The 57,161-nt window shown below is 55.8% G+C and carries 59 protein-coding genes and 2 pseudogenes (1 of these 61 cut by a window edge); 30 read left to right on the top strand and 31 right to left on the bottom strand.

Annotated features, from left to right (window positions below):
• Positions 1–12: 12 nt before the first annotated feature.
• The 7 genes from IPM58_08810 (at position 13) to iscX (ending at position 5,458) form a co-directional block, all read left to right on the top strand.
• The gene (locus tag IPM58_08810; GenBank protein ID MBK9307173.1) at positions 13–486 is read left to right on the top strand and encodes an Rrf2 family transcriptional regulator; all 474 of its coding nucleotides are present in this window, start codon (positions 13–15) and stop codon (positions 484–486) included.
• Positions 483–1,700 (top strand): IscS subfamily cysteine desulfurase, encoded by a 1,218-nt coding sequence (locus IPM58_08805; protein ID MBK9307172.1) that lies wholly within the window; start codon positions 483–485, stop codon positions 1,698–1,700. Before IPM58_08810 ends, IPM58_08805 begins: the two co-directional genes overlap by 4 nt.
• A gap of 89 nt (positions 1,701–1,789) precedes the next feature.
• Positions 1,790–2,188, top strand: a complete 399-nt coding sequence (iscU, locus tag IPM58_08800; protein MBK9307171.1) for a Fe-S cluster assembly scaffold IscU — start codon at positions 1,790–1,792, stop codon at positions 2,186–2,188.
• Positions 2,189–2,208: 20 nt separating this feature from the next.
• Positions 2,209–2,565, top strand: a complete 357-nt coding sequence (locus IPM58_08795; protein ID MBK9307170.1) for an iron-sulfur cluster assembly accessory protein — start codon at positions 2,209–2,211, stop codon at positions 2,563–2,565.
• Between the two features lie 120 nt (positions 2,566–2,685).
• Positions 2,686–3,345: a Fe-S protein assembly co-chaperone HscB gene (gene hscB, locus IPM58_08790; GenBank protein ID MBK9307169.1), complete on the top strand. Its 660-nt coding sequence runs from the start codon at positions 2,686–2,688 to the stop codon at positions 3,343–3,345.
• A gap of 25 nt (positions 3,346–3,370) precedes the next feature.
• Positions 3,371–5,188, top strand: coding sequence for a molecular chaperone DnaK (gene dnaK / locus IPM58_08785; protein MBK9307168.1), 1,818 nt, complete (start codon positions 3,371–3,373; stop codon positions 5,186–5,188).
• Positions 5,189–5,245: 57 nt separating this feature from the next.
• On the top strand, positions 5,246–5,458 hold the full coding sequence (gene iscX, locus IPM58_08780; GenBank protein MBK9307167.1) for a Fe-S cluster assembly protein IscX: 213 nt from the start codon (positions 5,246–5,248) through the stop codon (positions 5,456–5,458).
• 6 nt (positions 5,459–5,464) lie between these two features.
• Here the strand turns inward: iscX and IPM58_08775 are convergent, their stop codons facing one another.
• Positions 5,465–7,885, bottom strand: a complete 2,421-nt coding sequence (locus tag IPM58_08775; GenBank protein MBK9307166.1) for a PBP1A family penicillin-binding protein — start codon at positions 7,883–7,885, stop codon at positions 5,465–5,467.
• Positions 7,886–8,196: 311 nt separating this feature from the next.
• Here IPM58_08775 and IPM58_08770 point away from each other — a divergent pair.
• The 13 genes and pseudogenes from IPM58_08770 (at position 8,197) to IPM58_08710 (ending at position 18,797) form a co-directional block, all read left to right on the top strand.
• A pseudogene (locus IPM58_08770) lies at positions 8,197–8,680 on the top strand (GAF domain-containing protein).
• A 312-nt stretch (positions 8,681–8,992) separates the two neighbouring features.
• Positions 8,993–9,481, top strand: a pseudogene (locus IPM58_08765) (PAS domain-containing protein).
• Between the two features lie 151 nt (positions 9,482–9,632).
• Positions 9,633–10,400 carry a PAS domain-containing protein gene (locus IPM58_08760; protein MBK9307165.1) on the top strand — a complete coding sequence of 256 codons (768 nt, stop codon included), beginning with the start codon at positions 9,633–9,635 and terminating at the stop codon, positions 10,398–10,400.
• Positions 10,401–10,510: 110 nt separating this feature from the next.
• Positions 10,511–12,334, top strand: a complete 1,824-nt coding sequence (locus IPM58_08755; GenBank protein MBK9307164.1) for a response regulator — start codon at positions 10,511–10,513, stop codon at positions 12,332–12,334.
• A 15-nt stretch (positions 12,335–12,349) separates the two neighbouring features.
• Positions 12,350–12,757 carry a response regulator gene (locus tag IPM58_08750; protein MBK9307163.1) on the top strand — a complete coding sequence of 136 codons (408 nt, stop codon included), beginning with the start codon at positions 12,350–12,352 and terminating at the stop codon, positions 12,755–12,757.
• A gap of 138 nt (positions 12,758–12,895) precedes the next feature.
• Positions 12,896–13,228, top strand: coding sequence for an Hpt domain-containing protein (locus IPM58_08745; GenBank protein MBK9307162.1), 333 nt, complete (start codon positions 12,896–12,898; stop codon positions 13,226–13,228).
• Positions 13,229–13,254: 26 nt separating this feature from the next.
• Positions 13,255–13,746, top strand: a complete 492-nt coding sequence (locus tag IPM58_08740) for a response regulator (GenBank protein MBK9307161.1) — start codon at positions 13,255–13,257, stop codon at positions 13,744–13,746.
• An 89-nt stretch (positions 13,747–13,835) separates the two neighbouring features.
• Entirely contained in the window at positions 13,836–14,285 is a 450-nt protein-coding gene (locus IPM58_08735; GenBank protein ID MBK9307160.1) for a response regulator, read from the top strand.
• 188 nt (positions 14,286–14,473) lie between these two features.
• A complete protein-coding gene (typA, locus tag IPM58_08730; GenBank protein MBK9307159.1) occupies positions 14,474–16,330 on the top strand; it encodes a translational GTPase TypA in 1,857 nt (618 codons plus the stop codon).
• Positions 16,331–16,421: 91 nt separating this feature from the next.
• Complete coding sequence (locus tag IPM58_08725; protein ID MBK9307158.1) at positions 16,422–17,174, top strand: hypothetical protein; 753 nt, start codon at positions 16,422–16,424, stop codon at positions 17,172–17,174.
• Positions 17,175–17,335: 161 nt separating this feature from the next.
• Positions 17,336–17,806: a redoxin domain-containing protein gene (locus tag IPM58_08720; GenBank protein ID MBK9307157.1), complete on the top strand. Its 471-nt coding sequence runs from the start codon at positions 17,336–17,338 to the stop codon at positions 17,804–17,806.
• A 77-nt stretch (positions 17,807–17,883) separates the two neighbouring features.
• The gene (locus IPM58_08715) at positions 17,884–18,207 is read left to right on the top strand and encodes a thioredoxin family protein (protein MBK9307156.1); all 324 of its coding nucleotides are present in this window, start codon (positions 17,884–17,886) and stop codon (positions 18,205–18,207) included.
• Positions 18,208–18,380: 173 nt separating this feature from the next.
• Entirely contained in the window at positions 18,381–18,797 is a 417-nt protein-coding gene (locus IPM58_08710; protein MBK9307155.1) for a hypothetical protein, read from the top strand.
• Between the two features lie 18 nt (positions 18,798–18,815).
• Here the strand turns inward: IPM58_08710 and IPM58_08705 are convergent, their stop codons facing one another.
• The 4 genes from IPM58_08705 to IPM58_08690 form a co-directional block, all read right to left on the bottom strand.
• Positions 18,816–19,571: a 6-carboxytetrahydropterin synthase gene (locus tag IPM58_08705; protein MBK9307154.1), complete on the bottom strand. Its 756-nt coding sequence runs from the start codon at positions 19,569–19,571 to the stop codon at positions 18,816–18,818.
• Between the two features lie 50 nt (positions 19,572–19,621).
• Positions 19,622–20,218, bottom strand: a complete 597-nt coding sequence (locus IPM58_08700) for a DUF3501 family protein (protein MBK9307153.1) — start codon at positions 20,216–20,218, stop codon at positions 19,622–19,624.
• 58 nt (positions 20,219–20,276) lie between these two features.
• The gene (locus IPM58_08695; protein MBK9307152.1) at positions 20,277–21,551 is read right to left on the bottom strand and encodes a Fe-S oxidoreductase; all 1,275 of its coding nucleotides are present in this window, start codon (positions 21,549–21,551) and stop codon (positions 20,277–20,279) included.
• A gap of 98 nt (positions 21,552–21,649) precedes the next feature.
• Complete coding sequence (locus IPM58_08690; GenBank protein ID MBK9307151.1) at positions 21,650–22,075, bottom strand: rubrerythrin; 426 nt, start codon at positions 22,073–22,075, stop codon at positions 21,650–21,652.
• Positions 22,076–22,326: 251 nt separating this feature from the next.
• On the opposite strand from IPM58_08690, the gene IPM58_08685 reads away from it, so the two are divergent.
• Both IPM58_08685 and IPM58_08680 read left to right on the top strand, forming a co-directional pair.
• A complete protein-coding gene (locus IPM58_08685) occupies positions 22,327–22,815 on the top strand; it encodes a hypothetical protein (protein ID MBK9307150.1) in 489 nt (162 codons plus the stop codon).
• A 51-nt stretch (positions 22,816–22,866) separates the two neighbouring features.
• Positions 22,867–23,424: a hypothetical protein gene (locus IPM58_08680; protein MBK9307149.1), complete on the top strand. Its 558-nt coding sequence runs from the start codon at positions 22,867–22,869 to the stop codon at positions 23,422–23,424.
• A 22-nt stretch (positions 23,425–23,446) separates the two neighbouring features.
• On the opposite strand, the gene IPM58_08675 is transcribed toward IPM58_08680, so the two are convergent.
• From IPM58_08675 to IPM58_08640, 8 genes are all read right to left on the bottom strand, one after another.
• Positions 23,447–24,124 (bottom strand): winged helix-turn-helix transcriptional regulator, encoded by a 678-nt coding sequence (locus tag IPM58_08675; protein ID MBK9307148.1) that lies wholly within the window; start codon positions 24,122–24,124, stop codon positions 23,447–23,449.
• A 111-nt stretch (positions 24,125–24,235) separates the two neighbouring features.
• Positions 24,236–25,093, bottom strand: a complete 858-nt coding sequence (locus tag IPM58_08670; GenBank protein MBK9307147.1) for a universal stress protein — start codon at positions 25,091–25,093, stop codon at positions 24,236–24,238.
• 52 nt (positions 25,094–25,145) lie between these two features.
• The gene (locus tag IPM58_08665) at positions 25,146–26,393 is read right to left on the bottom strand and encodes a 6-phosphofructokinase (GenBank protein MBK9307146.1); all 1,248 of its coding nucleotides are present in this window, start codon (positions 26,391–26,393) and stop codon (positions 25,146–25,148) included.
• Positions 26,394–26,533: 140 nt separating this feature from the next.
• Positions 26,534–27,925, bottom strand: coding sequence for a hypothetical protein (locus IPM58_08660; protein ID MBK9307145.1), 1,392 nt, complete (start codon positions 27,923–27,925; stop codon positions 26,534–26,536).
• Positions 27,909–28,133, bottom strand: coding sequence for a DUF2934 domain-containing protein (locus IPM58_08655; protein ID MBK9307144.1), 225 nt, complete (start codon positions 28,131–28,133; stop codon positions 27,909–27,911). The genes IPM58_08660 and IPM58_08655 overlap by 17 nt, the downstream gene beginning before the upstream one ends.
• Before the next feature lie 14 nt (positions 28,134–28,147).
• Positions 28,148–29,119: a universal stress protein gene (locus IPM58_08650; GenBank protein ID MBK9307143.1), complete on the bottom strand. Its 972-nt coding sequence runs from the start codon at positions 29,117–29,119 to the stop codon at positions 28,148–28,150.
• Positions 29,116–29,514 (bottom strand): cupredoxin domain-containing protein, encoded by a 399-nt coding sequence (locus IPM58_08645; protein ID MBK9307142.1) that lies wholly within the window; start codon positions 29,512–29,514, stop codon positions 29,116–29,118. Before IPM58_08645 ends, IPM58_08650 begins: the two co-directional genes overlap by 4 nt.
• Positions 29,515–29,566: 52 nt before the next feature.
• The gene (locus IPM58_08640) at positions 29,567–30,070 is read right to left on the bottom strand and encodes a universal stress protein (GenBank protein MBK9307141.1); all 504 of its coding nucleotides are present in this window, start codon (positions 30,068–30,070) and stop codon (positions 29,567–29,569) included.
• 478 nt (positions 30,071–30,548) lie between these two features.
• Here IPM58_08640 and IPM58_08635 point away from each other — a divergent pair, with 478 nt between their 5' ends.
• From IPM58_08635 to IPM58_08605, 7 genes are all read left to right on the top strand, one after another.
• Positions 30,549–31,412, top strand: a complete 864-nt coding sequence (locus IPM58_08635) for a universal stress protein (GenBank protein ID MBK9307140.1) — start codon at positions 30,549–30,551, stop codon at positions 31,410–31,412.
• Between the two features lie 31 nt (positions 31,413–31,443).
• Positions 31,444–31,608, top strand: coding sequence for a zinc ribbon domain-containing protein (locus IPM58_08630; GenBank protein MBK9307139.1), 165 nt, complete (start codon positions 31,444–31,446; stop codon positions 31,606–31,608).
• A gap of 4 nt (positions 31,609–31,612) precedes the next feature.
• Positions 31,613–31,999: a cytochrome c gene (locus tag IPM58_08625; protein MBK9307138.1), complete on the top strand. Its 387-nt coding sequence runs from the start codon at positions 31,613–31,615 to the stop codon at positions 31,997–31,999.
• 74 nt (positions 32,000–32,073) lie between these two features.
• Positions 32,074–32,664, top strand: coding sequence for an isochorismatase family protein (locus IPM58_08620; GenBank protein MBK9307137.1), 591 nt, complete (start codon positions 32,074–32,076; stop codon positions 32,662–32,664).
• Positions 32,661–33,995 carry a nicotinate phosphoribosyltransferase gene (locus tag IPM58_08615; GenBank protein MBK9307136.1) on the top strand — a complete coding sequence of 445 codons (1,335 nt, stop codon included), beginning with the start codon at positions 32,661–32,663 and terminating at the stop codon, positions 33,993–33,995. Before IPM58_08620 ends, IPM58_08615 begins: the two co-directional genes overlap by 4 nt.
• A gap of 19 nt (positions 33,996–34,014) precedes the next feature.
• Complete coding sequence (locus IPM58_08610; protein ID MBK9307135.1) at positions 34,015–35,445, top strand: pentapeptide repeat-containing protein; 1,431 nt, start codon at positions 34,015–34,017, stop codon at positions 35,443–35,445.
• Positions 35,442–36,083, top strand: a complete 642-nt coding sequence (locus tag IPM58_08605) for an alpha/beta hydrolase (GenBank protein ID MBK9307134.1) — start codon at positions 35,442–35,444, stop codon at positions 36,081–36,083. The genes IPM58_08610 and IPM58_08605 overlap by 4 nt, the downstream gene beginning before the upstream one ends.
• A gap of 519 nt (positions 36,084–36,602) precedes the next feature.
• Here IPM58_08605 and IPM58_08600 read toward each other — a convergent pair.
• The 18 genes from IPM58_08600 to IPM58_08515 all read right to left on the bottom strand — a co-directional run bounded on the left by IPM58_08600 (position 36,603) and on the right by IPM58_08515 (position 56,632).
• Complete coding sequence (locus tag IPM58_08600) at positions 36,603–37,445, bottom strand: SLBB domain-containing protein (GenBank protein MBK9307133.1); 843 nt, start codon at positions 37,443–37,445, stop codon at positions 36,603–36,605.
• 31 nt (positions 37,446–37,476) lie between these two features.
• Complete coding sequence (locus IPM58_08595) at positions 37,477–39,390, bottom strand: polysaccharide biosynthesis protein (GenBank protein ID MBK9307132.1); 1,914 nt, start codon at positions 39,388–39,390, stop codon at positions 37,477–37,479.
• Between the two features lie 79 nt (positions 39,391–39,469).
• A complete protein-coding gene (locus tag IPM58_08590; protein MBK9307131.1) occupies positions 39,470–40,132 on the bottom strand; it encodes a YdcF family protein in 663 nt (220 codons plus the stop codon).
• A gap of 51 nt (positions 40,133–40,183) precedes the next feature.
• Positions 40,184–41,299 (bottom strand): DegT/DnrJ/EryC1/StrS family aminotransferase, encoded by a 1,116-nt coding sequence (locus tag IPM58_08585; protein MBK9307130.1) that lies wholly within the window; start codon positions 41,297–41,299, stop codon positions 40,184–40,186.
• Between the two features lie 225 nt (positions 41,300–41,524).
• Entirely contained in the window at positions 41,525–42,376 is an 852-nt protein-coding gene (locus tag IPM58_08580; GenBank protein ID MBK9307129.1) for a GNAT family N-acetyltransferase, read from the bottom strand.
• A 28-nt stretch (positions 42,377–42,404) separates the two neighbouring features.
• Positions 42,405–43,514 carry a GNAT family N-acetyltransferase gene (locus tag IPM58_08575; protein MBK9307128.1) on the bottom strand — a complete coding sequence of 370 codons (1,110 nt, stop codon included), beginning with the start codon at positions 43,512–43,514 and terminating at the stop codon, positions 42,405–42,407.
• Between the two features lie 45 nt (positions 43,515–43,559).
• The gene (locus tag IPM58_08570) at positions 43,560–44,426 is read right to left on the bottom strand and encodes a phytanoyl-CoA dioxygenase family protein (GenBank protein ID MBK9307127.1); all 867 of its coding nucleotides are present in this window, start codon (positions 44,424–44,426) and stop codon (positions 43,560–43,562) included.
• Positions 44,427–44,488: 62 nt separating this feature from the next.
• Positions 44,489–45,121, bottom strand: a complete 633-nt coding sequence (locus IPM58_08565; protein ID MBK9307126.1) for an acetyltransferase — start codon at positions 45,119–45,121, stop codon at positions 44,489–44,491.
• 36 nt (positions 45,122–45,157) lie between these two features.
• Positions 45,158–45,760: a sugar transferase gene (locus IPM58_08560; GenBank protein ID MBK9307125.1), complete on the bottom strand. Its 603-nt coding sequence runs from the start codon at positions 45,758–45,760 to the stop codon at positions 45,158–45,160.
• Positions 45,761–45,827: 67 nt separating this feature from the next.
• Entirely contained in the window at positions 45,828–46,940 is a 1,113-nt protein-coding gene (locus tag IPM58_08555; protein ID MBK9307124.1) for a GNAT family N-acetyltransferase, read from the bottom strand.
• A gap of 113 nt (positions 46,941–47,053) precedes the next feature.
• A complete protein-coding gene (locus IPM58_08550) occupies positions 47,054–48,265 on the bottom strand; it encodes an SGNH/GDSL hydrolase family protein (protein ID MBK9307123.1) in 1,212 nt (403 codons plus the stop codon).
• Between the two features lie 276 nt (positions 48,266–48,541).
• Positions 48,542–49,795 (bottom strand): glycosyltransferase family 4 protein, encoded by a 1,254-nt coding sequence (locus IPM58_08545; protein ID MBK9307122.1) that lies wholly within the window; start codon positions 49,793–49,795, stop codon positions 48,542–48,544.
• Positions 49,796–49,970: 175 nt separating this feature from the next.
• Positions 49,971–50,123, bottom strand: a complete 153-nt coding sequence (locus IPM58_08540) for a hypothetical protein (GenBank protein MBK9307121.1) — start codon at positions 50,121–50,123, stop codon at positions 49,971–49,973.
• Between the two features lie 25 nt (positions 50,124–50,148).
• Positions 50,149–50,553 carry a sxtJ gene (locus tag IPM58_08535; GenBank protein MBK9307120.1) on the bottom strand — a complete coding sequence of 135 codons (405 nt, stop codon included), beginning with the start codon at positions 50,551–50,553 and terminating at the stop codon, positions 50,149–50,151.
• 11 nt (positions 50,554–50,564) lie between these two features.
• Complete coding sequence (locus IPM58_08530) at positions 50,565–52,409, bottom strand: carbamoyltransferase (GenBank protein MBK9307119.1); 1,845 nt, start codon at positions 52,407–52,409, stop codon at positions 50,565–50,567.
• 168 nt (positions 52,410–52,577) lie between these two features.
• The gene (locus tag IPM58_08525; protein MBK9307118.1) at positions 52,578–53,384 is read right to left on the bottom strand and encodes a hypothetical protein; all 807 of its coding nucleotides are present in this window, start codon (positions 53,382–53,384) and stop codon (positions 52,578–52,580) included.
• 53 nt (positions 53,385–53,437) lie between these two features.
• Entirely contained in the window at positions 53,438–55,426 is a 1,989-nt protein-coding gene (gene asnB / locus IPM58_08520; protein MBK9307117.1) for an asparagine synthase (glutamine-hydrolyzing), read from the bottom strand.
• Positions 55,427–55,495: 69 nt separating this feature from the next.
• Positions 55,496–56,632: a glycosyltransferase gene (locus IPM58_08515; GenBank protein MBK9307116.1), complete on the bottom strand. Its 1,137-nt coding sequence runs from the start codon at positions 56,630–56,632 to the stop codon at positions 55,496–55,498.
• A 265-nt stretch (positions 56,633–56,897) separates the two neighbouring features.
• On the opposite strand from IPM58_08515, the gene IPM58_08510 reads away from it, so the two are divergent.
• Positions 56,898–57,161, top strand: partial view of a WD40 repeat domain-containing protein gene (locus IPM58_08510; protein ID MBK9307115.1) — the 5' end (the start) only. 1,071 nt of this gene lie beyond the right edge of the window; the window shows 264 of its 1,335 coding nt (coding positions 1–264); its start codon is at positions 56,898–56,900; its stop codon lies off the right edge, out of view.

Genomic DNA, 57,161 nt, shown 5'->3' with positions numbered 1-57,161 from the left:
TCGGCAATAGTAATGTTGAAGATTTCAAAAAAAGCTGATTACGCACTCATGGCCCTACAGCACATCGCGTCGGTCCAGTTCGGCGATATCACTCCCGGCCGTGTGGTAAATACCAAAGAGATCGCCGAGGAATACAACATTCCCTTGGAGTTGTTGGCCAAGGTCCTCCAGGTGCTCTCAAAAAACGGCTTGATCGAAAGCCACAACGGCCCGAAGGGAGGTTATCTCCTGGCTCGAAGCGCCAGACAGATCACCATCGCACAGATCCTGGAAAGCATCGAAGGTCCCTTAGGAATTACAGACTGCTCCCATGAAAAAGAGGGAGAATTCTGTATGCAGCGTGAGCATTGCAACATTCGCACACCGCTGCTGAAAGTCCAAGACAGCATCTATCAGTTACTGAACAACATGACGTTGGGAGATATGCTGGGTGGCACACCCTTGATTACGATTCAGTCTCCCTCGATACAAGGAGTCGAACGATGAAGCTTCCTATTTTCCTCGACAACCATTCCACCACTCCCATGGATCCGAGAGTTCTGGAGGCCATGCTGCCGTATTTCGTCGAGAAATTCGGCAACGCCGCCAGCCGCAACCACGCCTTCGGGTGGGCCGCGGAAGAAGCCGTGGAGCACGCCCGAAAACAGATCGCGAAGCTGATCAACGCCGACAGCAAAGAAATCGTCTTCACCAGCGGCGCCACCGAGTCGGATAACTTGGCGCTGAAGGGCGTCTTGGAGATGTATAAGGAAAAGGGTGCCCACATCATCACGTCGTCCACGGAGCATCGCGCCGTACTCGATACCGCCAAGTCCCTTGAAGCCAAGGGGCTGGCGACCGTGACCTATCTGCCGGTCGATAAGTACGGCATGGTGAATCCGCAGGATGTGGAGAATGCGATCACCGATAAGACCGTCTTGATCTCGGTCATGTTGGCCAACAATGAAATCGGCACGATCAATCCCATCGCTGAAATCGGGAAGATTGCGAAAGCGAAAGGGATCCTCTTTCATTGCGATGCTGCGCAGGGCGTGGGGAAAATTCCAGTCGATGTTCAGGTCATGGGCATCGATCTCATGTCGTTCACGGCCCATAAGATCTATGGCCCTAAGGGAATCGGTGCGCTGTACGTCAGAAAGAGAAACCCTCGCGTTCGGATCGCCACTCAAATGGACGGTGGAGGACATGAGCGCGGCATGCGTTCCGGTACCTTGCCGGTCCCATTGATCGTCGGATTTGGAAAGGCCTGTGAACTCTGCGAGCAGGAGATGGCGACGGAAACGGCGCGGCTGAGCAAGATGCGCGATCGCCTCCAGACCGACATTATGGCCGCCCTGGAAGAAAGCTATCTCAACGGCCATCCGACGAACCGCTTGCCGGGAAATCTCAATATTTCGTTCGCCTACGTCGAAGGAGAATCCTTGCTGATGGGCATGAAGGATATCGCGCTCTCGTCCGGTTCGGCCTGTACGTCGGCCACCCTGGAGCCGTCGTACGTCTTGCGGGCACTCGGCGTCGGAACCGAGCTCGCTCACTCATCGATCCGGTTCGGCTTGGGTCGGTTCAACACCGACGACGAGATTGACTACACGATTAAGAAGGTTATTGAGATCGTCACCAAGTTGCGGGAAATGTCCCCGCTCTATGAAATGGCAAAAGAAGGCGTGGATTTGAAATCCGTGCAGTGGGCGGCGCACTAACGACATCAGACGTGAAACGTACCTCGTGAAGCGTATCGCGCAATCAACGAACAGCGCTTCACGAACAACGAGATACCAGGGAGGTTTCTATGGCATACAGCGATAAAGTCGTTGATCATTTCAACAACCCCCGCAACATGGGGAGCTTTAAGAAGGATGAGGAAGGCATCGGTACCGGGATGGTGGGAGCCCCGGAGTGTGGCGACGTCATGAAGCTGCAGATCAAGGTGCAAAACGATACGATCGTCGATGCTAAATTCAAGACCTTCGGCTGCGGGTCGGCCATCGCGAGCTCCAGTTTGGCCACCGAATGGTTGAAGGGAAAAACGATCGAGGAAGCCCAGAAGATCAAGAATACGGACATCGTTCAAGAATTGAATCTTCCGCCGGTGAAAATTCACTGCTCCGTCCTCGCGGAAGATGCCATTAAAGCGGCCTTGACCGACTATCAGAAGAAGGCTGACACTCCGTCGACCGACACCAAGTAACGTTTGCAAAGGGAGTTCCCATGGACACAACCAACGTAGAGACACAGACTCCGATCATCTCGCTGACCGACTCGGCGTTGAAGGAAGTCAAGCGGTTGATTAATGTACAAGGGATCGAAGAAGGCGGGCTCCGTCTTGGAGTGAAGGGAGGAGGCTGTTCAGGCCTCAGCTACACGATTAACTTCGATGACAAGATCGGACAGTATGATCAAGTCCATGAGATTGACGGTGTGAAAGTGATCATTGACGCCAAGAGTGCGATCTATCTCCAAGGCACGCAATTGGATTATCAAAAAGACTTGATGAGCGGCAACTTCAAGTTCATCAACCCAAACGCCAACAAGACCTGCGGCTGCGGAGAATCGTTCTCCGCTTGATTCGAAACAGAGGAGAACCCGACCGAGCATGGCGCGCGTCGTGCCGGTTATGTATTTATGGCCCACGATCAACCATCGGCTCGTCCCGAGACTCGTCACCAGTTGCAGATGGCAAGGAGCATGTGCTGGCATTGTCAATCCGAGATGTCGGGGGAATACTTCTGCGAACGATGCGTGAAAGTCCAGCCGGTCTCGAAGGACACCGACTATTTCAGCTGCCTCGGGTTTCCACGTCGGCTCACATTGGACCCTAAAAAGCTGGAAGCCAAATTCTACGAAATGAGCCGGGCCTTTCATCCGGATTTTTATCAAGCCAAGAGTCCGACGGAGCAAACGATCAGCCTCAGCAACGCCGCCGTGCTCAATACGGCGTACCGGACGCTTCGTGATCCCATACAACGAGCGGAATATCTCCTGGCCCTTGAAGCCGGCTCAGTCAAAGATATCCGAACTTCTCCTCCGGCTGACCTCTTCGAGGAAATCCTGGAACTACAGGATACCTTGGAAGAGTACAGAGCCTCGGATCGCGATTCGGATCAAGGTCATCGGCTTCGCGCCACGCTCCAGACAGAGCAACAGACGCTGGAACGTCGCCGTGAAGAAATGGAGTCACAACTTCGGCAGCTCTTTACGGACTGGGATGAACTACAGGACAGAGGAGAAGCTACAAGCCAGGCAAGAGCAGAGCGGGATCGAGTTTTAAAACACATGCGCGATTTACTGTCGAACCGAACCTACGTCAACAACATCGTCAGCGATCTGGCGGCAACAATCGCCTGATGACATCTTTTTCAGCATTTTTGCTATGGCACGCATAGTCGGCATCGACCTCGGCACAACCAATTCACTGATTGCCTACATGAAGGATGGCCGGCCCGGCGTCGTTCCCGACCTCCACGGTCGGACGATGGTGCCGTCGGTTGTCGCCTTGACGGACAATGGATTGATCGTTGGAAATTCAGCCAAGGAACATTTGACGCGAAGTCCGGAGCGGACCGTCTATTCTGTCAAACGGTTCATGGGCAAGGGGCTGGCAGATGTCGAAAGCGAACTGGCCTATTTCCCTTATACCCTCACGGAAACAGGAGGGGTGATCCGGATCCGGCTCGGTGAAAAGAACTATTCGCCGCCGCAGATCTCCGCCATGATCCTCAAGGAATTGAAGCGGCGCGCGGAGGATCACCTGGGCGAAAGCATTACGAAAGCCGTCATCACTGTTCCGGCCTATTTCAATGACAGCCAGCGACAGGCGACAAAAGATGCTGGTCTGATCGCAGGGTTGGAAGTCCTCCGGATTATCAATGAACCGACCGCCGCTTCACTCGCGTATGGGCTTCAGGAAAAGACTCAGGGTACGATCGCCGTCTATGACTTCGGTGGCGGCACGTTCGATATCTCGATCTTGAAACTGAAGGACGGCATCTTCGAAGTACTGGCGACCAGCGGTGACACCCATTTAGGCGGAGACGATCTGGACCGGGTGCTTGTCGATCTGTTCCTGGCGGAAATTCGAGAACGACACGGAATTGACCTCTCCAGTTACCCCGATCACATGCAGGCAGTCCGATTAGAAGCCGAGCGCGCCAAGATCAGGCTGTCCGACGAGCAGAAAACGGAGGTCTCACTTGACCTACCCGAAGACAACGGTTCCTTCACCAGAGAGCTGACCCGAGATCAACTTGAATCATTGGCCATGCAGGTCATCGAACGCACGTTGGCTCCCTGTCGGATGGCACTCAAAGACGCCGGGCTCACCCCAAATGATATTGACGAGGTCGTATTAGTGGGTGGTTCCACGCGCATGCCATTGGTTCGGCAACGTGTCGAAGCGCTGTTCGGGAAGGTTCCGCATTGCCATTTGAATCCGGATGAAGTCGTCGCACTCGGAGCCGCCGTGCAAGCCGATATCCTGGGCGGCGGGACGACGGACATGTTGCTGCTGGACGTGACACCCCTGTCTCTCGGCATTGAAACGATGGGTGGAGTCATGAGTAGCCTGATTCGCCGGAACACGACCATTCCGGCAAGCGCCAAGGAAATGTTCACCACCTATGTCGACGGCCAGACCGGAGTCGACATCCACATCCTGCAAGGCGAGCGCGAACTTGTGAAAGACAACCGGAGCCTGGCGCAGTTCCGCCTCAAAGTGCCGCCGCTTCCCGCAGGGGTGCCTCGCATCGAGGTGACCTTCTTAATCGACGCGAACGGCATCTTGAACGTGACCGCAAAGGACATGCGGACCGGACAAAGTCAGTCGATCGAGGTCAAACCGTCGTATGGATTGTCCGACACGGAAGTCGAGCGGATGATCGAAGACTCATTCAAATTCGCAGCTGAGGACATCAGCGCTCGGAAGTTGATCGAAGCGCGATTGGACGCCGAGTCGTTGATAAAAACGAGCGAGAAGTCTCTTGCCGATGCCGGACATCTGATACCGACCGAGGAGGGTGAGGGCATTCGCAAGGCGCTCGCTCAGCTTGCCACCGCAACAGACGGCACCAATGCCGGTACCATCCGTACGCGCATGGCAGAGCTTGAACAGGCTGCCAAGAACTTGAACGTGGCCATGCTGGACGAATCGCTCAAAAAAAGTCTGCACGGAAAGAAAGTATCCGACGTGTGATTTGGTGAATCCTTTCCGCACCACACCCATCACGACCGGTACCACTATGAGGACATCATGGAGCTGAAGTGGCAAGACACCGAAGATATCGCGATACGCTTGGTCGAAGAACACCCTGAGACGGATCCGCTGACCGTACGCTTCACCGACATGCATGCCTGGATCGTGGCACTACCTGACTTTATGGATGACCCGAAGAAGTCGAACGAGAAGATCTTAGAAACGATTCAAATGGCCTGGCATGAGGAGTATCAGGATTCAAAAGCGTAGCCTGGCCTATTCCACATCCTCCTCCACCGTCGGTTGCCTTTCGGGAATCTGATCCAACTTATAAAAGTCGGTTGGATCCAGTCGACGTTGGACTGCTTGGGTCGGCTCGCTCCCTTTTGAAAACAGCTCCACCGTTCCTTGTTGGCTTTCTCCTTCCTGTTCCGACTCCAGAAGACCTGTCGAGGAATCAACCTTGACGAAGGTCACACCATCCGGAATTTCGAACGGGACGATGGGCAGCTGCTGGAGCGCTGCTTTCACAAAACCCATCCAGATCGGTAAGGCTGCGCGCGCACCGGTTTCACTCGGACCGAGGGAGCGACGGTCATCGAACCCCACATACACGCCGGTCACCAGGTTCGGAGTCCCTCCGATAAACCAAGCATTGATGTAGTCGTTAGTCGTCCCGGTCTTCCCGGCGATTGGGCGACCCAGAACCTTTGCCGCCTGCCCCGTTCCCTTCTGCACGACATCTTCCATCATGTTGGTGATCAGATACGCGGTTTCTTTCGTAATAACCTCTTGCGGTTCAGGCTCGACCGCCTCGAGCGTCTTCCCGGTGCTATCTTGCACCGATTTGACGGCGAAGGGTTCCACCCGAACCCCCTGATTCAAGAACACACCGTACACCGAGGTCAATTCCATCAAACCGACCGAGGAGGAGCCCAGTCCCAGAGACAGATCGGACGGAAGCGGGCTTGTGACGCCCACGGTTCGCGAGAATTCGATCACATTCTTGACCCCCACCTTGTCCAACAATCGAACCGTTGCCAGATTGTGCGACTGCGCCAGCGCATCGCGGAGACTCACCATGCCGTGGAATCGCCGTCCGTAGTTCTCAGGCTTCCAGATCTTGTCTTCCTCTTCTTGCTCATACACGACCGGCGCATCGAGGATCTGCGTGGCGGGACTGAGCCCCTGGCTCATCGCGGTGGCGTAGATCAGGGGTTTAAACGCAGATCCGGGCTGTCGATGGGCTTGAACGGCACGATTGTACTCGCTGCGTGAAAAATCATACCCGCCGACCATCGCACGGATCGCCCCGACCTTTGGATCGATGGCAATCAAACCCCCTTCAACCACCGGCGTCTGCTCCAGGGTGAGGTGGATGCCTTCCTTCGTGATCTTCTTAATCCCAACTTCAATCACGTCCCCAGGCTTCAAGATCTGTTTCACGTTCTGGTTGAGGGCGAAGTCCACGGCGGGATCGGGGCCTTTGAGCATCCGCTTGGCCCATCCCATGTCGTCGAACGCCAGCTTGGCCGCGAAGGCACCAACTTGAACCACATAGTAATCCTTGGCGACCTTCAGGACGACCCCTTCCCCCACACTCCCAGGCTTCAACGACTGCTCCGCCCACGCTGACTCCGACGGTTGAAACGTCGCCAAGTCGACGGTGCGGCGAGGCCCTCTCCAACCTTCTCGTTTGTCTAAGTCACGAACTCCGTTCGAAAACGCCGTCTCCGCCGCCTTCTGCATTTCGACGTTTAATGTCGTGTGGACCTGGAGGCCGCCCTTGTACACCATCGACTCCCCATATTTCGCCACGAGCAACTGACGCACATATTCGACGAAGTACGGAGCAAGATGTTCACTGCCCGGCCGATGGAACGTCAGCTTTTCCTGGGCAGCCCCTTCCCGTTCTGCCGACGTGATGAATCCCACCTCCTCCATTCGGCCCAACACGTGTTCTTGCCGTTTCTTGGCCAGCTCATACGCGGTGAAGGGTGAAAATCGACTGGGAGATTTCGGGAGCCCCCCCAAGAAGGCCGATTCAGCAAGAGTCAACTTGCTGACGTCCTTCCCGAAATAGGAATGTGCCGCCGACCCGACTCCATAGGCCCCTTGACCGAAATAGATCTGGTTCAAGTAGGTTTCGAGAATCTTCTCTTTCCCCGAGACTGTTTCCATCTGGTAGGCCAAGATCAGCTCGCGAATTTTTCGCTCATACGAGCGCTCCGACGAGAGGAACAGCGACCGGGCCAATTGCTGCGTGATGGTGCTTGCCCCTTCGACTTTTCTTCCTCCATGCCGGATGTTGGTCCACGCCGCCCGCACCATTCCGATATAGTCCAACCCGGGGTGTTCAAAAAAGCGTGCGTCTTCCGTGGCGATCACCGCCTGCGTCAGCGTCTTTGGAATTTCAGCCAGTGGCGTCAGGATGCGGCGTTCGATGAAGAACTGGCCGATAGACTGACCGTCGTCCGAGTACACATTGGTGACCAAGCTGGGTTGGTAGTTCTCAAGCAAGTCGAGTGAGGGAAGATTTCTCGAAAAATGCCACACCACGCCCACGGCAGTCGTGGCGCCGATGATGCTGACCGCCACCAGCCCGATCAACACGACTTGCCAGCGTCCCAGACGGCGGCCAAGTCGGCGGCCCGACCGTCCTTCAATCATCTCGATAAATCGATCGTCTCTTGGCATTGGATATGGAATCCCGCAGACGTGAATCTGAGGTAACGCAAGACCATACAATGCGTTTGGTGAAAACTCAAGCAAGAGCGCGACAGCATAAAACAGCAATTCGTGCTCTCCATCCTGCTGACGATCGTGTCAGCACCCCGCAGCACGAAAATGTATTTCGCTTTTGAATTCCTTCCGACCATTGCCTCATGAATCACACCGTTCTCCCCAATCCCCATCGAGGACTCAGCATCGGTGCCAGGCCGAGCAGACCTGCGCGGTGACAGACCGGAGAGGGCACCTACCACCTGGCGGGCCGAAAGAACGACCACATGCAGAGTGCGCCCTTGCCAGAAGATGAAGTCCGCCGTCTCGCCGCATTGCACCAATACGAAATTCTCGATACCCTGCCGGACGAAGGCTTCGATAACCTCGCCAAGCTGGCCGCGCATATTTGCGGAACTCCGATCGCCCTGGTCAGCCTCGTGGATACCCATCGCCAATGGTTTAAGGCGAAGGTGGGCATCGATGCACCGGAACCTCCGCGACATCGCTTTTTGTGCCCATGCCATCCATGGCAGAGACCTGTTCATCGTCCCGGATGCCGCCCAAGACAAACGGTTCGCCGATAATCCCCTTGTCGTCACTGACCCAAACATTCGCTTCTATGCCGGGATGCCCCTCGTTACACCGGCCGGCCATGCGGTTGGCACCTTGTGCGTGATCGATCGGAAACCTAGGCAGTTGACCGCCGATCAAATGAACGCGCTCCGGATGTTGGGCCACCAAGTCGTGGGTCGTCTCGAATTAAAGCGGCGCCAACGTGAGCTGGAGCACAGTCTGGCCGAGCGGGAAGAAGCCAATCGAAAGAACGTGGCGATCATCCGTGCGATCGAGCGAGGGCTTGAAGGATTCGCCTTCCTGGACAAGGACGGGTGCTTTACCTACATGAATCCGATGCATGCCGCCATCTATGGGTACAAACCGGACGAGTTGATCGGCCAATCCTGGAAAACACTGTATACACCCGAGTGGGTTTCGCGAATCGAGCACGACTACTTCTCGATACTCGTGAAGGTCGGACACTGGACCGGCGTAGTTCAAGGCCTCACGCAATCCGGCGGTCAGATTTATGCGGAACTCTCCCTCGTCCTCGCAAAACAGCCTTATGACCCGGCTCGTTGGCTCACCTGCACCTGCCGAGACGTAACCGAACGCGTCACCTCGCAGCAACAGCTCGAAACCCATCAAGCAAGCCTGGATCAGGCCCAAGCACTCGCCCATGTCGGCAGTTGGGAGTGGGACATTGCAACCGGCGCCGAGATCTGGTCGGATGAGCAATTCCGGATCTTCGGGTATGAGCCTGGGCGCATTACACCCACAATCGAGACTTTCCGTGAAGCCATCCATCCCGACGATCGAGCCAGGGTGTTCAAGGCCGTTGAGGAGGCACTCGAGCACCACCACCCCTATGAAGTGACCTGCCGGATTGTTCGCCCCAGCAAGGAAATTCGCGACGTGCTGTGCCGCGGAACTGTGATGCGCGATCCTGAGGGCCGCCCGAGACATGCCGTGGGCACCGTTCAGGATATTACTGAGCAAAAGGTCTATGAGCAGATTTTGCGAGATTCTATTCGGCGGTTGGATCTAGCAGCCCAATCGGGCGGCATCGGCGTCTGGGACTATTACATTTCTGAAAACAAACTGGTCTGGGACAAGCAGATGTATGCCCTCTACGGCTACACGCCTGAGAATTTCCCCGGGGCGTATGAGGCCTGGGCCGACCGGCTCCATCCTGAGGATCGAGCCCCGGCCGAATGCCCTCCAAGCCGCGCTCGAGGGACAAGGTCGATTCGACACGGAATTTCGTCTTCTCCTCCCGGACCAGAGCGTTCGCTATATCAAGGCCTCTGCAGTGGTCATCAAGGACGAACGGGAGCAAGCGGTCCGAATGATCGGCATCAATTACGACATTACGGTGCGCAAGGAATCAGAACGGACCTTGCATGAGCTTTTTGGTTTCCAACAAGCCATTCTCTTCAATGCTCCCCATGCCGTGATCGCAACCTCGACGGCGGGGATCATCCAGCATTTCAATCCAGCAGCCGAAAAGCTCTTGGGCTATTCAGCTGAGGAGACCATCGGCAAATTGACCCCAGCGGTCTTCCACAACTCTGAAGAAGTGGCCGCGCGCGCGAAGATCTTCGGCGCCGAATTGGGAATCGAGCTGGAGCCAGGGTTTGATGTCTTCGTCGCCAAGGCCCGCCTGAACGTGCCCAATCAACACGAGTGGATCTACATCCGCAAAGACGGCACGCGAATCCCCGTGCTGCTCACCGTCGTCGCGATCCGTGACCATACCGGCACGATCACTGGATTTCTGGGGATGGCAACCGACATATCCGCACAGAAGAAAGCTGAACGGTCCCGATTGGCGGCGGAAGCGGCGCTTCGGGAAAAGGAAGAGCTCACCCGCGCGATGGTCGACAATGTTCTGGACTGCTCCATATCCGGCTCGATTCCGGGGACATATTGACCGGAACCAGGGAGCGCCGTCTGAAGGGGTCCACCACCGACGAGATTACTGGGCGTCCTTCTCGTGCTTTTACGCCGAGGAACACCAAGCCAGCGTAAACCCACGGCGTTTTGGACGCGCGACCGTCCATCACCACGTCGAAGACGAGGGATGGCGGTCGCCGCAAGGACGGCTCACGGTTCTGGGCCAATGTCGTCATGACCAGCCTGTTCGACCACGATGGACGACTGAAAGGCTTCACCAAGGTCCTCCGCGACAGGACGGAACGGAAAGCCGCTGAGGGGAGGCTGGAGCAAGCAACTCGCGACCTGGAAGCCCGTAACCGAGAATTAGCGAGGGCCAACCACTCCGCGCTTGCCGCTACCCGCGCCAAGAGCGAGTTCCTGGCGACCATGAGCCATGAGATCCGCACCCCGATGAATGCGATCGTCGGCATGGCCGAATTGCTTCAAGAAACCCCGCTCACGCCTGATCAAGCCAATTATGTCGGCCGCTTCAGCCGCGCCGCTGCGTCACTCATGGAGCTGATCAATGCCATCTTGGACATTTCTAAGATCGAAGCGGGTTACATGGCGCTGGAATCGGTGCCGTTCGATCTCCCCAATCTCACCGACACGATCGCAGAGCTCATGGCCGGCAAAGCGTTGGCCAAAAAACTCGAGCTCTTGGTGCTCGTCCACCCGGACGTTCCGCAGGGTGTCGTCGGCGACCCAACTCGACTGAATCAGGTGCTCGTGAATCTCGTGAGCAATGCGATCAAGTTTACGGAATCCGGGCATGTCATGATCACCGTCGAACCGGCCCCCGATCGATCGACCGCTCAGGCCCTTCGCTTTTCGGTGTCTGATACCGGCATCGGGATCCCAACGGATAAGCTCCAGTCCATCTTTGAACCCTTCACCCAAGTCGATTCCACCACGACGCGAAAATATGGCGGCACGGGACTCGGCTTAAGCATCTCACAACATCTCGTGAAACTCATGGGGGGGCACCTTGCGGCAGACAGTACGTTAGGCGTCGGCACCACCTTTTCCTTTACCATTACCTTGCCTGAGGCTCCCCTCGTCGTAGCCAGCCAAACAGGACGGTATCTCGATTTGCACGCGATGCGCCTGCTCATTGTGGACGACAATGAGACGAATGTGATGATCGTCCGTGAACATCTCTCGCGAAGCGGAGTCCAACTCTTCGAAGCCACGAGTGGCGCGCAGGCGTTGACGATCTTGGACGACGCGCAACGGCGAAACGAGCCGATCGCCCTCGCCATTTTGGACTATCACATGCCTGGCATGAATGGGTTGGACCTGGCGCAGGCGATCCGCGACCGACAAGAGTTTGCGACGCTGCCCCTCATTATGCATGTCTCCGACCTTCAGGGAGACGATGCTCGCCGAGCCCGATCTTTGGGAATTGCCAACTACCTCTATAAACCACTCAGTCGACGGCGTTTAATGGATTCGTTGGCCGCTGCGCTCAACCTAGAACCCGTCGGAGCGGCCCAATACGAAGGAGCAGAGCGTTCAGAACAGACCACCCTAGCTCCCTGTCACATTTTGTTAGTAGAGGACCTGGAAGATAATCGCGACGTAATCGCCCTCTTTCTGAAGGACACCCCCCATCAGGTAGACATGGCCGAGAATGGCGCCGTCGCCCTGCACAAATTCCAGACCGGTCACTACGATTTGGTGCTCATGGATATGCAGATGCCGGTGATGGACGGGCTTGAGGCCACGGCGGCCATTCGCGCATGGGAACGCGCGCAGCAGCGCAGACCCACACCGATCGTGGCACTGACGGCCAATGCCTTCAAAGAAGAAGCGGAGAAGTGCTTGGCCGTAGGCTGCACGGCCCATCTGACAAAACCGATCAAGAAAAAGACTCTGCTGAGTGCCATCGCCCAATGTGCCGACACTCCGCGAGACCAAGCCGCCTAAGAAAGGAGCTGATTGGTGAGGAACCTGTCTTCTGCACACGACCCACGCCTCCTGCTCGTCGAGGATGAACAAGACACCGCCGATCTCGTGACGTTGATCATGACGGAACGAGGCTATCACGTCTCCCACGCTGCGGACGGCTCGGCCGCGTTGGAAAAAATCGCGTTGATGCCACCCCCGTCCCTCGTTCTGTTGGATATTCAGCTTCCCCATGTCGATGGCATCACGATTCTCGAGACTATTCGCGCCACACCGGACTGGGAGCATGTGCCGGTGATCATGTTGACCGGGGTCGCTGATCAAGACAGGATCAGAAAGGTACGTGCGCTTACCGTCCAGGACTATGTGCTGAAGCCGTTCCGACGGGAAACCTTGCTCCGATCTGTGGACCAATCCCGTGGGACGCCGGCCCCGCCGCGCTGATACCAGCTTTCTCGATGAGTGAGTCGGGCACCCCCCTCGGACGGCATGGGCCGAAGTCTTGTTCGGAGTTCTCTCCTGGGCATTTCAGTTAAGGATTCTAGGTAAATAACCGATACCGGACTGATCGGAGACGCACTGATGGAACACACGCCGCCCACAGAGGCAGTCGTTCAAAGCGAAGAACTCGTACACGTCGATGCCGCTTTCGAGCCACTCATCCCAAAATTCTTGACCAACCGAAAGAAAGAAGTCGTGACGATGCAGGAAGCCCTGACCACCCAGAACTTTGAAACAGTCCGCACCGTGGCGCATGGGATGAAAGGCGCCGGAGGGAGTTACGGCTTCGACCGGGTCAGCGACATGGCGGCCGTCATCGAACAAGCCGCCAAGACGCGCGACGCTTCCACCATCGAACGTGGCCTTCCGGTGTTGGGCTCCTACCTCGAGCGAATCACGGTGGTCTACGACTGAATCCGAGCAACAGAAGGAGTGAGGTCATGAAGCAGAAACACAAGATCCTCGTCGTCGAAGATGAGGGAGATACGGCCGCGCTGTTGAAACACGTCTTAGAGCGGGAAGGCTTCTCCGTCCTCCAGGCAAAAGACGGGCGCCAAGCCTCCTCACTGATCGGTACCGTCCCGCCACCCTCCCTCGTCCTTCTCGACCTCGTGCTGCCCTATGTGAGCGGAGCGGAGTTGCTGAAACTCATTCGCGATCACCCCGACTGGTGCCACACTCCTGTGATCATGGTCAGTGCCGACTCCTACGAGCCGGATATTCAACAGGCCCTCCACCAGGGAGCTACGGCCTATGTCACGAAGCAGAAGGGATCCGCCGGTCTCATTGAGGCTATGCGGCGAGTCCTACATCCTCCCGCTTCATCACGCACCCAGCCAGTCGTCAGGAAGCTCCCCAAGGCGGCTCAGAAACAGCGCCCATCCGTACGCCGTCGACCTCGCAGTAGTCATGAAAAGAAGCGCGCCGCATGAGTCACGCGTACACACAGATTGCTCACAACACTCTGCCCATCATGAAGACCGGTTCCTGGATTATGCCGAACAACGTTTGAGGAGGCCTCATGGGGAAGACAGCGACTTCTTCCGTACCGACTGTACTGATGATCGAGGATCACGACGACACCGCCTGCTTGGTGCGGTTCATTCTAGAACGGAACGGCTATGCGGTCCGGCATGCCCCTGATGGAAAGAACGCCAAACGTCTGACGGAATCGAGCGAGCCTCCCGACTTGGTGCTGCTCGACATCTCATTGCCCTCCTTGTCCGGTTTCGAAGTCCTACGCGCGATTCGGTCCACACCGACCTGGGAACAGATCCCGGTCGTCATGCTCACGGCCAACAGCCGCTCAGAATCGATGGCCGAGGCAACCACCCTAGGAGCCACGGAATATTTAAAGAAACCCTTCACACCGGAACACCTTCTCAGAACGGTCGCCTCGTGTATGCCACGACCAACCACTCCGCCCGAGCCTGAGGTCACACACTCCCAGCTAAAATCTGCCCTAGATTAACCATCCGTACCTACGCAACGCGGGAAGCGCTCCTCTGATCCCACGATTGATAAAAGACTGCCGCTGAATCGTTGGCTACGCTGGGTAGCATCCTTCGCTTGTTTGGCACGGTGCACTTCGAGTATACTTCTTGGTTTGCGCCCCACTACCGTGGCGTATTTTTGTCATTACAAGGAAACCTCTTCATTATGTCCACCGTCCGCGCCCCACATGACCGCCGGAGCGATATCCGGAATATCGCCATCATCGCGCACGTTGACCACGGCAAGACGACGCTGGTCGATGCGGTGCTTCGCCAAACCCATGTCCATCGCAAGATCGACGACATGGGTGAACGCATCATGGACTCGATGGATCAAGAGCGGGAACGCGGAATCACGATCCGTGCGAAAAACGCCAGCGTCATCTACAACGGCGTGAAGATTAATATTGTGGATACGCCGGGCCATGCCGACTTCGGCGGTGAGGTGGAACGCACGCTCCGCATGGTGGATGGTGTGCTGATCTTGGTCGATGCCAAAGAAGGCCCGATGCCGCAAACGACATTCGTGTTGCGGAAAGCCTTGGCGCTCGGACACAAAGCCATCGTCGTCATCAACAAGATCGATCGGCCGGACGCGGTCGTCGACGATGTCGTCAATCGCACCTTCGACCTCTTCGTGCACCTCGGGGCCACGGACGAGCAACTCGATTTCCCCATTGTCTACACATCGGCCATCAAGGGGATCGCCACGCTCGATGTCAATAAGCCGGGGACCGACATCGTCCCGCTCCTCGATACCGTCTTGGAAAAGATTCCTGCGCCAGCCATTCATGCTGAGGCCCCGCTCCAAATCCTCGTCCTGGCGCTCGTACAAGATCCCTATAAAGGCAAGATGGGGATCGGCAAGGTTCAGTCCGGTTCGATTGCTCGACGGCAGAATGTCATGGTGCTCGGGAAAAACGGTGCCCAGTTTCCCGGCAAGGTCTCCGACCTTGCGGTGTATTCGGGGCTCGACCGAGCCGATACCGAACAGGCAGCAGCCGGCGAAATCGTCGCCGTGGCGGGACTCGATGATGTGAGCATCGGCGACACCATCGCCGACGCCGATACGCCGGTGGCTCTCCCGCGTGTGACCATCGACGAACCGACGGTCCAGATGACGTTTTCCGTCAACAACAGCCCCTTCGCCGGACGGGAAGGGAAGTTCCTGACCTCGCGCCATTTGCGTGAGCGCCTCTTCAAGGAACTCGAGACCAACGTGTCGCTCCGCGTGAACGAGACCGACAGCGCAGACCGCTTCCTGGTCGCGGGTCGAGGCGAGCTCCATCTGTCCGTGTTGATCGAACAGATGCGACGGGAAGGATATGAACTGCAAGTCTCGCAACCGGAAGTCATTCTCCATCGTGAAGGCGGCGCCGTCATGGAACCGTACGAGGAGTTGACCATCCAGGTACCGGAGACCTATCAGGGAACGGTCATCGAGGAAATCGGGAAGCGCCGCGGTGAGATGCGCCACATGCGCTTGATTCATTCCGACGTCGGCACCAGTGAAATGCATCTCGAATACCATATTCCAACCCGCGGCATCATGGGGCTGAAGAACCTGCTGTTGGCCAAGACCCGAGGAACCGTTATCATGCACCATGTCTTCACGGCATACGAACCGGCTGAGGAACGAGACCTGATCGTCGCCCCACACGGTTCTCTTGTGGCCTTCGAAGACGGTACCAGCACAGGCTATGCCATCTTCATGACTCAGGAACGCGGCGCGATGTTCATTGGTCCGGGCGTCGAAGTCTACCGAGGAATGGTCGTGGGCCAAAACAGCCGCGATGAAGACCTTGATGTGAATGTGTGCAAGGAAAAGCACCTCTCCAATATGCGAGCATCCGGTTCCGATGAAGCCTTGGTCCTTACTCCACCACGTGAAATGACGCTGGAATTCGCCTTGGAATATATCGGATCCGATGAACTGGTCGAGGCCACGCCACAAAATCTCCGTCTCCGAAAGCGCCTCTTGAACCCAGACGACCGCCGCAAGGCACGGAAAGCGGGCAAATGAGATGTCGTTCGTGAAACGTCGTTCGTTTGCGGGATAAGCTCGGCTCGCTGAGTCGAAACGGCCTTCACGATAGACGAGGTACGGTTTTGAGATGAGAATCCGCAAAAAATCGCCCAAACCTTCGGCAAAGCGACCACCCCTGTATTTTGTCGGCTATCGAGGTACCGCTCCCGCAACGAACGAGGTCAACGCACTCTATGACCGCGAGTATGGCGGTCCGCTGAGCATCCGCCATGAAGACGGTTCGGCTGAATCCTGGCAAGCCACACATGGCCCCTGGTCGGCTCATGTGGTGATGCCGTTGCCGATGAGTCACGTCGCTGAAATCATGAAGCAACTGGCTTGGGAGCACGAACTCATGGGTGCGGTCGCCCCATCCGTCGCTTCGCCGAGGGATATGCCCGACACCATTCTGCTTGCGGCCCGATTAGCTCGCTGCTTGACGCTCTTGTCTCAAGGGACGGCGTACGATGTCATCGCGCAGGCGTATATCAATCCATCGGACTGGCAGCAGCGCATGCTCACGAGCTTTGTTTTGGATGACCACCTGTCGATCGTTCATGATGATGCGTCAGACAGTGACCGCGTGTGGTCCTATTCGCTGGGCTTGAGCAAGTTCGGACTTGACGAGGTTGAGGTCTTCACGCGTAAGGGGTTGTCCGACAGCACAGCACACGAACTCCTGTCGGCATCCGCCGGTGAATTGCTACGGGTGGGACATTCTCCGAAAGTCGGAACCTCTTTCGAGCTTCCTCAACTAGGCCGTGCGGTCCACATCACGAACTATCGAACGGCCGCCCCCGCCGGACGGATGTTAGGATTCCGAGAGCTGAAGACTTCGTGAGTTTTTCGGCGGCTTCACCGGGTACCGCGCCGGGCCTTCCAGGCTGTTGACAAGCTTTTAAACCACGGAGTACAAAGTTTAAGTATACGTAGCAGTGGGGTCCTTCCAATTCGAGACCTCAGTACAGCAATCACCCATACAGTCCTATAAGGAGGTTTGTGATGAGCGATGTAGCACCGGAAATCAAGGTGGGCGATACAGCACCGGACTTCAACCTGAAGGATCAGGACCAGCAAGATGTGAAGTTGAGCGACTACAAGGGCAAGAAGAACGTTGTGCTCTGCTTCTACCCACTGGATTGGAGCCCTGTCTGTCAAGGCGAGAACAAGTGCTTGACCGATGACTTTCCAAAATTTCAGACTGCGAACGCCGAGCTGTTCGGCATCAGCTGCGACAGTTTCTTTTCGCACAAGGCCTGGGCGGACTCTTTGGACCTGAAACACCGTTTGTTATCCGATGTCCACCGGACAACCGCGAAGTCCTACGGCCTCTATTTCGAGCCACTCAACTGCTCCAAGCGAGCGACAGTGATCGTCGACAAGACCGGCAAGGTCGCCTATGCGAAGGTGCAGGAGATCAAAACGGCGCGCGAGGACAAGGAAATTCTCGATGCGCTCTCGAAGCTGAACTAACTGGACACGCCGGAGCAAGATAGGGCTGAGGGCTGAGTGGTGCTGGAGCTCAGTCCTCAGCACCCATGAGAGGCGAAGTGGTCGAAGACGTCAGTGACGCCAACTATCAAGAATTCACCCACGCACCGGCTGCGGTCGTTTCCTACGGTCTCGCCACGTGTGAACCATGCAAGATTTACGACCCGATTCTCGAAGAGGTGGCCGCGAAATTTCCGGATCTGAGGGTCGGGAAGGCCAAGATGCATGTGCCCGGTCGCTGTCGAGAAATTAAGAAGAATCACACATTTGAGACATATCCCACTACTCATTTTTTTTCACATGGGAAGCTCGTGCTGACACGCGAAGGAGTCGTAGAATCGGCCGAACTCGTCGCATTGATTTCAGACCATTTGCTTCAGTAGTGCCGATGCCGCCCGTTTTACGCCACCTTCACTAAAATCCGACCCTCGTGAGGAAACCTCAGGAGGACCCAACACAAACCGATGGCGGCAAGCATCACCACCATCTACCGAAGCATCGATGTTCGCCATCGACCTGGACGGTGAGATCACGGCGGTTTCTGGGAGGATGGATCATGAAATATTTGTTGAGTTCTCTTTTATTCTGCGCACTACTCCTCTCGGCCCTGTCGGTTGATGCCCACAAAGCAAAAGATTCCGGTCCCGTCACGGCCCACCACGGCGGACAAGCACTCGCTGCAGGCCCTTATCACCTCGAACTGGTGGCCACGGATGGAGAGCTCACGCTGTACGTGACGGATCATTCTGACAAAACCATCCCCACGGATGGGGCGAAGGCCAAGGCCACTATTCAGCATGGAACGGAGAAAGCCCGCACTCAGATCGAGTTGGAACCGTCAGGTGAGAATACTTTCAAAGGGGCCGGAATATTTACGATCAATCCGGATACCGGCGTCATGGTCTTCCTCAGGATGCCGGAGCAAGACGCCTACGCTGCTCGCTTTACTCCACGCCAGACCAAAGGCAAGTGAGCCGGATCGGAGTGAACGCTAGGCTGATACTTCGTACGCCAGGTCGCGGGATGGAACCAATCGAATGTTGGTGAGAGTTCCTTGAGTGATACGTGGGGCAAGTTCCTGGAAAATGTTTCGAGCCAAATTTTCTCCGGAGACGGCCTGTCGGTTGAAAACAAGTGACAGGTTTTGCTTATTAAATTTCTTGATGACCGTATCCTCCACCAGCCTGTCTAAGGCCCCGATATCGGTCACCATGCCAGTCGTCGGGTCGATTTTCCCGCGCACAGTCACAAAACAATCCCAATCCCGCCCTTGACAGTCCGCTTGCAGCGCGTTGAATGTATATCGCCTGGTGACTGTGGTGATCTCTCGGCCGTCTGCAGCCGTGACCTCGGCATACAGATCTTCATCCTCACACAGCCGAAGGGTATGGAGAGTTCCGATATCCTGTTGCGCCGCGAGTTTCGCCCACAAGACATGCGCAAAGTTCTCTGATGTTGGGATCATCTCTTTGAAGTAGGGCATATCGAGGTTCAGATTCTTGTGATCGAATTCTTCGATCACATCGAGGAGCACCCGCTTGAGATCGAACAGGTTGACGACCATGCCGGTCTTCGGATCGATCTCGCCGGAAACAGTTAGTTCCAAGAAATAATTATGTCCATGAGCGGGAGCGTTATAGCAACGCCCGAACACCGAACGATTCTTCACCTCGTCCCACTCCGGCCGCATATAGCGGTGAGCGGCGGCAAATTCGATCCGCTTGGTTAACAGAACGGTGGGCATCATCCTCACGTACTGACACTTGGGTGCTGAGCCAAAAGATCAGCGCCCTGCGGTCACTCCTCGGTCACGCTCAGCAAGTCGGCAAGCCACTCTTCTCTCATTGTCCCTGGAACTGAGACTTCATGCCTGTACCCACCGTGGTCCACACGGATGGTCACCGGCCGAGTGAGGTCCGCAAACGTGTGCTTCATCGACACCGTCGGTCGAAACCGTACGAAATGAACCGCACTAATCTTTGTCTCGTGGCTCCGGCCACCCTCGAACTCACCGAAGACGACTTCGCCACCTGCTGTGATCGCGACCTTGTTGCCGTGGTCCAGACCCATGAACTGATCAAGCCGTTCCTTTACGTCCGCTTCGTCGATGATTTCAATCAAGAGCGTCGCGCTCAATTCTCCGGGATCGGGTAACAGTGCATTATACACTTCCAGCTCATCCTGAATCTTGACCGGATCGACGATGCGTTCCGCTCTGATCATTTCCTGGATCTGAAACCTGAGCGTTTCTCGGTTTTCAAACACCAGGGTCATCAGCGGCCCAACGGAAATTCGGCGCCGTTGCTTCAGTGTGATGATACCAGCCCGAAACAACTCGCGTCTCCGATCATACTCTTCAATCGAGATGAGCTCGTCTGCCCTAAGTGTCTTCATCAAATTTCCTCACATGGTTCGGCACGCACAGGTGAGGTCTAACACCTTGCGCTCACCGCTACGCAGGCAACCCATACGCGTTGCGGACAACCTGTATCGGATGCAACACGGTCTTGCCGGGCGTATGCGCCGATCCTCGGGCTTGATCCAACTGCAATCCGGCCAGTGGACAATCCGAGGCGATAAGGTCAGGTTGGGCGTGCTCGATTGCGCGGACGGCCTTCCCGGCGATTTTCATCGACAGTGAGAAGAACTCCGTCTTAGCCGACCATGCGCCATCATGTCCCGAACACTGTTCGATGACCTCGACCTGCGCGCCGGCGCACTCCATGAGTTCCTTGGATTTAAACCCGATATTCTGATCTCTCAGGTGGCAGGGAATCTGATATGCGACACGCCCAGGGTTTAGTGTGAAATCGGTCGCCAGATGGCCGGCCTTTTTCATCCCCATAAGATACTCGCAGATATCGAATGTCCGCTCGGCAACCTGCTTGGTCTGCTCATCGGGCTGGAGCGCTGGATATTCCCGTTTCAGCATCAGGCTGCAACTGGCGGTTGGAACCACGACATCGTAGCCGTCAAGCACCCACGGATGCAATGACGCCACGTTACTCCTCGCGGCTTGTTGAATCGCTTGTGTGTCGCCCATATCGAAACTCGGCATCCCGCAACATCGCTGCGGCGGTACCACGACCTGCACGCCGTTCTTCTCCAACACTTGCACCGTCGCCTTTCCGACATCCGTTACTTGGTAGTTCACCAGACAGCTGGCAAACAACGCGACCTTGCGAATAGGTGGATCAGCCGGAGGTCTTGTCGTCCGACGGCCGAACCAACTAGGAAACGTCTCACGTGAAAAGTGCAGAAGCCGACGGTCTTGATGAAGGCCCATCACCCGATCGAGAATACGGCGTACAAGTTGGTTTCCCAAGAGACTGTTGGTGATTGAGGCCGTCGCGCTTCCCAGTTTCCCAATCGTATCCGTCATCGTCAGTAGGCGATCCCTCCACCGGACGCCTCGCTCAGCGGCCAAGCGCTTCTTCCAGACCACCATCAAGTGGGGAAAATCGATTTCATAGTGATGCGGTGGGGTATACGGACAATGGTTGAAGCAGAGTTTACAGTAGTAGCACTCATCGACGACCTGATGGTGATCACTGGGAGTCAGCTTGGCGACATCACCTTCATGCACATCAATCCGGTCCAGCAGGGTATTGAACGAGGGGCACAGATTGAAGCAACGTCGGCACCCGTCACAGACCTCGTAGATCCGCAGCGTTTCTTTCTCTAGCTGCTTCACATCGACCGGCAGGATGAGGCTGAGACCTTTCATCGTTCCTCTTTCCCCAAAACGACGAGCGGCCAGCCCTCGTCGACGGATTCACGCTACGTCGCCGAACACTGACCGCTGAACGTGCGCTGATACCCTGGCTAGGCCTTCAGACTATCCAACCCTTTTTGAAACCGGTTGGCATGAGATCGTTCGGCTTTTGCCAACGTTTCAAACCATTCGGCCAACTCGGGAAACCCCTCGTCTCGTGCTGTCTTGGCCATGCCTGGATACATCTGGGTATACTCGTAGGTTTCGCCCTCGATAGCCGATTTGAGGTTCGCATCCGTGTTGCCCATGGGCACACCGGTGGCCGGATCACCGACTTCTTTTAAGAAATCGAGATGGCCGAACGCATGGCCGGTCTCCGCCTCCGAGGTATCCCGAAAAAGCCCACCGACATCAGGATACCCTTCGATATCCGCGCGGCGAGCGAAATACAGATACCGCCGGTTGGCTTGAGACTCCCCGGCAAACGCATGCTTCAGATTGTCATGACTCTTCGTCCCTTGTAAGCTCTTTCCCATAGCATCCTCCTCCTTGTTCGAAGGCCCACCCTTCTCTATGTACTGCCTCAAGAACCTTTGTCGTTTGCAACCGGGCATTAAGATAGCGCAGCCATCATAAGAGGTTCAAGGGGGCTTCTCTCCTGCATACGGTCAATGGGGCAAACAACATCCCACCTACCCACCGATGGGGCTAGTGCTCGCTTGGACGGCCATATGTTAGACTCCACCGATTCAGAATAACCTTCGATTTTTACACAAGAGGGTCCACGATGATCACGCCACATTCTTTTTCTTCACGCATAACCTGTGTCATTGCGCTGGTCCTATTGATCGTCCCCGGTTGCGCCCACGATTCGTACCAACAACGAGCCGACATCATCAAAACTCACGTCGGAGACTTTTATGATCATCTCAAGGCCAATCGAGTGAGTGCCGCCGTTCATGAGAACGAACAGATTGAAGTCATGGCTGATCAGATGGCTGAAACGGTCCTGAAACAAGGTCAGAAACAAGGGACGACGCAGGTCGAGCGGGAATTCGCCCTGATGAAAACCGCCAGAGAAACGGCCGCCCAAAACTGGATCGCCTTGGGTCAATATTTCACGATCAGGGAGCAACCGGAGAAGGCTCGTGCATCCTATCAACGTGTGATTGATGCCTATACGGACCAGACAGAGCGTGTGTATCGAGAACAGGCCTTGCGAGCATTGAGCGACTTGGAAATCGTGTCAGAACCTGCCTCAGGCCTGATCCCTTGATTGGTGAGACCGCGGTGCCAGCCAAGACATTTCTTTTGTAATCGACTGCCCATGCCTTTCCCGGTCCGGATCATCTTTCTGCTGCTCTCTCTATGGGGAGGGAGCACAAGCTGTGTCCACAACATTCATGTCGCACCGCTTCCGGACAGCCCTTCATCTGCTGGTATTCCGAGGAGTCTTCAACTCATCACCAGCGCCCCCTCACTGGAAGGCGCCGACCATCGGCCAGGCATCACGCTGCTGAAATGGTCGCAGTCCGACCTCCACCAGGCGATCTTGGGCTACCTACAACAACGCGGCATCTTTGCATCGGTTTCGGATGAACCCGGTGACCTCACACTTCGCGTGACCACTCAACTGTCTCTCACCTCCCGCCGAGGTCTCTATTATTACCAGATCGTCCTACAAGGAGAGATGAGTGAAGCAGAACGGCCTCTCAACTCTTATCATGTTGAACAAAGGGTAGCTGGCTTGTCAGTACGGTGGGTGACGAGTTCCGACCGTGTCCCCATCGAAACAGCCCTACGGCTGGCTTTGGAAGACTTAACAGGGGAAATTGAGAAGGACCGGCCCCGCTACCTGCTAGCTACCGGCAAATCAGGAGAATAACGATTCTTCAGCGACCCCTCGATCATGCACGAGCAGATTGAGCGATCTTCACGGGCTCAGAAGTACTTACTCCCGGGTGAGAATCCTCCAGAGATGATTCCACATATTCCGGACAGTCGAGGCGGAAGGATTCCTCGCCAAAAGCCGCATCATAGAAACCACAGTGGTGGGGCGCCTGCGCGTCCTCATGAGCATGAGAACGGAAGTGTTCGCAAGACACACACATCCGTGCAACCTGAATTTCTCCTTGCAATTGAAGCGCGCGAATCAGTTTTACAAGCGCTGTCAGGAGGGCAATCTGCTCCTGGGTCGAGAGATTCTCGGTCGCCGACGCCAGAATCTCCGGCCATCGGTTTTCTACGTGGCCCGCTTTGGCCCCCAGCGCGGTAAGATGCACCGTCACGACACGGTTGTCGAGTTCACGGCGCCGCCGACGGACTAACCGTTTTTGCTCAAGCGTTCGGATGACCTCAGAAGCAGTAGGCAGCTTGACGGAGAGTTCCCGAGCAATCGTTGACACGGTCGCCGAATGATTCGGCCGAGACCGGAGAAACGTGAGCACTTGGATTTGTAAGGGACCGATACCTTGCCGTCCCTTTCGTCTCCAGGTTCGGCTCTTCATCGCCAACCCTATTTTGGAAAGCCCCGTCACCAAACGATCAGGGAGCGAGTCCTGGTCGACCTGCGGTAGTGCTGACATAATAACCCCCCTCTCCCTAAATATTCGTTCGACGAGGGGTGTAGTCTATTGTGCTTTGGTCTTTCCCGTCAACCCCATCCCTAGGGTCATTATTCCCTATAGGATTGCCGATCAGCGGACCACAAGGACCCCACAATGGGCATGTTGAACGACACGGGTGGACACACTGCCGAGCAGGATGCGGCCGATTGCACCTAGTCCATTGGCTCCGGTCACGATCAGGTCAGCCTTCTCCCGTTTCGCCACGTTCAGAATTTCTTCAGCTGGTTTTCCCAGCTTCAGAGCCTCCTTGATCTGGAACCCTGATTTCACCAGCTTCTCTCCGTATCGTTGCATTAACTGTTTTCCGGCTTCCTTTACCTCTGGATACTTCAGATAAGGCATCGCGTGCACGACGATGACCAGTATGGGCTCTCGATCTAGACCATCGGGTGTCGGACTCATCTGGCGCATCAGAAACCTGAGTGCCTTATCTGACGCATCAGATCCGTCGATTGCAAGGACGATGCGTCGGACAGGCCGAGGCCGTTCCTTCACCACCAAGACCGAACAAGGCGCATGGTGGATGGCATGATTCGAGACACTGCCCAGCATAAAGCGATCCAAGGCATCCAACCCCCGAGAGCCGATCGAGAGCAGACTCGCTCCGCGCTCCGCATATTTCATGATGGTGCCGGCCACAGCACCTCGCTCCACCGAGACCCCTCCATTCAAACCTAATTTGGCCAGCAAGGCGATTGACTCTTCTTTCGCCGCCTTGGCTGCCTTCTCCAGCCGGTTGACTTCGGACTGGACATAGCGCTCCGTACCGGCCATGATCGGTTGCACCATAAATGGAGCCCGAACACTTGCCACATCGACCACATGCAGAACACGAACAACCGGCTGCACAACCAATGGCATGCCTGCCAACCATTCAATCGCCCATCTGCCGTATTTGGAACCATCCGTCGTCGCCAGAATCTTCATGTTGGGTACCCTCTTTTTTGTACGGTTGCTCGACGAAATATCGTGCGTGCCTTCAGTGCGCGCCACTGAACCGTTCTTTGAACGCCTCTGCGGAAAGACCACTCAATGCAGCATATCGACCTACCAGGTCAGGATTGCTCAGATCATCTTCCGTAAGCCGAATCATGTACTGCCGAGCAATCTGGTAGGACTGTGAATCAATCTCCACCATTCGAACCCTGGTCCGTCCTGTTGAGGAATCCACCATGGCCTTGAAGAGTATCGGAGTGAACCGCCCGTTCTGAATCGAGACCATAGCCGACGTCCCGCCGTCCAGCAGATACTGCGCGGCGCAATAGCCAAGGTCACGCGTATACTCGATATCGTAGGGAATCGGATCGGCACAACGAAGTTCATATCCGACGTTCTTCGCCACAAGGGTCGTAGACAAGCCCAGCGCGTGAAGTTGCTTGGAGAGCTCACGCCGCAAGACGTCGCCCACGTCCACGTCCGTCATACGTATATGACCGTGCTCGTCGCGCTCAACATGCTCCAAGCCGCCCAGATCATGTGGATCAAGAATTTCGATCAACCCTTCTGCCAGCACGGCCACGCCGTCGGTTCGACCATGTTCCCGTCGCTTGAGGATCGCCCCTATCAAGAGATCCACCACCCGTTGGAGCCTCACCGGACGATCTCGAAACTCCTCTGGAATAATCGTCAGCGTGGCACCGGCCGCCTTCCCGATCCCCAATGCCAGGTGTCCGGCCTTGCGCCCCATGGTCACGACCAAGTACCAGCGGCTGGTCGTACGGGCATCCACCATGAGATTCTTCACGATCTCGACTCCAACGTGACGGGCGGTTTGAAACCCAAACGTGGGAATCCCGTGAGGAAGATCCAGATCGTTGTCGATCGTCTTCGGAACATGCACGACTTGTAGACGCCCTCTCGATCGCTCCTCCAATTTCATGGCCGAAAATGCTGTATCATCCCCACCGATCGTCATCAAACGAGTGACCCCAAGCCTCGACAGCGAAAACAGCACGTTGTCGAGCAACTCTCCACTTTTCGTCGGGTTGGCTCGCGATGTGCCCAAATACGATCCGCCTTGAAAATGGATCCGGCTGATCTCCTCGATCGAGAGCGGACGCACTTGTCCCGTGGTCCCCTCCATGAGCCACCTGAACCCATCGATGAGACCGAGCACATCTGAGCCTCCGAGAATACTGCGGATCGTGGCCGCACCAATCACGCTATTGATCCCAGGTGCCGGCCCTCCACCGACGAGAATACCGACTGTTGTTCGCTGTTCCGTCATGGACTGTTCCTTCGACTGATTCCCGACAGACCTCCCAGCTGAGTCCTCCTCCGGGGCATGGTTGTATACTCCATTTCCTCAAGAGGCAAGCGGTGTGGTCTCGAAGTTCGATGGATCACAGCTTTCCTGGGTACTGAGGGTCACCCAGGTTGTTCCTCTACTCCCACCTGCCCGCGAAGACGATTATAATTGAAGGCGATGTGACCACACCGCTGACGGCCTAGATCGTGCTGCTCCATTTCTTCGATCAAATCAACCACCTTCCTCCGCAATGCCGGAGACGCCGCCGCGTGTCGAGGAGTCTCACGACCGAGTGCAAGATGAGGCTGATCCGACCACTCGAGGTACGCTTTTTCCAAAAACTGGGTGAGCAGCCGACCATCTTCTTCTTTCGTCACGACCACCATGGCCGGTTCGTCCGACCGGAGTTCAGCCACCGACAGTTGCCGGACCGGTGGGGTCGCCGTCTCGCCTCGGAAATGCAGCGAAAACCCAAACGCCGCTGCAAGTCGATGCTTGATCCGATCAAGCCGCTCAGGACCATCGCATTCCACCATGAGTTGTAACGATGTCAACGTGACCTTCGCAACGATGAGGTCTGACCCGCTGCTTCGATCCCGCTGCACCCAGGTGCATGCAGGTGGAAACGACCCGACCCGGCTTGAGCTTCCGGACAACGGCGGCGGCTTCTCCGCCTCAAGCTCACCGATTTCGGTTAACCCATCGACAAAGAATGGATATTCGTGATGATCATAGAGGGCCACGGCATAGAGATAGGGCTGCCCATCGGGACGGCGGTAGAGAATATGGACGACGGCATCCACCAACGCCTCCATGCGGAGCTGTGCGAACGCCCAGAGCAGCAGGTGCCCGAACCGCTTCGCGAACTCTCTCCACTCCCCTAACGCAAAGGACCCGGTGGTCATCTCCATCTCTCTACGCCATTCTGCTGTGATCTCGAGCAGCGCTTTGGCATCGGCTGGGGAGAGGATGAGCCCGCCGCCGGCCCACACCGCCTCACATGAGCCACCGGCATCCGGGTTTCGAACCACGCGAGCCAGTAATACCTGACCCGCCGCAGCATCCTTAAGAGAGTCCATGCTGGGCACCACAAACGAGGTTTGATCTCCGAGCGACCGCAGCGTCAACTTTTCCCCAGACTTCGGCGTGGCGGTCAGTTCCAGCAGGTCGAGAGAAGAACGCTTGAGCGGATCGAGCCATTGTCGTTCTTCATCCGGAATATGTTCGGTGATGACATCGCGCAGTTGTTCGATGAGGGTCAATTGTCCATCTTCAGGATAGAAATCACAGAGGACTGAGAGGTCGGCAAGATCGGTTTCTTGTGCGAGAGGGGCAACGATTCGTCCGACGCCTCCTCCCACGTAAGGCCTGAGCATCCGTGCCAGTGCGATCTCTCGCTGCAGGGCGAACGTCGGCTGGCGCGACAGCGATTCAAGTCGCGCCAGCACCGCATCGAGGGACGGAGGTCTCGACGTCCAAAAACCTGCCGCTCGTTCACTCCCGAGCTTCATGGATCTCTTCCATCACGATTTCTTCCGCGTCAAGCCAATCGCGGAGTGCGTTCCCTTCTTGACGCCCTCGCTGAACCCACAGTTCGTGGGCTTTGCGCGAGATTCGATCCCACATCCCATCCGGCAATTCGATGGGTTTTTCCATTACAGATGAGGCCGATGAAGATTTGTCTTTCACTTTACTGGCTGACTTGACGCTGGCTCCCATGACTCGCTCCTCGGTTACACGTTGGCTGATCCTGATCCATCTGAAACGACGCGTCGATGGCCAGGGCGGAACTTTGGGCTCCGGACCATCAACACTGGGCACGAAGACTTTCGAAGGACTGACTCCGCGATACTGCCGAACAGCGCATGGGACAACCCGCTTCGCCCATGAGTTCCCATCACGATCAAGTCGGCCGGTTGCCTCCGAGCCGCATCGAGGATGGAGTCGGTCGGCAGCCCACCCGACACCTGGAATTCGGACGAAACGCCGGCGAAGACAAGCGCCGACGCAAGATCCGATAATCGTTTCGTATGATCTGCCTTGATCGATTCTCGTGTTGCCCTATGGGGGAACGTGAAGTCCAATCCGTACGAAATAGGTTCCAACACATGAAGAAGGGAGAGAGAGACCTTCGACCGCTGCGCGACCAGCGCTGCATATTCTAAGGCATCAATCGAGCAGTCGGAGAAATCAACCGGCACCAAGATCCGTTTAAGGTGCGTAGGATCGCGTCGGTTTTCCACGGCCTGTGCTTCTCCATAGGGTTGAGCGCACGCAGCCAGAACCGGGCAGGGCGCTCCCCGGATAATCCGTTCGGCCGTACTCCCCAGCAGCACACGTGCCAGGCCGGTCTTCCCTCTCGTACCCACGATGACCAGATCAGGATCTTCGGCAGTTGCGACCGAAAGGACTTCCTCGCTTGGGATACCTGTGGCAATCCTCGTGTGGGCGATAATCCCGCGATCGACCGCCCGTGCTTTCAGCGCCACCAGCTCGGTCGTCGCCTGTTTCATCAATTCGGTCAAATAGAGCTGATTCACGGGGTTCTCTGGATCAAGCCCAGGTGGACATTCCAACACGTTCATCAGGCTCAGCGAGGCCCCCCATGATCGAGCCAGCGCGAAGGCATAATCCGCCGCTACCGCCGAGCCCCGCGATCCGTCGGTCGCCAAAAGCAGTCTCGGTGCACTTTCAGTCGACGTCACACCGCCTCCGCACTAAGAAGCAGCAACTCGCCGTTCATCGTCGGGTGGATGGAGCATCGAAAGACGTGCCGACCCGGTCGCGTCATGTCAAATCGAATCGTGGCCTCTTGTTTTGGGCCGAGAAAGACTCCCCCCACTCCACGACCGTACACGACGACTCCGTCCTTCTCGATTTGAGTCGGAATACCCTCAAACATCGTCGAACTGAAATCATGTCGATCCGAATCTCCATTCCGTACCTTAATGACTGTGGGGAACCCCAGTCGCAACGTACTCTGCTTCGTCACAAACCGATAATCCTTAATCGTTACGTCTACTACCTGTTCAGATTGCGCGCCAAGGATCCCACCAGAGCTCCACATCAGGCACACTATGCAAAGAACCGTTCCTGGCATACGCCTCCGCACCCAACTTGGTTCATGGGTCATAGTCCCCTCCCTCTCCTCATCAACGCGACGCCTTTCTTTGGGAAGTGGAAGCCGGAAGCGGGACAGTTAGGACCGGACAACCCGCCGTACGAACGACTTTTTCGGCTGTGCTTCCAAAGAAGATCTTATCCACACTGCCGGACCGGCCTCCATAGCTCCCTATCACAACCAAATCAATGTTCCCCGTGCGCGCAACTTTGGTGATTTCGACGAACGGTGCCCCTTCAAGGATCGTACGAGTCACCTTCACCGTGTCCGCCTCATTCGACTCCAACAATTGCCGTACATTCAGGCGGGCATGGTGGCGCAATCGGCGGCGCTGTGCGGTGGCATCGGACGGGACAGCAAGCAAACCCAATCGATTGAATGCGGTGAGGGCGCTGGTATCAATCACATGCAAGACCAGGATTTCCGCCCCGCAGAGACGCGCCATCTGACAGGCTACCCGAAACGCCTCTTCTGAACAGGGAGAGAAATCGACCGGGACCAAGATAGTCTCAAAGAGATTCGAATCTCGTCCCATGAGCGCTCCTTCTAGACACAGGGTGAGCAAGCACGGTGCCACTCACGAGGGACTGGCGGTGGTGGTCGAGCCCGTGGAGATACGGATGTTTGACCTTATTTCTGAACACTTAACCGGTTATCGCGCATGGGTCTGCCTCCAGCCGCCTCCCGAAGCAGGGGCGCTCTGCTACAACGACGATTCACCACTTGTGGCAGAAGGCGACAGAAGAGGTGAGAGGTGATCGGTACAGTGTCAGAGGTAAGAGGAAAATGCCTCTCGAAACCGCTAAACCGCCCTCTATCCCTTTCACATTTCGCTTTTCACGTCTCACGTCTGCAAACGGCATCGGACTTGCTGCTCTTGCTACTATTGATGGACAGCTAGGGGGACTGATGACAAGGGCACGTTGGTTTCTGCTTGGAGCCGTGGGGTTAGGGGTTGTGATCGTGATGTACGTGGTTTTCTTCTGTCCAGCAGATTGTCAGTGAGGCCTCTTATGAAACTTTTGCTCGCCGTTGACGGTTCCGACAACTCGTACGAGGCTGTGCGATCCCTCAGGTATCTGGCTCGAGCTGAAACACTGCACATCCTGCACGTGCTCGACGTCCCTCAGCCAGCGTACCCCTTAATGGTGCCGGAGGTCGCTCAGGAGATGTACCAAACCGTCGAGCGGAACATGCGTGACGACGGGGCCCGTCTCCTGGATCGCATTGTGTCGTTGCTCCCATTGGATACAGGGCCTGTGACCAAGCACCTGGTTGTCGGGCCTCCGGCGGATCAGATCGTGGCCTTGGCCGAACAAAACAACGTGGGACTGATTCTCCTCGGCAGCAGAGGGCTTGGACCGATCAAGGAACGGCTCGTTGGAAGTGTCTCGCATAGAGTGTTGACGTTCGGAACCGGGGCCAAGCTGATTCTTCCCGGCCCCTTGAAAACGCTTCGTCATATGCTGCTCCCCCTGCAAGGGACCGATGACGCAGAGCAGGCACTCGCCTTGCTTCAACAGAAACCCTTTCGTGACCCACCGGCCATCACGCTGTTCACCGTCCTCCCCCACACCAGACCACCCTGGCCGATTGATGCCGTCTCGGCTGAGCACATGGAAACCCATTCTCTCAACAGAGGGAAGGACTTTCTCGAGGAAATTGCCGCCAAGCTCAGACAATGCGGCTACCAAACCTGCGTGTCGGCTAAGTTGGGCACTCCGGTTGATGCAATTCTTGAAGAAGCCGGAGCATTGAATACAGACCTGATTCTCATAGGGTCTCGCGGACGTCGAGGCGTCACCCGTATGGTGCTTGGCAGCGTGTCACATGCCCTGTTGCACCAGGGGGCCTATCCGCTCATGGTTTTCGGCTAACGTTCAGGGCATAATCGGAAGGATGCTCAGCATGCCGATGTACGACTATAAATGCTTAGATTGTGGGAAAGAGTCGCTTATCGTAGTAACCTTAAAGGAGCATGAAGCGGGAGTGGTTTCATGTCCGGCATGCGGCAGCACGAAACTGCAGCAACTCTTCAGCCCATTCATCGCTCACACCACGAAGAAGAGCTAACAGGATGACGACTCCACAGACATGCCTACGACGATGTCTTGCAGCAGGACTCTCCGTCCTCGGTCTGATGAGCAGTTCGATACCCCCCTCTGCTTCCGCTCAAGCCTATCCGCCCGACAGGGCGCGTGGCAAAGCCGTGTATGAACGTCACTGTCGGACCTGTCATGGGCCCACTGGCCAAGGAGATGGACCTGGAGCAGCGACCTTGAAAATACCCCCGGCGAATTTTCAAAAGTTTCAATCGTTCCTCAAATCCGACGAAGAGTTACTGCGGACGATCGAGCATGGCATCGTCTTCAGCCCAATGCATGCATGGCGCGGCCAACTCACAGACGGGGAAATGCAGGATGTCGTGGTCTACATTCGCATGCTGTCGGAACATGCACGATAGCTGATCCAATGACCGGTTGATTCAAGCCTGAAGATCGAACGTTCAATAGATCAGCAGATTTCCCCAACCTGACAATGGTTCCCAAGATCTCCCTGACACCCCATGATGCGTTGCTCATCACAGACATCCAGAACGATTTCCTGCCGGGAGGTGCGCTCGAGATACGGGGCTGTGAGGAAATCCTTCCGATTTTAGAGAACTATATCCGCCGATTTCACCGACGCGGGCACCCCATCATTCTGACGCGTGATTGGCACCCGGCTGACCACTGTTCCTTCGTGTCTCGCGGAGGTGTGTGGCCTGTCCATTGTGTCGCCGGTTCTCCAGGGTCTTTGCCGCCCGCGTCCTTTCCAACTCCGGATTCGGCCGTCATCATTTACAAGGCCACCGATCGGAACCAAGAAGCCTACTCGGCATTCCAGAATACGAGCTTGGGTCGCCTGTTACGAGACTTGTCCGTGCGACGTCTGTTCGTCGGGGGATTGGCAACGGACTATTGTGTTCTGAACACGGTCAAGGACGCGCGAACGGAAGGATACGACGTCTGCTTGTTAACGGATGGCATCAAGGCAGTCAACCTTGTTCCTGATGACGGTCGGCGGGCCGAGGAAGCAATGATCAGTCTGGGGGCCGTGCCTGTTCAAGTGGAGATGCTTCAAGCATGAATCCCTCGACCAGTGCCCTGCTGGCAGATCTGTATGAGCTCACGATGGCCCAGGCATATCTAGAACAGGGGATGACGGGGTCGGCCGTGTTCGAGTTCTTTGTCCGTAAACTGCCCGCCAACCGGAACTTTCTGGTCGCAGCCGGTCTCGAACAAGTACTGAGCTATCTCGCGGACCTCCATGTGACACAGGAGGAACTCCTCTGGCTTGATCGATCCGGACGGTTCAGCTCGGGCTTCCTTCATCAGCTGGAAACACTACGATTTACCGGCGATGTGGACGCGATGGCCGAAGGAACCGTCTTCTTCCCCCACGAACCGATTCTTAGGGTTACCGCGCCACTTCCACAAGCTCAGCTCGTGGAAAGCCGCGTCATGAACCTCTTGAACTTCCAGACCATGGTGGCCTCCAAAGCGGCACGCTCGGTACTCGTCGCCGGAGGAAAGCCGCTCATCGATTTTGGATTGCGCCGCGCGCACGGCGCCGAAGCAGGGCTTCTTGCCGCTCGAGCCAGCTACCTCTCTGGTTTTGCCGGAACGGCCACCGTCCTGGCGGGTAAGGTCTTTGGGATTCCTCTCTACGGCACCATGGCCCATTCATTCGTGCAGGCTCACGGAGATGAGCTCCTCGCCTTCGAGCATTTTGCCCAGGCTCACCCGGCCAATGTCGTTCTACTGATCGACACGTACGATACCGAAGCCGCCGCACAAAAGATCGTCTCGTTGGCTCCGAAGCTCAACACGAGGGGAATTTCCGTGAAAGGCGTTCGTCTCGACAGCGGCGATCTGGCCGATCATGCCCGAAAAGTCCGCCGCATCTTGGACGAAGGCGGATTGTCCCACACGCAGATCCTCGCCAGCGGGAATCTTGATGAATACCGCCTGAGAGACCTGGTGAACAATGCGGTGCCGATCGACAGCTTCGCCGTGGGCACGGCCATGACGACCTCATCGGATGCTCCCTCACTGGATTGTGCCTATAAACTACAAGAATATGTGGGACGACCCACGCGGAAGCGATCGGAGGGCAAAGCCACCTGGCCAGGCCGTAAACATGTCTATCGATACCTGACGCCTGACACGCGTTTGAGCCACGACATCGTCACGACAGACCGTGATCGCCGACCAGGAGAACCGCTGCTGCGACCTATCATTAAAGAAGGGCGCCGCCTTGAATTGGCGCCCAACTTAGGTGAGACGCGACGGTATGCCGCAGCGCAGTTAAGACAACTCCCCGAATCGCTCCAAGCTCTTGAGATCGGGCCGCCCTATGACGTCCAGATTTCTCAAGATTTGCAGAGCCTGGCCCAGGCAGTCGACCGCAGCCTCTAACACAACAAGGAGACACGACATGACGCACCGCTCCATACCAACCCTCTCTGTGAGCATTCTCCTTCTCATCGCACTTGCCGCCACGGGGGCCAAGGCCGCCGGCTCCTCTGGTTCCCAGCCGGCTTCACCCGCTGTTCCTCTTTGCACAAGCCTCTACAAGAAAAAGGTCGTACCGGCCAAAACGTTGCAAACCATGGTCCGTTCACACGAACGTTGGGCAGAGTATCGTGGGAATGCGAATGCCAGGCGGCTTGAACTCTGCCAGGCCGATTTGACTCGTGCGGCACTCGTCGAAGCAAATCTTGAACGGGCACACCTTGAAGGGGCGGTCCTCCGGCAAGCAAACCTGTCTCGGGTCTCACTCATTCAAGCCAGTCTTGCTGGGGCTGACTTTTCAAAAGCCAGCTTAAAGGACAGTAACCTTTCGGGGGCCGATCTTCGGCGTGCCAGATTCACCGGTGCGAATCTCTCTCGTGCCATCGGTGACGAAGCCGCTCTGTTTGATGCTGTTCTCACCGGCGCCACGTTGCGGGAATCTGCGTTCGAGCGAGCTCAATTGGAAGGGGCCGATCTCACCTCGGCCGATTTGACAGACGCAAACTTCATCGAGGCGTACTTTTATGGAGCAATTTTGAAAGGCACCACCCTGGTGAATGCCGATCTGACAGGCGCCGACCTGCGTCGTACAATCCTGACCAATGCGGATCTCTCTCGTGCCAACCTTCAGGGCGCTCTGCTGGACCATGCACAAGTGGAGCGGGCTCAGCTGGTCGAAGCTGACTTGGAAAGCGCCTACCTGGATGAAACGAACTTGCGCAACGCCAACCTCCAGGAAGCCATTCTACGTGGCACAGACATGCGGTATGTCGACCTGCACGGTGCCGACCTTCGTCACGCCGACCTGGAGGGAGCCAACTTGGAAGAGGCCGTCCTGGTCAAGGCAATTGCCAATTCGGCGAAGCTCCGCATGGCCATTCTCTACCACGCCGTGCTCGACGACGTCAGTTTCCAGGGAGCCCAACTGAACCGTGCAGTCCTCATCGGAGCCAGGGGATCGCGTGCCAACTTCACAAACGGCGATTTGAGAGAAATCTACGCCCCAAAATCCACGTTCCAGCACACTCACTTCAACAAAGCCGATCTGAATTCGGCTAACTTCGTCGCCGCAGATCTTCGTGGATCGAATTTCAGCCACTCCAACTTGACCCAATCCAATCTTCAAGAAGCTAACCTCCAGGATGCCACCTTTGAAGGAGCAGACCTGAGCGGCACTCGGCTCGACTCAGCGGACCTGCACCGCGCAAACTTCAAGGGTGCCATACTCTTGTCGGTCACAGGCCTCACGCAGACACAACTCGATCGCGCCTGCGTCAACGAGCATACGCAATTGCCTCCTGAGCTCAGCCGACCCACTCCTTGCACGGCGATTCGGGAGGAGAAGCGTCCATGACCGATCGCTCAACGCAAGCCGTACAGATTACAGAGGAACGGCTAACCCTGGAGGGCCTCCTCAGTGCTCCTCCTCATGCGCCCGGGATGGTGATCTTTGCGCATGGCAGCGGGAGCGGCCGGTTGAGCCCTCGCAACACCTTCGTTGCACGCCGTCTCCAGCAAGATGGAGTCGCCACTCTGCTCCTGGATTTGTTGACGGAAGAAGAAGCCGACAACCGAGACAAAGTATTCGACATCGATCTGCTGGCAGATCGTCTGCTACTGGCGAAAAGATGGTCGGAAACAGATCCCCGGACAGGGCACTTGAAGATTGGTTACTTCGGCGCCAGCACCGGCGCTGGGGCAGCTCTTCAAGCAGCTGCGAGAGAGCCATCGAACATCAAGGCCGTGGTCTCGCGAGGAGGGCGCCCGGACCTGGCAGAATCCTATCTGCCGTCGGTTACGGTCCCGACTCTGTTGATCGTCGGGGGTCACGATGAACCCGTTATTGAAATGAACCAAGTCGCCTATGACTTGCTGGCCTGTGAAAAACGGTTGATCATCGTCCCCGGTGCGACACACCTCTTTGAGGAGCCTGGGACGCTGGGCCAGGTTGCGGAACATGCCGGGAAGTGGTTTCAGCGGTATTTACAGTAAATCCTACTCGTAGTGTGTACGGCTCAACAACTTCAACAGTCCGTACTGAATAAATAGGATGGCTCATGACCGCTCTACATCAACGGAACAAATGAAGGTGGGACCTGGTTTGCCCAGCGCACCGTCGAGCTGGAGCAGACTCACCCTTGCGCAACGATTCGCAGCCTGGGTTTTGGGCAAAGCTTACGCTTGCCTCAGACAGCAGTTTCTCTGGAGCACTTTAGTAGAACAAGGATTGGAAACTCACACGGGGCGGTTGATGTGAGGTCTCGAGTCGTTTGGGATGGCCCGGTCGGCACGTGCAGGTGTTCACACTGCGCGGCTAGCCGAGAGAGAGGGAGAGAACGATGGAGAGTAGGGAGGAGAAAAATTACCGGAGACTGGCTTTCATCTACTGCTTTACAACGCTCATCCTGAATCGTGTACCAAGCAAGAGTTGATACGGCCATGCCTGTCCATCGTCAACGTGTTTAACACGCTGAGATTTTCTCACTGGCACAGAGAAACGATACGCTGTCCTCAAAAGAACCGCTGTGGGACCACGATGATATCGTTCGGATAGACCGGGTCATCGAGCTTCACTGAAATTGATTCTTCTCGTCCATTGATCATGCGTAGTACCTTGGTCCGGTTCTTCGCGGCTTTTGGTGTAAAGCCACCCGCCATCGTAATCACCTTGTGTATGGTTAAGCCCTGCTCATACATGTAGTCACCGGGACGCCCCACTTCTCCATTCAAATAGAGCCGCGGAGCCTGCAGCACGATAATCAGGTCATTGGGAAGAACCGGCGTATCGATCGGCACCGTAATGGTTTGCGCACGATCCCCCGTTAAACGGGTCACCATCACCTCATTCCGATTGGCTCGTTCAGTAAAGCCTTCCGCAAGCGCGACCGCTTCACGAAAAGTCACGCCCTCTCTGTATTCAAATCCACCTGGCTTCCTGACCTCTCCACTGACCGTAAAGTTACGGTGTTTCGCAATAAATACGGTCACCTTCGGGTGCCGTAAGTACCCCGCCCGAAGACGAGTCGTCAACTCGTCCTGAAACTCCTGGACCGTGTGACCCTCAACAGGCAAGGTACCGAGCAGAGGAAAGGTAATCGTGCCATCACCGTCCACCGTGCGTTCCACAGAGAGATCGTCTTCGCCAAACACCTGTATGCGGATGACGTCATGCGGACCCAAGCGATACGTCTGTTGAGGTTCGGCACTCATAGCCGTGACAGTTCCCACAATCACCATCGCGATACATACAAGACCGACCTTGCTGATAACGGTGTGCGTCACAGGCGTTTTACCATTGAGATCATATTGTAGACAGGTCCTTCTGTCGTTTGCTGGAACATCACCGCCGTTCACGAGGCCATCCTCCTACCTTGCTTACGGTCGTTTAGTTTGAGATGTGCCCGCCCAAACTCATTCGTGATACTTCCGTGTCTGCCACGTCCCCTTGGGCTTCCGAATTGACCAGGGCTCCCGTGGGGGTGAAGGATGGCACCAACTCACGAAGAAGATCAATCACGCGATCAGCGTCCTGACGAGCCGCGGCCTGTTCCAGCATGGCGATTCGAGGCTGTAGCGCGTAGAGCGTCCACGGGCGGGCGGATCTCACCTTCATAATCTTCTCCAATTGTGATGGTTCAACCGCTTCTTCTCGCCCGACTAATTCCTCATACAGTTTTTCTCCTGGCCGAAGCCCTACAAATGATATCGCAATGTCTTCGTCCGGCATAAGACCGGCCAGGCGGATGAGGTTCCGTGCCAAGTCCACAATCTTGATTTGATCTCCCATATCCAGCACATAGATCGCACCAGCCTCGCCCATGGCGGCCGCATGCAAGACCAATTGCACGGCTTCTGGAATCATCATGAAATAGCGACGAATTTCAGGATGTGTCACGGTCACCGGCCCACCCGCCTTGATCTGCTCAAGAAAACGCGGCACCACGCTCCCGTTGCTCCCCAACACATTCCCAAATCGGACGGTCGTGAATCTTGTATGATCTCGTTCATCCAAGCTTTGTACGATGAGCTCAGCCACTCGTTTCGTCACCCCCATCGTGCTGCTCGGATTCACGGCTTTATCGCTCGAAATCATGATGAATTGGTCGACACCACAACGGGCGGACGCTTGAGCAAGAATGCGGGTCCCTCGGACATTGTTTTTAACCGCTTCGCAAGGGCTGGTCTCCATCAACGGTACATGCTTGTGGGCCGCCGCATGAAAGATGATGGCCGGCGAGAAAGTTTGTAGCACCTTTTCAACCTGCACGTCATCTCCGACATCTCCCACAATCGGGAAAACAGGGACTCCGCACACACGATCCATCAGTTCTGTATGAATGGCAAATAAACTGTTTTCATACCGCTCGAACAGAACCAGGAGACGCGGTTCAAGGACCGCAATCTGCCGGCACAACTCGGATCCGATTGAGCCACCCGCCCCTGTCACCATAATGGCTTTATCCTGAATGAGTCGACGGAGTGATGTGACGTCAAGTCCCACGGGAGTTCGTTCCAAAAGATCTTCAATCGCCAGATTCCGAATCTGTGTGATCTCGACATGACCATCAAGAATCGATTGGAGATTCGGCACCGTCTGAATTCTGATCTTATACGGCTCGAACAACTTCACGACATCCCGCATCACCTTGGGCTTAGCGGCCGGTATCGCCAACAAAACGACCTGAGGATCAACGGCTGACATAATCTGGGCGAGATGCCGGCGGCCGCCAAGAACCTGCACGCCATGAATACGCTTGCCTTTTTTTGTCGGATCATCGTCGATGAATCCGACTGGGTCATATTTGTTTGCGGAACTTTGTTTCAGTGCCCTGACCAGCCGCTCACCCGCCTGGCCGGCCCCGTAGACGACCACTCGTGTTTCGCGATTGGAGCGGTCATGTTCATGCACATATCGTCGACTCAGACGGACCCCCCCTAGGAGAACAATCACGAAAACCATGTCCAGTATGTAAATGGAGAGTGGATACGCCACGTATCCAAAGCCCCACCGAACAGTCAGGTAAAATACACCCGTTCCAACGATGGAAGAGACAATAATATTCTTGAGGTCCCAGATTCCCGTGTGCTTCCACACGCCTTGATAAAGTCGGAAAGTAAGAAAACTCAACAACCGAACCACCAGCAACAACGGGAGCATCTGCATGAACAGTCTCATTGCCCAATCTGGGACTGCCCCATCGAACCGGAGCCAAAACGCAAGATAATTGGCCAGACCGATCAATCCCAAATCGATTAAGACGATAAGAGGCGGGCGGAATCGGAGCAACGATGTCATCATGGCAATAGTCTTTATTCGTAAAAAATAGGGTTTAGGCCAAGACCGCCTCTCGGCTGATCAGCGAAGTGGCAGCACGGTGCTATGAGTGGCGGTCATATACCCGCTCTGCGTTGGAACTGGAGCGCCCATGAAGAAGCTCACGGCCATAGGGCATGATCCATTCATACAGTTCAGGAGAAACACGCCCGAGCATCGCGCCCCCTAGGCTGGGGAAGAATGATCGGACCTCTCGAAACGAGAGTCCTTTCTGGAGAGGTCTGAGCGGAGTGGCTACGATGTTTACCTCAAGACCGGAGCCGAAAAAGACAACGGCGAAGATCGCCGCCGCTCTCACCACATGGTCGCGCGATGTGACAATGAGCACGCGATCCACACCTTCCTGGATCAGCACACGGCGCATGGCTAAGGCTTCGTCCACGGTATTACGAACGCCGGTCGCACAGAGCGCCCTCAGTTTGCGCGCACGGATGCAGGCAGGATCAACCAAGGTGGAGAGCGTTCGAGGAGCGAATCCTTGTTCAACCAACGATGCGGCATGTCTCACACGCTCACGCTCTTGGGCTAAGACGACGATGACATCAGCTGGTTGTGGTCTTTCGAACAATGGATTGTGAATGAAGCCTGTGACCAGTTTGGGATGAAAGACCAGCCAGTTCAGCCCGTAGATCCCAGCGAGACCAATGAATGGCAGCAAGAAAGTCGCCAGCACGACCCCGCCGATTCTAGACAACCGGCTTCGCACAATGCCCATCCTGCTTGTACCGAGCCACGTGAGCGTCCCGACCGATCATGATCAGCCAAGCAGCCGTTCAATGAGGGAACAGACGTGATTAATTTCCTCCAGTGTGGTGTGGGAATACAACGGCAACGCGAGGCCCTCCCGACTGACCGTGGTTGTGTGCCGCAGTGTCGAGCTAATACGGTAGGGAAACCGTTGAAAGAGCGCGTGTGCATGAACCGGCGGATAGAAGTATCGTTTTGTCTGGATTCCAGCCACTTTCAGGGTCTCATAGAGTTCGTCACGACACAGTTTTGCACGGTCTGTAATAAACAGGACGAAATAGTTCCCGCTGGTCGTCCGATCAACAGGGAACTCCTGAACCCAACAGCCTGGAAGACTACTCAGCCGATCTCGATAGATCGCAATGAGTTCCCTGCGCGCTTTGACGAGTTCGTCCACCATGCGCAGGGAAAGGAGCCCGACCGCTGCATGAAGTTCACTCATACGGGCAGACAGCCCCAGCGAATGCATTTCCTCCCCGTTTACGGGGTCCTTTCCATAATCTCGTAGAGAGCGTACTTGCTCCGCGAGGGCTTGATTATTCGTTGTAAAGAGTCCTCCTTCGACCGCCGTCACCACTTTTGTCGGGCTCATCGAAAATACTTCACAGATACCGAATCCTCCCAACGGCCAGCCGTTGTAGGTTGCACCAAGCCCTTGCGCACTATCGAAATACACAGGCAGCCCCTTACGCTGGCCCAGGTCAAGCAACGCGTCATTATCGGGGGGCAACCCGAAGATCGACACCCCACAAATCGCCACTGTTTCCGGAGACAGATTGCGTTCGACATCCTCGGGGTCGATCGTGCACGTTCCCGGCAAACAGTCGCAAAAGACCGGAATCAACCCATTCCACAACAAGGCCTGTGCGGTCGCCGCAAAGGTAAACGACGGCACAATCACTTCCTTCCCCGCCGGCAACCCCAGCGCGCCTGGTACCATCATCAGCCCCGCCGTACAGTTTGACAGCGCCACACTGTACTTCGCACCGGTCTGCCGACACGCCTCTTCTTCGAGGAGTTTGACGGTGGGACCCAGCGTGACCATGCCGGAATCCCAGCTTGGCCCGATGAGTTGCATGATTTCATGCATCGATGGAAGTGTGGGACGTATGATTGAAAGCTTCATGGTTCTTCTCCTTCGGCATTGACGCCATTGGAATGTGATGAATCGAGATACCCGAGACGTGTGTGGAGGCTGATGTACTGTCAGTAGAGGAACGTCACGACACGGGACCGCACGGGATGAAGCGACCGGTCATATCTGTGCGTGTTATCGTGGCAACATAAGGATCGCCGGTTGTACACCGCCCTCGGCAAGGTAGGAGCGGGAAGATCCTGTCAGGTTCTGTACTCAGGGAACCACCTCGAATCTGATGGGAATAGTCTGGCGCATATACTGCCGCCTGGACAGCGACGATTCCAGGTGTTCCCTCACAGACATACAGGAAGAAACGAGTCGTTCGCTCTCGGCGAGACATGAACGGTCATGGGAAGACAGGGTGAGAGAGTCTCCTTCAGAGACACTGCAAACCAGCCGTCGTTCAGGATCGAGATGGGTGAGGCCTTGGAGTGCGACAGGGTCATCCAGAATCGAGAACGTGCAGACCCGGAAGAGGTCTTGGCCGAGTCGTCCAACGCGATAGGTAGCCAAGTTCGTCGTCAGCGTGAATTGAGAAAACCCATAGCGGAGATGCTTGACAGCAGCCTCATCAAGCCCCGAAACGGTATATCCGTGCCCATGATCAGGCTGCGTCAATGGAAGCGGCAGCTCAATCCACCTGGTGCGCGTTTCCAACCGTAGGTGCAAGGACCGATACCAGGCCTGTGCGCGAGGGGTGCCGGAAAACACATCGACGCTGAGAATGTCCTGCGATGGCCGACGGATTCTGCGGAGCCCATCCAGCATCAGAACAGTGCCCAGTCCTTGCCCACGCACACTCGGCGCCAGATAGAGGTGATTGAGATGCAAGGCCGCGTCGGTATGTCTCCAGCCGCACATGCCGACAACCCGCTCCCGCACAGTGCACACCACGTAGTCATCATTCTTGTTCCTTGCGAGCTCATCGGCGATGAATCGCGGGAGGTACGGACTCCCCAGAATCGTGATCCGTCGTACCGGCTCGCTCACGCCCTCACGCATAAGGGCAGCAATGGCTTCGCTGTCTCCCGGCCTGGCAGGTCGAATGAGGGCTTCCACTAGCATACCGTTCACCGCTGGAATGTGTAGAAGCTTACCCGCGATAGGCTGGGAAAAATCCGTCAATGGGAGCCCATACCTGACCCTGCTCCGCAGCCCATACCTGGCGTCGCTCGATAAGCTGCATATACAGGTCAGGGCTAAACACTCGGGTGCCGACCCTAAACATCTTCAGACTCTGGGGAGCAAACCGCTTCTTATAACTGAGAAGACCATCACTTTCCCGATGACTCCCACCGAATACCATGTGGCTCTTGTTGTTTTCACTACCCCAGACATTCGTTGCGTGGCGGAGGGCCGTGTTGGCTCTTTGCGACAGCCCTCGCTCAGTCGTACCTCCGAGAAAGGCGTAGGAATGGGTCTGTGAGATAAGTTGCAGTTCGGTCGAGACGACTTGATCTTCGTGAAGCGCATGGAAAAATATTACATGCCCAGGGAGGCGTTCTCGAAGCGACGTAAAGAACGTCCGTTTGAAGAAATAGTCGGAGGACGCGGCACGACGTTCCATAGTGGAGTAGTAGACTGACAGAAACTCTTCCAAACGATCACCATAGGGATCCACAACAACAGACACACCGTTCCGCACCGACTGTCTGAGAACTCCCCGTACAGATCGTTCGTAGTTTTTTAGAATCGCTTCTTCTCCTCCTCCCAACGGAATGACTACGGAGGGACCCTTTAGGATGACTTCACCCCTGAAGGGAATACTCTGGTCCTCAAATAACGGTAGCCGAGTGAAAAGTGATACAACATTCTGAGCCTTCGCCCATTGATCAAAACGATCCCAAAATGTCATTACATCTGGAGTGCCCCAGCTGAACGGGCCTCCGAACCCGTAGCACGAAGTGATGTCGAAGCAGCGGTTGCCGTCTGTGGCCCATGGCAGATCTTCTAGCGAGCGAAGCAAGAGGGGAAAGAGGACTCCGCCACAGGAATCTTCCATTGCGAGACAGATAGCCCGCTCCCCTGGCCGTCCAGACACCGAGACGTACTCGGGATGGGCCCAGACTTCTCGCTCCGGCCACCGTTGCCATATCTGAAGCCATGCCGATCGTTCCGTCGGATTCGAGGCATCCAAAACTCGTACTGAGGGGCTACCGATTACCTCCAATCCCGCATCGACGGATGATGGTACAGCTGACATATATATATCCATGTCACATGCTGTGCAGGTGGGTTAACGGGGCCACTATGGCTGGGGCCATAGTGGTGGGAATATCTGTGGGTCTGTATAGTCCGGCAGACCATTTTCTTGCTTACGTGCAAAATCGTCATTGTAAATTTTCCAGGGATCGCCCTTCGCATTCAGGAATACTCGAAACCGATTCGCCTCATCTTGCATATGAATGGCATAGGCAACACGTGGCCGATCGCTTTTGTTTGGGCCGCTGCCATGGATTGTGCGGCAATGATGGAAGCACACTTCGCCTCGACGAAGAGTCATGGGAACCTTTACGATTTGATCCTCTGAAAATAAATGTCGTTCCAACTCGCTCAAATCACGGCAATTGAACGTTCGCATATCCGCAGTGCCAGGCCATCGATGACTCCGGTCAATATACAAAACGGGCCCCATCTCTTCGGTACAATCCTGAAACGGGATCCACACCGTCAGCATGTTATCGGAGGAACACGTCCCCCAATAGGAACGATCGGTATGCCATCCGACTACAGAATCATTACCGGACAGGTTTCCAGGCTTGTAGACCAGCGAGTCGGCGAAATAACGGATCACGGAGGTGCCGGCGAGACGTGCGGCCATGGTGCCAAGCAACGGATACATGGCTAGGTCGCGTAGCTGTCGATTCTGCAATGCCACAACTTCAGCATTTCGGACCGTGTCCGGGTCGCCCGGCTTCCAATCAGAAAACCCACTGCTGGGCGGCAGTATCCAATCGCGTTCTCCATCGAAATGTCGCGAGACTCCAATAAACGCCTCATTCAATACAGTGTCCGGTATGATGCGCTTCGATCGATACCACCCATGTTGCCGATAAAAGGCTATGTCACCGTCTGAAGGTAGTAAGACTTCTTCCTCTGGGGTGAGAGGTTTCATTCAATTCTCTGATTGTAGTTGGATAAAGAAAGAACCTGCGGACGGATGCTTTGTGAAACGGCTCAGGAATATGGAACACGCACAATGGCTTGACGGTCGACATTATGTGAGACGGTCATCCCTGCCCCGACGATCGACGCTTCACCGACGACAACACCTTCCCGTATCACTGCGTTGCTACCAATGAACGAATGCCCCTCGACCTTGGCTGCTCCGTTCACGATGGCGGCAGTAGAGATATGGCAATGGTCTTCGACCACGACGTCATGCTCAATCAGTGCTTTGGTATTGATAATGCAGTTCCGCCCCACGGAGGCGTAGGCATTGACGATTGCGTGATGCATGATGATCGTTCCCTCCCCAAGCACAGCCTGGCGTGACACATGAGCCAACGGGGAGATGATGATGGGGAATACAACATCCAACTGTTTGAGGTGCGTGAACAATCGAATCCTCGGCTCTGGGGACTTAATCTGCCCGATCGTGATGAAGAAGTTGCGACAGGACCGCATCAGTGACGGGAGATCTTCCTCCCGACCCAGTAATGGATAATCGGTAAGCATCAAGTCTTCTGTTGGTTTTTCGTCGATAATACCGCGAATCGTGAACCGACCGTCCATTTCGATGACATCAATGCAGGAACGACAATGGCCACCTCCGCCGATCAATATCAGATTCTCTTTGTATTTCATCACATTATTCTAGCGCACACCATATCAGTGAGTACCTCGTTAACGGGAGAGTGGATCTGACGGCGTGCCCTTAAAATTACCTTCCCAGGATGGGTCGTCAGGATGCATGATGCCTTCCCGCCTAAGCACCTTCCAGGGCGTCATCAGGATGATCTTACAATCCAGCCAGAGCGAGCGATGATCAACATACCACAGATCCAAAAGAAATCGGTGCTGCCAGTTGGCGAAGTTCCTTCCGTTCACCTGAGCCCAACCGGTCAGTCCGGGAGGAACGAGATGGCGACGGTGCTGTTCCGGACTATAATGCGACAGGTATTCCATGAGGAGGGGCCGCGGTCCGACAAGGCTCATATCTCCCTTGAGAACATTCAGGAGTTCAGGAAGCTCATCCAGACTCGTGCTGCGCATTAGCTTACCGAATCGCGTGAGGCGATCCGTATCGGGCAAGAGCTGCCCATCAGGTCCGCAAGTCGTGGTCATCGTGCGGAATTTATAGAGGGTAAACGGTCGACCGTACAGCCCAGGACGTTTCTGCGCGAACAAGACCGGCCAACCATGAAACATCCCTGTCGCCACGGCCGTAAGGCCGATGATCGGAAGAAGGAACGGGAGAAAGCTGATGGTCACCACCAAGTCGAACATGCGCTTCCCTGGAAAGAGGCGAGTGATCGTCACCTGGGATGGGTTGATCAGAGGGTCCATGATAGGGTCAATTTGTGCGCTGCATGGTGTGCGATGCAATCAGGGGATCATCGAGAATCAGGACCGGGTCATTTTTCTTTTCCAGATGACGATACTCGGGGAAGAACTCGGAAGACGCAGGGACACATCCCAACTGTTTAGCAGTTTGGTTCAGCGCCGCGTGTTTCGCGTCATCAACAACGATGCGATAGCTGTAGAACTGACTCCGCATTGGAGAGAAGCCGGACTTGAACTGAAACAGCGAATCTTCACTGGCCCCTACACCACCGCCAAAATGAAACGTATGGCACGATTGCTCTTGAGCCCAGCGCCACATGAAATCCACGACTAATTTCGAAGGCGAACGGCGCTGGTACTGCGCGGCTGTTGCCCCAAGATGATGCTGAGCGATTCCCTTGGTGACGATCAGCAAGCCGGCTGCCGCGAGTTCATTGGCACTCGTCAACGCACAGACAAGATGTATCTGAGACCCAAGCTTTGCCCGCAGATTCTCAAAGTAGTCCGGCGAAAAGAAGTACTCCTCTTTGGCGCCCACCCGTTTCATATTGGCATGATACAAGACGATGAACTCCTGAAATCGGCTCCAATCATCAAGCGTACAATGGAAACCCAACCGAATAAGCCTTTTGATGTCACGTTGATGATTCGTCGACACCTGCTGCCAGATGTGCTCTTTGGATTCAGACAGGTTGATGTACACAGTCGCCCCATGCTGAATCAGTTGGCCGAATCTCTCCAGCGGGGCTTGCGCCAGCGGGAAGAGCGGGTGGAGACGAAGGAAGGCCGTCACAATTCCGTATGCTCTTGCGATGCGGCAAAACGCATCGAGGAACGAGGGCAACTCCTCTTGCGAGGGGGACAGCACAATGCCCGGGTATCCATAGGGAGAAACGCAATCGTACCAAACCCGTGGTGCCTTGAGCGCTGCGGGTATCGTCCGGATAAGCAGGGGAATGAGACAGGTTGCCAATCCGTATTCCGCGTAGAAGGCCACTGGCATCGCGCCTGCTTCAGCGGCAACCACCTCAGCATACTCAGGCAAGTCATAGAAATCATGGGGGGTTCTCTGTAAGAACTCCTTCCATCTCGTATCACGGCGATCGATGAACTGAGCGATCATGTGTAGAGCTTCTTCCACGCTCGGAGCAACTGGCTTCGGATGGACTCAGCGCTTCCTCTCTGTCGGCGAAGCCTAATTGAGATACAGGTACGGTCGTCCCGCGTTTCAGTTCATCATGGGTGACGGGCGTCACGTGCAGGTGACGCTGACGCAACGATCAGCGGTACGATACGGTCTCCGATGTATTCGGCCACGGTCTTATTGGCGAGCGCAGTGAGATGGCAATCATCGGTAAACGCATCTTCCTTGACTCCTCCGAAGATGTCGGTCAGGTCGACGAATGAGGCTCCCAGGTCGGCCGTTACCTGCCGGAGTTTTTCAGTGACCATCGGCCGTGCTCGGTTTTTGAACTGCCGATAGTTGACCGGTTTCCCGTTGATGAATTCGGCCAACAGGTCCTGCTCGAACTCTGTCAACACTTTGTGCTGGTCAAATAGCAGATCCGGTTGAAGAGCGAACACAGGCACAACCCCTTCGTGTCGGAGGACGAGCCCATTCCGTTCAACCATCCGGATGAAGTTGGTTTCGGCGTTCTCTTCGAGATTCCGCAGGGCATCGTCCACATCCAACTCACGACGGGGCTGGGGGGAAACATTTTTGATCGTCGACCAGAGCGGGCGAAGCTTCTTCCCTGCGAGGTACACCAGATGACTCTTGCGATAGAGCCAGAACCCGGTATAGCTGATCCACGCCTTGAAGGAAGGCTCATCCAGATAGAGGTGCGACCATTCCCGGTATGGATAATCGCGGAACTGATCATACCCCTTCTCCCATGGATAATAGTCGTTCGTACCATCAAGAAAAATGATCATGTCAGGGTGATACTTCAAGATCGTCTGGTTGAGATAAATCAAATGATGATGACTGGAATGGCTGGGGATGCCGGCATTGACCACCTCAAACCGACGAGACGGAATGTTGCGGTCCAGAAATTCCTCCACGTAATGATCGATGGTCTCATTGTTGCCAAGCACCGGATACTTGAGATGCCCTTTCGGAGACAGTGAACCCAAGCCATAGGCAGTCGATCCTCCCATAAGGAAGATGCGGTAGGTGTTGGGGGGTTTCGCTAGAGAGACATCTTCGGCCCTGCGAAATCCCTGTCCATTGTGAGTGACGCCTCTGGTGTCCCGATAGTACGGGGTCGGATGGATGTTCTTGTAATCATCAAATTGATGCATCATTAAATGATGCCCGTCGTAACCTTCTGCTGCACGCAGATAGGCATAGGAAAGCAGCTCCAAGCAACCTACGCTGAAGCACAGGGCGAGAATTGCCCCCACGATTACGGTTCGTCTGGTGATGCGGGTGCCCGGAGGGGTCATTCTGCTGTTTCCTTGATGGGCCTGTCTGGATCCATGTCGGATGGGTGTACCACCATCTGTCTTCTCATGACGCGCTCGATGAGGCATCGAGCGTCGGTTGAGCGAGCGCAGACCGCCAAAAAACTTGAATCAAGCCAAGAGACGCAGCCTTTACTACTCTGTATATCGAAGGACACGTGTCTGTGATAGACCTGCCGGGTCAGCGTTGTTGTTCAATGGAGAATTGTCGCGGCATAAAGGGAGTCAAACCGTCAATACCGATCGACCCGCGCGAGATCATGACCATTGCTCCCGTGGGCGATCGGCCCGCTCGCTTTCGCTCCGTGCATTCCGTGCATACGGATGCTCCCCGTGAGGCTTCAAACCTCTGCTGAGCAGACAGCGCACATACTCGTGATACACGGCCTGCCAGATTTCCTCAGGGCGAAATTCCCGCAGGACCCACTTCCGTGCCGCCTCCCCATGCCGCCGGCGCAGTGCAGGGTCACGCACATAACGCTGTAGCCCGACAGCAAGCGCGTCCGGATCGTAGGCTGACACAAGGGTTCCCGTGATGCCGTCCTGCACTGCATCCAGACATCCGGTCACGCGCGTGGCGACGATCGGCACTCTCATGGCTGCGGCTTCCAGCAAGACGAGTGGAAAGCCCTCACGATGCGTGGGCAACACCAGGATATCCATCGCACGATAGAGTGGGGGCGTGTCCCAGTTTTCTCCAGCACACTGCACATGGGGATCCTCTCGCAGCCGTTCAAGCAACCCTGGTGGCGGCGGATCGCCGGGCTCCTCCGGTCCAATGAGGAGGAGGTGCAGATCTGTATGTTCGCGCCTCAGCATCCTCCAGGCAGAGTCCAATTCGGCAAGTCCCTTCGCACGCGCCAAACGGCCCACAAATCCGATGACGGTGGCATCAGCCGGAATACCATATCGGCGCCGGGCCTCACTTCGCACAGAGACGTTCAATCGATCTGGATTGAACTCGCTCTCGGCATCGACACCATTGCAGCTCCCTTGCAACAGAACGTGGATTTTCTCCGGAGGAGACAGGTGCAGATCGACGGCCAGAGACCGTACCGAGCGGCTGACGCAGAAAACCTGGGAGGCCATCCGACAGGAGACCGCTTCGGTGGCCATAAGGATCCGACGAGTGAGTCCCGTGGCTGTAAGAAAGGGCAGTCCATGCATGTGGTAGATTCGGACAGGAACCCTTGCAAATCGTGCCGCGAGCATTCCGAGCAAGCCGCCTTTCGGCGTGTGCGCATGAACGATATGCGGGCGAAGGCGACGGAACAGCCGCCACAGTTGAAACAGTGCCACAAGATCTCTGAGCGGTGTAATCCGCCGAGCCATTGGCACCGGGTGAACCGTGACAGATTCCTCCGTAGCGAACTCTGTCAAGGCTGTCCCCGGAGCTGAGACGGCATGGCTTTCGAATCCCCTGGCCCTCATATAGGCCGCTTGGCCAGCCACAAAGCGGAGTGATAGCGGAATAGTGGTCACATGAATCAGTCTTATGGGAGAAACCGTCATCAAGATCTCAGTCTGCGAGAGAGAAAATAGGACGTGACGTGATCCGAAACGATGTAGTAGGCCGACTATCAGCACTCAAGAGGACACCGGTGCTGTTCAGGCCAAGCCTGAACTCTTAATACGTGTGTTTAATTCGACTCAATGCTCGTTGCCCACAAGTTTTTCCATTTGGAGCCTAAAACAACGTGTAAATGAATGGCGCGACCGCGGACCCTTGGGTCAACACAATCAATGTGCCAAACAAGAGAAGCACCAAAAGAATCGGCAACAACCAGAACTTCTTGCGTTCGTTCATAAACGCCCACAACTCCATCAGGAATTCGCCCATACCTGCTCCTTTATTGAGGAGAATGCTAGAATTGGTTTCGCATATGCTGGCGTGGCCGTGGAGCTCGCAGGATGCGATAGGTGTCCGTCCCTTGCGTCAAGACCTGCTGCATCGGGTCCTTCCCCATCAGGCGCATCACCAGGCCCATCGGCGTGATCAGCAGATAATACAGAATCCCCAGGATAATCTTCGTATTGATGGCGCCGAGGATGTGACCGACCTTCATCCATCCCGCATGCCCCTGTGTCAGGCTCTGGGGGGCCACCGCACCCAACACCATGAGCAGGCTCCCGAGCGCCATCGCCCACACCCGTGGGGACTCACTCCGAACCACCAACGGCCACAGTCCGATCACGGCAAACACGCCGCCGACCACGAGCCCGAACTGGCGCAACTCTTTGACAGTCGCTTGATGATTGGATCGTTCCATCGTGCGATCTCCTAATCCAACGCGAATTCTTGCTGCCAGTTGGTATCGTGTTCCATAGGCTTCTGATTGGTTTTATAGAGCACACAGTTTTCCAGGACCAGCACGTCCATTTCGGTCCGCATGAAGCAGCGATAGGCATCTTCCGGTGTGGACACAATCGGCTCCCCTCGCACGTTGAAGGACGTATTGACCAGCACGGGATAGCCCGTGAGGGCTTCGAACGACTTGAGCAACCGGTAATACCGCGGGTTGGTCTCTTCATGGACGGTTTGAATGCGGGCCGAGTAGTCCAGATGCGTCACGGCGGGAATATCGGACCGTGGCACGTTCAACAGCTCAATCCCCCACAGCTCCGACTGGTTGGCCGGCAGCGGGAGGCGTCGTTTCTCTGCGACCGGGGCCACCAGCAGCATGTAGGGACTGTCGGAGTTCATCACAAAGAAATCCGCGACCCGTTCTCGCAGGACCGACGGCGCAAAGGGCCGAAACGATTCACGATACTTGATCTTGAGGTTCATCACGGATTGCATCTTCGTATTTCTGGCATCTCCGAGGATGCTTCGCCCGCCGAGCGCGCGGGGCCCAAACTCCATCCGGCCCTGGAGCCACCCGACCACCTTGCCTTCAGCAAGATCCTGCGCAACCCGTTCACAGAGCGGCTCCTCGTCCAGCCGTTCATACGGCGCGGCGATCTGTGTGAGATACGATTCAATCTCGTCGTTGGTATGGCGCGGCCCCAGATAACTCCCGCGCATCCGGTCCACACCGGTGGACACTCTCGGGTGATCCTCATAGCGATACCACGCGCTCAAGGCCGCCCCGACCGCCCCGCCCGCGTCTCCCGCCGCCGGTTGAATCCAGATCCCCTTGAAGGGCCCCTCGCGTAAGATCCGCCCATTGCCCACACAGTTGAGCGCGACGCCACCGGCCAGACAGAGATAGTCCACGCCCGTTTCGTGATGGAGCGTGTTCGTCACCCGGAGCATGACCTCCTCGGTAACCTCTTGGACCGACCGGGCCAGGTCCATTTCCCGTTGAGTCAACGTACTTTCGGGCTTCCGGGGAGGGCCGCCAAACACATCGTCAAATTTATTCCCCGTCATCGTCAAACCAGTACAGTAGTTAAAATAGTCCATGTTCAAGTGAAAGGTTCCGTCTGGCTTAAGATCGAGGAGATGGTCATAGATTTGCTTCACATATTTCGGTTCGCCATACGGAGCCAGGCCCATCACCTTATACTCGCCTGAATTGACCTTGAATCCGGTGTAGTACGTGAAGGCGGAATAGAGGAGCCCTAGTGAATGGGGAAAGGGAATCTCCCAGAGCGGGGTTAAGTTGTTCCCTTCGCCGAGCCAGGCCGAGGTGGTCGCCCATTCGCCGACACCATCCATACAGAGCACGACGGCCTTGTCATAGGGCGACGGATAAAAAGCCGAGGCCGCATGCGATTCATGGTGCTCACCGAACAAGAGCTGAGGCAGTTCCGATTGCGTCATTCCTGGCGCCAGGGCGAGGAATTCCTTGGCGAGTAGGTTTCGAAGGAACAGCTTTTCTTTGAGCCACACGGGCATGGCCGCAACGAACGACTGGAGCCCCTTGGGCGCAAAGGCCAGGTAGGTTTCGAGCAATCGCTCAAATTTCACCAGCGGCTTATCATAAAACACGAGATAGCGGAGGTCCCGGAGGGTCAGGCCGCCCTCCTGTAAGCAGTAGGTCACGGCCTGCGCTGGGAACCCGGGATCATGTTTCTTCCGGGTAAACCGTTCTTCCTGCGCCGCCGCCACAATGTCCCCGTCGCGAATCAGGCAGGCCGCACTATCGTGATAAAACGCCGAAATGCCAAGAATATGATTCATAATTCCCCTCCTCTTCACATTTCGGCCAGCGCCGAGAACGCATGATCATCCACTACGCTCAGACAACGCTAGAGTCTGTCGACATTCAATTCATCCAGACCAGAGTCGCGGCACGCTAGATACTGTTGATGAGATTACAAGCGCATGTGGCGTAACACGTTGCGGTGGCTACAGTCTCGCCCTAAATACGTGACTTCTATCAGAAAGACCCTGCTCCATAGCTACGAACGAGGTGGCACTGGTCAATCTGTACGCCCAGATGGCGACTGTGAGGAAGATCACGGCCCGCAGACTTTCCTTGGTTTCATCGAGCGTATCGCCCATGATGATGTTCTCGCCCACAATCACGTAAAGCGCCTGCGTCGTAACAATGTGTACCGGGACAAGGCCGGCGATCCACCAGGGAACAATCGGGAGCCCAATACGCGCCGCCCAGGTACGGAGAGTTGCACTGTAGGCGCTAAATATCGGGACCAACGTGCACAGTGTAAGCTGAAAAGCAGCCAAGAGGCGGTCCATGACGAGCAGACGTGCCCAGAATGATTTTTCAACACCCTCCGCCGTCTGCCCATGAAACCAGGCAAGATTGTGTAGGTTCCACTCATCTTGTCGATTGATGTCCTTGAGCCAATCCGGAACGGGATAGGCAAAGAGTCGCTGGCCCCAACTGATTTCCTCACCAAAGCAGATGAAGCAGAGCATCCCGAGGCTGAAGAGCGCCAGAGGGTTGTCAAAATAGTTGGCCCTGGATTCTCCTGGAAGCTTCGATGAGCGATACGCGGCTATCAAAAAGAGGATACTGGCGAGCAGAAAACTGAGCGCCCCCATATTCTCGATCGGACCATCCTCCATGCCCAACCAGACGACTGTCTCATCTGAGCAGAGCAGCAGGGCCGCCTGTCCAACCAGTAACAGATAGGCCAAAACCATGACTCTCAGTGGAACAGCAATATCGTGACGGAGCGGCTCTCCCATGTCGATCTCTCCTCATCTGTCACACGTGATACCGAAATCAGATGCCCTGTGTTTCATAGACTGCATGCCACCTCCACCCCCGATCGCATGGGTCGCTGTTGGGAATCGAACCAGGCTTGGAACATGAGGGCGTCCCACAGAATACGCCAGTCCTCCTTCCCGGATTGATGCTCGCACCATTTGCCTCGAATGAGGTCCGGGTTCAGGAATCCTTGATCTTTCAATCGCCTTCTATCCAGGAGTGCTTCGCCCCAGTCCTTCAGGGGGCCGCGTAGCCATGCGCTGATTGGCACAGCGAACCCCATCTTCGGTCGCTCGGTCAGAGTGGGTGGAACGTACCGGGAGAGTACTTGCCGGAGAATCCACTTGCCTCGTCCGTCGCGAACGTTCATGGAGACCGGAAGTTGCCAGGCAAACTCGGCCACGCGATGATCCAACAGCGGCACGCGTGCTTCCAAACCCACCCCCATGCTGGCGCGATCCACTTTCACGAGGATGTTGTCCGGCAGATACGTGATCAAGTCGGTGTACATCATCCGACGGAGGACGCCGGAAATCCTTCCCCACTGGGTCCGATCGGTAAACGCCGTCGGAGGCTCCGACGACCCGATAACCACTGAGTCTGGAACATCCCAATGCGTGATGATCCCCCGATACATGGCTTCGACAGAGTCCGTTGGGAGAAGCTCCGCTAGTTTTTTGAGCCGAAGAGCTTGGTGCTGCAGCCGGAGGCCCTTCGGACAGATCGGCTCGACCATTCGAAGCAGAAACTCCCATGGCGCCGACGACAACGCAGTCAATCCTCTTCCAGACAACAGCCGCAGAGATCGCGGCCACCAGCCAATCAGTTTCCAAATACGTACTCCGTGGAGATAGGTATCATAGCCGGCAAACAGCTCATCCCCGGCATCCCCCGACAAACAGACCGTCACGTCGCGGCGAGCCAGTTGAGAAACGAGAAACGTCGGTATTTGTGAGGCGTCGGCAAACGGCTCGTCGTAGAGTGTGGGAAGTCTGGGGATGACCGCTATGGCTTCTTCAGGGGCCACATAGAGCTCGGTGTGATGTGTTCCAAGATGCTTCGCCACCGCTTTGGCATAGTCTGCCTCGTTATAGGCCGCCTCGTGAAACCCGATGCTGAAGGTCCGGACAGGCTGCGTGCTTTGCGCCTGCATGAGCGCGACGATGGCCGAAGAATCGATACCCCCGGACAAAAACGCGCCCAACGGCACGTCCGCTTCCATCCGAAGTTTGACCGCATCTCTCAACAAGTGATCCAAGTGCGCAATGGCTTCCGTCTCCGTACCAGCGAAAGAATTTGCGCTACCCTGTTCGGCGACAGCTCGAACGGACCAATAGGGTATGGAGTCTGGAGGGGAACCTGCTTCCGGATCCACCGTCAAGATCGTTCCAGGCAAGACCTTTGAGATACCACAATAGATCGAATAGGGAGCGGGAATGTAGCCGTGGCGAAAGTAGAGCGCCAACACATCTCGATCGATATTGGCTTCGAAGTCCGGATGCGCCCGCAGAGCCTTGAGTTCCGACGCAAACATGAATGTCTTCCCCATCCACCCGTAGTACAACGGCTTCTCACCAAATCGGTCACGAGCCAGGAGGAGCCGGCGCTCGTCACGATCCCATACGGCAAATGCAAACATGCCATTGAACCGTTGGACGGCCTGATGAACACCCCACTGTGAAAATGAAGCAAGCATGATCTCGGTATCCGAATGGCCACGAAACGTATGTCCAAGGCATTCCAATTCGCTGCGTAGGGCCCTGAAATTGTAGATCTCGCCGTTGTAGCTAAGTGCGTAGCGGCCTGAGTCCGAGTGCATCGGCTGATGACCGAGCGGAGAAAGGTCTAAGATCGACAAACGGCGATGAGCCAACGCGATACCGGCAGATGGATCGGTCCAGACCCCCGAATCGTCCGGCCCTCGATGGTGCAATGTGGCAGCCATGGCCGCAACTGTCACTTCCAGCTCCTCTCTCCTACTGCGAGGAACAATCTCACAATAGCCTGCGATGCCACACATAACGACGCGTCACTCCGTTCAATTCAATGCAAAGGCTCGTGAATCTGGCCAGATTGATTGGTGGCCACTTTAAGCGGCAGGTAAGATTGCAAGGTCTTCAAACAGCGCTTGATAGCGATCGACGATATCCGGCAAATCAAAATGGTCCTTAATCCGTTGTCTCGCCTGCAATCCTGTCCGGAGAAGCTGTTCTCGACCAAGATCAAACATCTGTTCCCAGGCTCCCGCTAATGCCGTCGCATCTCGCGGGGGAACCACAATGCCGGTCGGCCCTACGATGTGCGCTGAATCACCAACATCCGTCACAACACAAGGCACCCCACAACTCATCGCTTCACTGACCACATTGGCGAAACTTTCACCGAAGCAGGACGAGGACGTGGCCAGGTCAAACGAGGCCATCAGTTGCGGCACGTCCTCACGCCGTCCCAGCAGACGACAATTCCTGCGAATGCCGGCATCATCAATCCACGCGGCAAGTTCTCGGTTGTCCCAGGTCACATCTTCGCCGCAGAGTACAAAATGGACTGATGGTCGCTTTGAGAAAATAAGTTTGGCTGCCTGCACAAAGTTCTTGTGGTCCTTCTGAGGGTGAAATCTTCCGACCAGACCGATTACGGGGACCTCGGTGGGAATAGCGAGAGCATGTCGAGTCGCACGGCGTGCGTCAGGATCGGGTTTCAATGCTGTCAGATCGACGCCGTTGGGGATGACCACCATCTTGTCGGCTGTATAGCCAAAGGCAACGTGAGCCTCACGCGACGCCTCAGAACAACAGACAATCCGTTTGGGAATCCAGCGGGACAATCGAGCGCAGAGCTTGACCGTGGGCACTGTCAACGGACCATACCCCTGAGTACGCGGGTCACTATGCCGGACTCCCCACGCGATCGGAATGTGCCCTACCAATCGAGCTGCCACACCCCCGAGTAAGTCTGCATGGTACATCCAGGTTTGGATGACATGTGGACGGTCCTGACGAATCCAGTACAGAAGTCGCCCAATGGACGCTAGATTCGGTTTGCCGGGTTGCATCCCGAGTGATCGAACGGGAATTCCTAGTTGTTCAATTTTTTCACTGACCGGCCCGAGCTGGATAAGTGAGATGACTGATGGCACGAAGCAGTGGCGGTCCAAGCGCGAGAGCAGTCGAAGTAACATTAATTCAGCCCCTCCAGCATGCAGACCAGTCGTGAGAAACAGAATCCGTTTTGGAGTCATGGGACTTTCCTACTGTTCAAGAGACGCACGTGATAGGACGAGAGGCGCCGACGAGGGCCACAACCTTTCAGAATCTGGGGTGTCCGTACACGAGCCTAGGTAGTCAGACAGATATGACCATGAAGGCCAATCCACACACATCACCCCATACATGCATACAGTGCGACAAGAATACGCCTGATATGTTTTGCGTTCCGAACTATATAAAATAACAACTATTCAATAGGTTAACGAAAACTGGTCAGGTCACGTGCCAGCAGGTACTAAAATTGCCTTCATCAACGGCATCCATTTGGCAATGCTGTTCGTCATCGGGAAACGCACCAAAATATGTGAGCTCATGAAAGGATTCGATATGACCGTCCTGTTCTTCTTATCGATGGTACTGCTTCCCCTGCATAGTTGGGCATTTCTCACCGATACCGCTGTACATCCACAGTCGACCGGGCTTTCCCTACCCACAGCAGGCTCGAAGGCAACCGACCACGTGTTTGGATCCACCATCCTACGTGTG

Origin of the sequence: Nitrospira sp., assembly GCA_016715825.1 — a bacterium.
GTDB lineage: Bacteria > Nitrospirota > Nitrospiria > Nitrospirales > Nitrospiraceae > Nitrospira_D.
This window is presented reverse-complemented; position numbering and strand designations above follow the sequence as displayed.

What these genes read in the sequence shown, in the direction of transcription:
- IPM58_08810 (MBK9307173.1), top strand. Translation starts at nt 13, where the DNA reads ATGTTGAAGATTTCAAAAAAAGCTGATTACGCACTCATGGCCCTACAG.
- IPM58_08805 (MBK9307172.1), top strand. Translation starts at nt 483, where the DNA reads ATGAAGCTTCCTATTTTCCTCGACAACCATTCCACCACTCCCATGGAT.
- iscU (MBK9307171.1), top strand. Translation starts at nt 1,790, where the DNA reads ATGGCATACAGCGATAAAGTCGTTGATCATTTCAACAACCCCCGCAAC.
- IPM58_08795 (MBK9307170.1), top strand. Translation starts at nt 2,209, where the DNA reads ATGGACACAACCAACGTAGAGACACAGACTCCGATCATCTCGCTGACC.
- hscB (MBK9307169.1), top strand. Translation starts at nt 2,686, where the DNA reads ATGTGCTGGCATTGTCAATCCGAGATGTCGGGGGAATACTTCTGCGAA.
- dnaK (MBK9307168.1), top strand. Translation starts at nt 3,371, where the DNA reads ATGGCACGCATAGTCGGCATCGACCTCGGCACAACCAATTCACTGATT.
- iscX (MBK9307167.1), top strand. Translation starts at nt 5,246, where the DNA reads ATGGAGCTGAAGTGGCAAGACACCGAAGATATCGCGATACGCTTGGTC.
- IPM58_08775 (MBK9307166.1), bottom strand. Translation starts at nt 7,885, where the DNA reads ATGCCAAGAGACGATCGATTTATCGAGATGATTGAAGGACGGTCGGGC.
- IPM58_08760 (MBK9307165.1), top strand. Translation starts at nt 9,633, where the DNA reads ATGAGGCCTGGGCCGACCGGCTCCATCCTGAGGATCGAGCCCCGGCCG.
- IPM58_08745 (MBK9307162.1), top strand. Translation starts at nt 12,896, where the DNA reads ATGGAACACACGCCGCCCACAGAGGCAGTCGTTCAAAGCGAAGAACTC.
- IPM58_08740 (MBK9307161.1), top strand. Translation starts at nt 13,255, where the DNA reads ATGAAGCAGAAACACAAGATCCTCGTCGTCGAAGATGAGGGAGATACG.
- IPM58_08735 (MBK9307160.1), top strand. Translation starts at nt 13,836, where the DNA reads ATGGGGAAGACAGCGACTTCTTCCGTACCGACTGTACTGATGATCGAG.
- typA (MBK9307159.1), top strand. Translation starts at nt 14,474, where the DNA reads ATGTCCACCGTCCGCGCCCCACATGACCGCCGGAGCGATATCCGGAAT.
- IPM58_08725 (MBK9307158.1), top strand. Translation starts at nt 16,422, where the DNA reads ATGAGAATCCGCAAAAAATCGCCCAAACCTTCGGCAAAGCGACCACCC.
- IPM58_08720 (MBK9307157.1), top strand. Translation starts at nt 17,336, where the DNA reads ATGAGCGATGTAGCACCGGAAATCAAGGTGGGCGATACAGCACCGGAC.
- IPM58_08710 (MBK9307155.1), top strand. Translation starts at nt 18,381, where the DNA reads ATGAAATATTTGTTGAGTTCTCTTTTATTCTGCGCACTACTCCTCTCG.
- IPM58_08705 (MBK9307154.1), bottom strand. Translation starts at nt 19,571, where the DNA reads ATGATGCCCACCGTTCTGTTAACCAAGCGGATCGAATTTGCCGCCGCT.
- IPM58_08700 (MBK9307153.1), bottom strand. Translation starts at nt 20,218, where the DNA reads ATGAAGACACTTAGGGCAGACGAGCTCATCTCGATTGAAGAGTATGAT.
- IPM58_08695 (MBK9307152.1), bottom strand. Translation starts at nt 21,551, where the DNA reads ATGAAAGGTCTCAGCCTCATCCTGCCGGTCGATGTGAAGCAGCTAGAG.
- IPM58_08690 (MBK9307151.1), bottom strand. Translation starts at nt 22,075, where the DNA reads ATGGGAAAGAGCTTACAAGGGACGAAGAGTCATGACAATCTGAAGCAT.
- IPM58_08685 (MBK9307150.1), top strand. Translation starts at nt 22,327, where the DNA reads ATGATCACGCCACATTCTTTTTCTTCACGCATAACCTGTGTCATTGCG.
- IPM58_08680 (MBK9307149.1), top strand. Translation starts at nt 22,867, where the DNA reads ATGCCTTTCCCGGTCCGGATCATCTTTCTGCTGCTCTCTCTATGGGGA.
- IPM58_08675 (MBK9307148.1), bottom strand. Translation starts at nt 24,124, where the DNA reads ATGTCAGCACTACCGCAGGTCGACCAGGACTCGCTCCCTGATCGTTTG.
- IPM58_08670 (MBK9307147.1), bottom strand. Translation starts at nt 25,093, where the DNA reads ATGAAGATTCTGGCGACGACGGATGGTTCCAAATACGGCAGATGGGCG.
- IPM58_08665 (MBK9307146.1), bottom strand. Translation starts at nt 26,393, where the DNA reads ATGACGGAACAGCGAACAACAGTCGGTATTCTCGTCGGTGGAGGGCCG.
- IPM58_08660 (MBK9307145.1), bottom strand. Translation starts at nt 27,925, where the DNA reads ATGAAGCTCGGGAGTGAACGAGCGGCAGGTTTTTGGACGTCGAGACCT.
- IPM58_08655 (MBK9307144.1), bottom strand. Translation starts at nt 28,133, where the DNA reads ATGGGAGCCAGCGTCAAGTCAGCCAGTAAAGTGAAAGACAAATCTTCA.
- IPM58_08645 (MBK9307142.1), bottom strand. Translation starts at nt 29,514, where the DNA reads ATGCCAGGAACGGTTCTTTGCATAGTGTGCCTGATGTGGAGCTCTGGT.
- IPM58_08640 (MBK9307141.1), bottom strand. Translation starts at nt 30,070, where the DNA reads ATGGGACGAGATTCGAATCTCTTTGAGACTATCTTGGTCCCGGTCGAT.
- IPM58_08635 (MBK9307140.1), top strand. Translation starts at nt 30,549, where the DNA reads ATGAAACTTTTGCTCGCCGTTGACGGTTCCGACAACTCGTACGAGGCT.
- IPM58_08630 (MBK9307139.1), top strand. Translation starts at nt 31,444, where the DNA reads ATGCCGATGTACGACTATAAATGCTTAGATTGTGGGAAAGAGTCGCTT.
- IPM58_08625 (MBK9307138.1), top strand. Translation starts at nt 31,613, where the DNA reads ATGACGACTCCACAGACATGCCTACGACGATGTCTTGCAGCAGGACTC.
- IPM58_08620 (MBK9307137.1), top strand. Translation starts at nt 32,074, where the DNA reads ATGGTTCCCAAGATCTCCCTGACACCCCATGATGCGTTGCTCATCACA.
- IPM58_08615 (MBK9307136.1), top strand. Translation starts at nt 32,661, where the DNA reads ATGAATCCCTCGACCAGTGCCCTGCTGGCAGATCTGTATGAGCTCACG.
- IPM58_08610 (MBK9307135.1), top strand. Translation starts at nt 34,015, where the DNA reads ATGACGCACCGCTCCATACCAACCCTCTCTGTGAGCATTCTCCTTCTC.
- IPM58_08605 (MBK9307134.1), top strand. Translation starts at nt 35,442, where the DNA reads ATGACCGATCGCTCAACGCAAGCCGTACAGATTACAGAGGAACGGCTA.
- IPM58_08595 (MBK9307132.1), bottom strand. Translation starts at nt 39,390, where the DNA reads ATGATGACATCGTTGCTCCGATTCCGCCCGCCTCTTATCGTCTTAATC.
- IPM58_08585 (MBK9307130.1), bottom strand. Translation starts at nt 41,299, where the DNA reads ATGAAGCTTTCAATCATACGTCCCACACTTCCATCGATGCATGAAATC.
- IPM58_08580 (MBK9307129.1), bottom strand. Translation starts at nt 42,376, where the DNA reads ATGCTAGTGGAAGCCCTCATTCGACCTGCCAGGCCGGGAGACAGCGAA.
- IPM58_08575 (MBK9307128.1), bottom strand. Translation starts at nt 43,514, where the DNA reads ATGTCAGCTGTACCATCATCCGTCGATGCGGGATTGGAGGTAATCGGT.
- IPM58_08570 (MBK9307127.1), bottom strand. Translation starts at nt 44,426, where the DNA reads ATGAAACCTCTCACCCCAGAGGAAGAAGTCTTACTACCTTCAGACGGT.
- IPM58_08560 (MBK9307125.1), bottom strand. Translation starts at nt 45,760, where the DNA reads ATGTTCGACTTGGTGGTGACCATCAGCTTTCTCCCGTTCCTTCTTCCG.
- IPM58_08555 (MBK9307124.1), bottom strand. Translation starts at nt 46,940, where the DNA reads ATGATCGCTCAGTTCATCGATCGCCGTGATACGAGATGGAAGGAGTTC.
- IPM58_08550 (MBK9307123.1), bottom strand. Translation starts at nt 48,265, where the DNA reads ATGACCCCTCCGGGCACCCGCATCACCAGACGAACCGTAATCGTGGGG.
- IPM58_08545 (MBK9307122.1), bottom strand. Translation starts at nt 49,795, where the DNA reads ATGACGGTTTCTCCCATAAGACTGATTCATGTGACCACTATTCCGCTA.
- IPM58_08540 (MBK9307121.1), bottom strand. Translation starts at nt 50,123, where the DNA reads ATGGGCGAATTCCTGATGGAGTTGTGGGCGTTTATGAACGAACGCAAG.
- IPM58_08535 (MBK9307120.1), bottom strand. Translation starts at nt 50,553, where the DNA reads ATGGAACGATCCAATCATCAAGCGACTGTCAAAGAGTTGCGCCAGTTC.
- IPM58_08530 (MBK9307119.1), bottom strand. Translation starts at nt 52,409, where the DNA reads ATGAATCATATTCTTGGCATTTCGGCGTTTTATCACGATAGTGCGGCC.
- IPM58_08525 (MBK9307118.1), bottom strand. Translation starts at nt 53,384, where the DNA reads ATGGGAGAGCCGCTCCGTCACGATATTGCTGTTCCACTGAGAGTCATG.
- asnB (MBK9307117.1), bottom strand. Translation starts at nt 55,426, where the DNA reads ATGTGTGGCATCGCAGGCTATTGTGAGATTGTTCCTCGCAGTAGGAGA.